Origin of the sequence: Schlesneria paludicola DSM 18645, from assembly GCF_000255655.1 — a bacterium.
Taxonomy (GTDB): domain Bacteria; phylum Planctomycetota; class Planctomycetia; order Planctomycetales; family Planctomycetaceae; genus Schlesneria; species Schlesneria paludicola.
This window is the reverse complement of record NZ_JH636434.1, coordinates 750,332-808,002: the sequence shown is the minus strand read 5'-3', so window position 1 is coordinate 808,002 and position 57,671 is coordinate 750,332. Positions and strand designations below refer to the sequence as shown.

Sequence of the window (57,671 nt, the reverse complement as noted above, 5' to 3'; positions counted from 1 at the left end):
CGCTGTACTACAAAACTCACTCGCTCGGCAACAAGCGAGGGACGATTCCCGTGAACCGTCGCTCCATGCAAGAATTGATAGCGTCCGCCTGATCGAAGTGCAAGCGTGCCGAAAACCACGTCGCGCCTGAACGCGGAGAGCCGGATCGCAGTTTCGGATTGTTCACTTGACAAGTGAAGCTGGGATGTAGTTTCCGATCGTAGCGACTTTGCGTGCATGCCGGGGACTGTGAGCCACGATCTGGTGCTGGATACTGCAGCACGTGGTGCTCGTCGCATGCGCACACTTTCTCGATGTCAGTCTCTCGTGGGTTGCCCGTTCGAATCACCCGTGAGTGCTCGCGGCGGGGCTTGGCCGACGAGCCGACATCGTGATGTTGGGAATGAAATGTGAGTATTGTTTGGGGCGGCGTCATTCAAGCCGGGGTTCAATCCAGTGGGTCTGTTGGGGGCCGAAATGCCGTGTGGAATGACGAACCCGCCTTGAGACTTCACCTGTTGAATGCAATGATATTGTTTGATGCGTGGTGAAAAGTCAGCGAGTAATGGGGATGACCGATGCAACTTGGGTTTGACGGAATGGCGCCACTTTCCCGACGGCAGATGGTTCAAGGACTTGGCGGCGGGTTGGGGGCGATCGGTCTGGCGAATCTGCTGAACCCCGCTTCGGCGAAAGAGGTCGCCAGTCACACTCGGCCCCGCGCGAAGCGGGTCATTCAATTGTTCATGAACGGTGGCCCGTTTGGTCCTGACCTCTTTGATCCGAAGCCTGCTGCTGCGAAGTTCGAAGGACAGCGTCCGTCAGAACTCGACGCGTTCCGGACGGAACGGAAGACAGCGGGGCTAATGCCATCGCCATTCAAATTTGAGCCTCGTGGAACCAGCGGTGTCCCCGTCAGCGAACTGTTGCCTCAATTTTCCGAATGCATTGATGACGTTTGCATTTTGAAATCGGTCTACACCGACAACCCCAATCATGGGCCGGCGCTGTTGCTGATGAACAACGGCACGATTGTACCGACACGGCCCAGCATGGGATCGTGGTTCTCGTATGGGCTGGGGACTGAGAACGAAAGCCTTCCGGGCTATGTCGTGCTGTGTCCCGGTCGTCCCGTCCGGTTTTCGATTCTCTGGACGAGCGCGTTCCTGCCGGGTGAGCATCAGGGGACCTATATCAATCATTCCAATCTGGAACCGCAAAAGCTGATTCCCTATCTGCGGAACAAGCGGCTGCCCGTGGAAGAACAGCAGCGACAGTTGGAGCTGATGCGCTCATTGAATGAAAAGCATCTGGAGGAACGCCCTGGCGATCGACAGTTGGAGTCGCGCATTACTGCGATGGAAACGGCGTTTCGTATGCAGTTCACCGCGACGGAAGCCTTCGATTTGAGCCGCGAGCCTACACAGATCCGCGAAGAGTATGGAACCAGTCATTTCGCCAATGGATGCTTGCTGGCGCGTCGTCTGGCCGAACGCGGGGTGCGTTTCACGCAGGTTTACTACGGTGACGGGCAGCCCTGGGATACACACAATGACCACAACAATTTGACTCGAAAGCTGTGTCAGGATATCGATCGGCCGATGGCCGCGCTGTTGCGCGATCTCAAACGCCGCGGAATGCTGGAAGACACACTCGTCGTCTGGGGTGGTGAATTTGGTCGAACACCGACGACCGAAAATGGGAATGGCCGCGATCACAATCACTATGGCTTCACGATGTGGATGGCAGGGGGCGGTGTGCGGGGAGGGATGACATACGGCGAGACGGACGACTTCGGGTTTCAGGCCGTTCAAAACCGAGTCCACATCCACGACTTGCATGCCACGATTCTGGACTTGCTGGGCCTGAACCACGAGCAGTTGACGTATCGTTATGCTGGACGTGACTTCCGTTTGACGGATGTCGCCGGCAAGGTGATCCGCGAAATCCAAAGCTGACGCGGGACAATTCGAGTGTCGAGCGGATTTCGCCTGCCGCAGATGTTTTATCGATCGGAAGGAGTCGGTCCAATGGGGCGGCACACTTCCGTTTTGACTATCGAGGGACGTGCCTGATGCGAATCGATTTTCGAACCTTGTTATACGGGTGGCTGTTGGTTGCGTCGTCCCTGACAGTGGCAAACGATGACGTCGAGTTCTTCGAAAAGAAGATTCGGCCCGCGCTGATCACGTATTGTTACGAGTGTCATTCCACAGATTCGAAAGCACCCGGCGGCGAACTGCTGCTCGATACGCGAGCGGGTGTCTTGTCAGGCGGTGACAGTGGTCCGGCACTTCACGTCGGCCAGCCGGACAACAGTCTGCTGATCAAGGCGATTCGTTACACCGATGACTCGGTTAAGATGCCGCCGAAGGGAAAACTGCCTGAGGCGGTGATCGCCGACCTGGAAGAGTGGGTCAAACGCGGAGCCCCTGATCCCCGAACAGAAAGCTCGAAGAAGAAGTCCGCATTGCCCTGGCATGAGGTGATGCGGGAACGGAGCGACTGGTGGAGTTTGAAACCGATTGCGACGGTCGGTATTCCCTCCACACTTGTCGGTTCGTCTTCCGAACAGCCTGTTGATCGATTTGTGCGATCCAAGCAAACCGAACGAGGATTGACTCCCGCCGAGCCAACCGATCCGACGACACTTGCACGTCGCTTGAGCCTCGTTCTGACGGGCCTGCCGCCAACCGCGGATCAGGTGGAAGCATTTACCACTGATTGCCAGGCGGAGCAATCGCGTGACAGATTGCCGAGCGCTGCCGTCGAACGATACGTCGATTCGCTGTTACAGTCTCCTCATTTTGGTGAGCAATGGGCGCGGCACTGGATGGATGTGGTGCGGTTCTGTGAAACCCACGGGAATGAATGGAACTACGAAGTCCATCATGCGTGGCGGTATCGCGACTATTTAATTCGTGCCTTCAATCAAGACGTTCCGTATGACCAATTTGTTCGCGAGCACATTGCCGGTGACCTGCTGCCCCATCCCCGAATGAACGCGGCGGAACAGTTCAATGAATCTGTCATCGGGACCGGGTTCTATCGATTTGGCGAAGTCAATCACGACGATTGCATATCGCTGCGATCGATTGGCTACGACCTGGCTGACAATCAAATCGATACGCTGACCAAGGCGTTCCAAGCGACGACGGTCGCCTGTGCTCGTTGCCACAATCACAAACTGGATGCCATTTCCGCCGAAGACTATTACGCCATGCTGGCGGTGATGCGAAGTTCGCGGAATGTCAGCCATTGCATTGATGCTCCGCAGGTCAACGCGGAACCCAAGCGACGCTTGCGCGAGTTGAAGTCGGAGCTGAGGCAAGAACTTGTTGGCCTGTGGCGGCGTGATGCGACGCAACTGACGCAATATCTGCACGCGGCGCGAGCGGTTCGTACGAATTCCGCCGACGCAGACGTCTTGAAGGCGGGGCTTGATCCAGCACGGCTTGAGAAATGGATTGCCACGCTGGCGAATGACAAACTCACCGTCGACGATCCATTCGATCTCTGGCGACGACTTTGTGAATCCGAAACACCCGGGGTCGCGACCGCACCCGCTGATGCCTTGGCGGTGTCAAGTTCCTATCCGCAAGTCTGGGAGGCGGCGTTCCAACAGTTCACTCAGGAAGAGTCAGAGCGTGCCGAGTCCAACCGAAGTCGCTTTACAAACTACGCTGATTTTCGCGAGAGCGGCCTGTCGGGATGGCTCAATGGAGGTATGGCATCATTGGATGCGCCCACCGCGAATGGCGAATTCGTGGTGCAACCCGCAGGCGACGAACTGGTTCAAGCGATCTTGCCTGCGGGTCGCTTCACGCATGTGCTGTCGGCGAAGTTGAATGGAACGCTTCGATCGCAGGTCCTTGCGAAAGGGAAAAAGTACATCAGCTTTGAAGTACTGGGGCAGCGTAGTAGCGCGGTCCGATTGGTCTCAAACAATTGCCAATTGAACTACGCGAACTATCGAGCGTTGACCTCCGCCGGATTGCAATGGATCACGTTCACGATTCCAGACGATCGCGAAATTCTGCAAACTTATGCCGAACTGATGACGATGTTCGACAATCCGAAATTCCCCGATCAGTTGTCGCCGCTCGGGGGTGACCGCGAGAACTACAAGTTGCCGTGGGACAAGGCCGCCGAGAATCCACGCTCGTACTTTGGGGTGACTCGAGTCGTCTTGCACGATGAACCCGGAGCGCCGCGGGCCGAGTTGTCTCACCTGCGTTCCATCTATCTTTCGGACTCGACAAACGTCGCCACTACGGACCAGACGGTGCCGTCTGTAAAGGTTTGCCCCACGCCGACGGAGGTCGAAAATCGCTACGTCGCACGAATCACTTCGGCCATCGAGGCCTGGGCGGCAGATCGTGCAAATGAAGGCGACGTGCGCTGGCTGGATGCCATGGTCCGCTATCAATTGCTAAGCAATCGCGTGGAACAGTCACCGCGCTGTGCCGCACTTGTTCAAGAATATCGCGACGTCGACGCGCAATTGTCGCTTCCCCGGGTTGTCGTGGGGCTTGGCGATGGAGGCCCAGGAATCGAACAACCCGTCTTTCTGCGCGGTGACTATGCGCGAGCGGGCGACATGGTGCCGCGTCGGTATCTTGAAGTGATGGCGATGGTGCGTCCCGAAGGAAGTGCCATCGGTTCAACGGTCGATATCGCGAGACGCAGTAAACTGGATGTGTTCACCTCGCACGGAAGCGGTCGGCTCGAGTTGGCCGAGCAGATCATTCGGCCCGATAATCCTCTGACGGCCCGCGTGATGGTGAATCGCATCTGGCATCATCTGTTCGGGACCGGTTTGGTCAGGACCGTCGACGACTTTGGTCATGTGGGAGAGCAGCCGTCGCATCCGGAATTGCTGGATCACATTGCGCGGCAATTCGTGGCCGATGGGTGGTCGGTCAAAAAGATGATTCGGATGCTGGTGCTGACGCGGACGTTCCAGTTGTCCAATCGGCCCTCAGAAGCCTCACGCGAGATCGATCCGCAAAACCGACTCTTGCAGCACTATCCCGCGCGCCGGATGGAGGCCGAATCAGTCCGTGATTCGATCCTTGCCGCGTCGGGGCGATTGGATCGCACCCTGTATGGCCCCAGCATTCAGCCGTACCGCGAGAAAGAGTATGCGGATCGACGATTGTTTCCTGGTCCGCTGGATGGAAATGGGCGGCGCAGCATCTACATTAAAAATAATTTGATGGAAGCACCGAAATTCCTTGCTGCATTCAATTTTCCAGGCGGGAAGGTGACCCAGGGGCGGAGGGACGTCACGAACGTGCCTGCACAGGCATTGGCGCTGCTGAATGATCCGTTTGTCCTTCAACAAGCCGACGTGTGGTCGCAGCGGGTGCTCAGCCATTCACGGGATTCGGTGCCGACTCGATTAACCAGTATGTTCCAATCTGCTGTAAACCGGTCCCCCACCGCCGAAGAGCAGGCACGCTTTGGACAGTCGATTCAGGAACTCGCTACGCTGTATCAGATCCCCCGTGAAAACCTGATGACAAGTTCGGTGCTGTGGAAGGATGTGGCACACGCGCTGATCAATATGAGTGAGCTGATTTATATTCCGTAAGTTGATTCCAGGATGCAGTCTGCCGACTGCAAAGATGTTCCTTCACACGCAGTGACTCGAGTCAAAGTGAACTTCAGATGACCCAATCCGCGCGCAACTCGAATTGTGGATGTCCCGGTCAAATGCCATGGCCGATGTCGCGGCGCGAGATGCTGGCGTCGACGGCGAATGGGTTTGGCCTGTTGGCATTTCAGGGGCTGTTTGGTCGCTCTAATGTTGCCGCCACCGCGACAGCGATTCGTGATTTTCCTGCGCCGCATTTTCCACCCAAGGTGAAGAATGTCATTTTCTGTTTCATGGATGGCGGAGTGTCGCACGTTGACTCGTTCGATCCCAAACCGAAATTGACCGAACTGGATGGGGCGCCGTTCACGGAATCAAAGAATCCGACGGCCAACGGAAATCGAAAATGGCTGGGTAGCCCGTGGGCATTTCGCCAGCATGGTGAAAGTGGCATGCCGGTTAGCAGCCTGTTTCCACATATCGCCCGGTGTGCGGACGATATCGCGGTGATTCGTTCGATGAAGGCCGATTTGCCGATTCACTCGACAGGGGTTTTGTTTTTGCATACCGGCTCGAACAATGCTGGACGGCCAAGCCTGGGATCATGGGTGAACTATGGTCTGGGTTGTGAGAGCGAAAACCTTCCTGGATTTGTCGTGCTCAGTTTTGGCGTCGTTCCGTGTGGAGGTCTGGAAACCTTTTCCAACGGGTTTCTTCCGGCCAGTCATCAAGCCACGTTGCTTCAGGCCGACGGATCACCGATCGACAATATTCAGCCGGCCGATGCCGATGCACGCATCCAGCGCGCCAAGTTGGCGCTACTCAGGGGCCAGAACGAATCGTTTTCTCGCGGCTTGGGTGGTGCCGATTCGGTCGAATCGGCAATCAAAAATCACGAGATGGCGTTTCGCATGCAGACCCTGGTTCCAGATGTGCTCGACCTGGCTCGTGAAACCGAACAGACGCAGGCGCTCTATGGAATCGATTCGAAAGTTCCCTCGCAACGGCTGTATGGCATTCAGTGTCTTCGTGCGCGGCGATTGGTCGAATCGGGCGTGCGTTTTGTCGAGATCACCTGTCCTCCTGGGGCTTCGAATGGGACCTGGGACCAGCATGGGAATTTGAAGGGGGGGCATGAGAAGAACGCGCTGGATACTGATCAGGCGATTGCCGGGCTGATTACCGACCTCAAGCAGCGTGGCTTGTTTGACGAGACGCTGATCGTTTGGGCTGGCGAATTCGGCAGAACTCCGCATTCCGCCGGACGTGATGGACGCGATCATCATCCTGAAGGATTCACGGTCTGGCTGGCGGGGGGCGGTGTGAAGGGGGGATCAATTTATGGTGCGACAGACGAGCTTGGCATGCATGCGGTCGAGAACATTTGCACGATGCACGATCTGCATGCGACCATCTTGCATCTGCTGGGGCTCGACCATGAACGGCTGACGTTTCGCTTCAGCGGGCGTGACTTCCGCTTGACGGATGTTCACGGTCACGCAGTGCACGAGATTTTGAGTTAGCCAGACTGTCGCGCTTCGTCTGCTGGAGCCGAATTCGCCTCAATTGGTTGCGGTTTTAAGGCCCGTTCCGCGGAACGAGCTTTTTCGATGAAGGCGTGCACCAGATCCAGATTCTTGACACCCGGTGCCGATTCGACGCCACTTGCGACGTCGACGCCCCAGGGACGCGAGACCGAGATCGCTTCCGCAATATTGTCTGGCTTCAATCCACCGGCCAGGATGAGCGGCGGCCAGACGGTTGTCTGATAGTCGGTGGCCAGTCGTCCCCAGGGGACCGTTTTTCCTGAACCCCCATACATGCCACCAACGTGAGCATCGATCAGGCATGCCGCCAAACGGCCGTTCCAATTGCGACACTCGTCGAGGTACAGTTTCAGGCTTTTCAGGCGATCCTTGTTCATTCTCCAGGCACGAATGAACCGCAAATGCGGCAGGCGGCGCTGCAGATCTGCCAGATAAGCCGGGGGTTCGTCACCGTGCAACTGGATCAGATCGAGCTGACATCGAGACGCGATGATTTCGACTTCACGGATCGGATGATTGACGAACACGCCCACGCGCGACACATCTCTGGAAATCGATTTTGAAATGGCTTCTGCAATGTCGATGGAAACAACGCGTGGCGAGCTGGCGTAGAAGTTGAGACCGATTGCATCGACCTTCAGTTCTGCAAGCTGTCGTGCCGTTTCGAGATCTCGAACTCCACAAACCTTGATCCACATTACCGCTGTCCTTCGCGACGAGACATCGCACATTTCATCATTCAATATTACGAGGCGTTTCCAGTCGGTATTTCGGCAGGAATCGCCAGGAGCATCACAATTCAGCCCAAATCATCTCGCCTGTTTGCTGTCCGGAATTCTCATGATTTGGCGGACATTGATGCGTTGTGTGCGCGTAACACGCTGTGATGTCGGCCGTATCCGAAGTAAATGGCGAGTCCCAATCCCATCCAGATCACCAATCGCAGCCAGTTCGCCGCGGGAAGCGAAAACATCAGTAACAGGCAGGCAGAGATTCCCAAGATCGGAATCAGGGGAACGAGTGGGCAGCGGAAAGGGCGGGCCGCATCGGGATCTGTGTAACGCATGATTATCACTGCGGCGCAGACGATCACGAAGGCGAAAAGCGTTCCAATGTTCGCCAGATGCAGCAGGGCATCAATTGGCATAAATCCTGCCAGAATTGCGACAAAAATGCCTACGGCAATCGTACTTTTCCAAGGTGTCCTGAATCGTGGATGCACATCCGCAAAAAACGAGCTGGGAACCAGACCATCGCGTGCCATGGCCAGAAACACACGTGGCGCACTGAGCATCAGTACTAGCAGGACGGACGTGATTCCGGCGACGCCTGCTGTCGCGATGATGACTTCAGCCCACGGCAAACCGGCATGATGAAAGGCCGACGAAACACCCGCGTCTTTATCAATGGTGTCGTATTTGACCATTCCCGTGAGGACGGCTGCCACGCCGATGTAGAGCACCGTACAGATCAGCAGCGAAGCAATAATGGCGATGGGTACATCGCGACGCGGGTTTTTCGATTCTTCCGCATGTGTCGAAACCGAGTCGAATCCGATGTAGGCAAAAAAGATGATTGCGGCACCGGCGAGCATGCCGACCGGCTCTCCGGCTTCGTTCGTATTTCCTGCGACGTGCAATCCAAAAATATTGATTCCCGTCCAGCCGTAGGGGGCAAACGGAGTCCAGTTTTCCGGGTGGACGTAGAATGATCCGACAAGGATGACGAACACCACGGCGCCGACCTTGATAAAGACCATCAAGGCATTGATCCAGGCACTTTCCGAGATCCCCTTCACCAGAATCGCCGTGATGATCGCGACGATCAGGACGGCAGGCAGGTTGATCAGCGAGCCAGTGGCGTGATAGTGCTCATTTTCAAAAACATAGATGGACTTGCTGACGATCGCGGGGAAATGGAGACCGAGTTTGGCAATCACCTTCTGGAAGTAGCCCGACCAGCCATTCGCGACCGTCGCAGCACCAACGGCATATTCCAGCACGAGATCCCAGCCGATGATCCAGGCAAACAGCTCACCCATTGTGATGTAGGCATAGGTGTAGGCGCTGCCGGCGACAGGCGCCATTGAGGCAAATTCCGCGTAACACAGTGCCGCGAAGATGCAGGTGATTCCCACGACGAGATACGACACCATCAGTGCGGGGCCCGCGGTTTCGCTGGCCGCCTTGCCAGTGGCAACGAAGATCCCGGCTCCGATGACCGCGCCGATTCCCAGTGCGGTCAGGTTGACGGGTCCGAGCGCTCGTTTCAGTCGGTCGTCACCTTTCATTTCTTCCAAGAGTTCGCCAAGGTTCTTGCGGGCAAACAACTGTTTCCAATCCATCTCGATTCCTTCGGTGGGACGCATCTCGCCAGTGGGTCAAATCTCAGGGGCTCAAGGCGCGAGCACCGACTGGAATCGCGGAGCGTGGCGATGCCGAAATACGGTGCGAACGAGCGTCGCGAGAGGGCGGTCAATACCTCTTTCGCGATTTCCGTTATGGACACGCCACGTTAACCGTTCTGCCGATCGGAATAGAAGCGTACCTGATCAATTTCGTCGTGTTCTTTGGGACGATTATCGAAATTTCGTCGGCCTGACATCGGTTTATTCGGCGGGAATGAGGGCAGGAGTTTCATCCGCGGCGATCGCCGGATATGCTCGCAGTATGGATCATGTCTCTGAGCGTGCTGAGCACGTTGTGCGAAGGGTATCGAGACCGTGTGGGATAAGCTCATTTTCGGCAGTCAGTCATTTCTCGCGTGGGCGGTGACGCTGTTCGTGTGTGGGCTGGTGCTGGTCGTCTGGCGGTACCGACGTTCGCGAACCGATTGGCTGATTGGTTGGTTGGCACCCGCGCTGAAAGTGTGCGGCCTGCTTCTCTTGTCATTTTGCCTGCTCGACCCGCTTTGGAGTGGTCAACGGGCGCGGCCCGGGGCGAATCTATTCTTAATTCTGGCGGATGATAGCCAGAGCATGACCATGAAAGATCCTGGCGCCTCGGCCTCCCGAGGTGAGCTTTACAAGCATGAACTGACGGCAGAAGAAAGCGGTTGGCAGGTTCGGCTGGCTCAAGATTTTGATTTGCGGAAGTACACGTTTGATTCACGTCTGCAGAACGCGGTCGACTATTCGGCACTCCGTTATCAGGGGACTCAATCCAACCTGATCGGCGTGTTGAATGGTCTCAAGGAACGCTTCCGCGACCGGCCGGTTGCTGGTGTGCTGTTGTTCAGCGATGGCAACGCCACCGATGCGAGTCGAACGGAGTTTCAGCCCGACGGGTTGCCACCCGTCTATCCCGTCGTGTTGCATCGAAACCTTGGCGAAAAGCGACCGGCCGATCTGTCGATCTCGCATCTGGCCGTAACGACCACGTCCTTTGAAGATGCTCCAGTCACAATTCAGGCAGATGTGACCCAGTCGGCATTGCCGCAGGCTAGAGTGACCGCGCAGGTGCTGGACGAGTCTGGCAAAGTCGTGAAGGAAGAGACTCAGGCGTTCTCGAACGACCGTGGTCCGATCCCATTCCGCTTTCAGATTCGGCCGACAAAACCGGGCGTTTCGTTCTATGAAGTGCGTGTCCGTACGCAAGACGAAGCGACGAGAGCCGACTCTGCGGGTCAAGACGCAGGGGCTCCGTCAAATGTGCTTGATTCCACGGAAGGGGCAGCCGATCCGTCATCTGTTGAAGCCACACTGGCCAATAATCGCCGGCGGCTGGCCATCGATCGTGGAACGTCAAAGTATCGAATTCTGTATCTGATGGGGCGTCCCAATTGGGAATATAAGTTCCTGCGACGCGCGGTCGAAAGCGACGAGCAGATCCAGTTGACGGCCGTGATCCGAATCGCCAAGAAAGAACCGAAGTTTGATTGGCGTCAAAGCCGAGGCGGAGAAGTGAGCAATCCGCTGTTTCGAGGTTTCGATGGCAAGACGGAAGAGACGGAACGTTACGACCAACCCGTATTAGTGCGATTGAATACGAAGACTCCCGATGAACTGCGTGATGGATTTCCGAAACTTCCGGACGAGCTGTTCGAGTTCCATGCGGTCATTATTGATGACTTGGAGGCGGAGTTCTTCTCGCCGGATCAATTGGCCCTGCTCGAGCGGTTTGTGTCCGAGCGTGGCGGCGGTCTACTGATGCTGGGCGGCACCGAATCGTTTCGGCAGGGGGGATATGAGCGGACTCCAATTGGCCGGATGCTTCCGCTGTATCTTGACGGGGCCATATCTTCGGTGGCGTCGCCAACGTACCGATGGAACTTGACACGGGACGGCTGGCTGCAACCGTGGGCTCGCCTACGTTCCACCGAAACCGAAGAGCAGCAACGACTGGCCGAGATGCCAAATTTTTTGGCCGTAAATCGGCTCGGGCAACTGAAGCCGGGGGCGACCGTCGTGGCCGAAGTTGTGACGCCGACGGACGAGAAACTGCCCGCATTGGCGGTTCAAACTTTTGGTCGCGGTCGCTGTGCGGTCGCTCCTATTGCGGATTTCTGGCGGTGGCAGCTCGATCGAACCGATGCACAGCGGGCAAAAGATGATCTGGGAAAAGCGTGGCGGCAGACGTTGCGCTGGCTGATTGCCGATGTTCCTGGCCGGATCGAGATTCGTACGGAGCCGAAAGACGAGTTCGGTCAACCGCTCATGAGAATCGAAGCGCGTGTCCGATCGAAAGACTATCTGCCGCAAGACAACGCAGCCCTCACGGTCAGCCTGAAACTGCCAGATGGGACGATTGTTTCGCAACCCGCTGAACCCTCGTTGCGTGAAGCGGGGCTGTATGAATCGACATTCGCGGCCCGCCACGCCGGGGGCTATCGTGCGACAGTGGAAGTTGTCGATCGCGATGGCCAGGTGCTGGGACGCGAAGAATCGGGGTGGGTTTCGGACCCGGCGGCGGATGAATTCCGTCAGATTGTTCCCAACTTGAGCTTTCTAGAGCAGGTCGCCAGGCAAACCTCGGGTGATGTGATTGCGCTCAACGATCTGGATGAGTTTGTTAGGACGCTGCCCAATCGGCGAGCTCCGTTGACGGAAGTGTTCACCACACCGATCTGGCACCAGCCCTGGATGTTGATTTTGATTGTCGGCTGCCTTTGCTCGGAATGGGCGCTTCGACGATGGAAAGGGCTGCCATGAGTGTCGTCACGTTTTCCGCCCGTCGCGTCACGTCGGCCGTTTCGCTGTTGATGACGCTCGTGATCGTTTCGTCGTCCGGAGGGGTGTGTCGGGGCGAATCACCGTCAACGGAGGGGAAACTGTCTCTAATCGTCGTCGTCGGTGCATCCGGTATACCGCAATATGAAATCTCGTTCTATCAATGGGCGGAACGCTGGGAGTCGGCCGCCAAAGAGGCCGGTGTCGCGGTGACAGTGATTGGAAAGCATCGCGGCGAGTTTACGATTGAGGGGACGGACTATGATCGGCTGCGGACGGCTCTGAAGGACGCCGAGAGTGAAACGCAACGCGAACTGTGGATCGTGTTGATTGGACATGGAACGTTTGATAAACGCGTTGCCAAGTTCAATCTGCGGGGACCTGATGTCTCGGCGAACGAATTGGCGCAGTGGCTGCAGCCCATTCGGCGTCCGACCGCGATCATCAATTGTGCCTCGGCAAGCGGACCATTTATTTCCCTCTTGTCGGGACCTGGTCGTGTCGTTGTGACGGCAACGAAGGCCGGGTCAGAGATCAATTTCACGCGATTCGGTGATTATCTCTCGCAGGCGATCGGAAATCCGAATGCCGACTTGGACAAAGATCACCAGACATCCCTCTGGGAGGCGTTCCTGACGGCCTCACGCAAGACGGCCGAGTATTACGATACGGATGGGCGCGTCGCGACAGAGCATGCATTGCTGGATGACAATGGCGATCGCCAGGGGGTGCGTGCCGACCAGTTTCGTGGTCTGACGCCGGTTTCGAAACCGGCCGACGGCCACCCGCTGGATGGGCGAAACGCCAATCAATGGCATTTGGTTCCGAATCTCACCGACGCGACAATCCCGTTCGAAGCTCGCAAGAAACGCGATGAACTCGAGCTGGCGATCGAGGATTTAAGCGACCGCAAGGACGCACTTCCACCGGATCGCTACTGGAAGGAACTCGAGCGACTTCTGATTGCGCTCGCCGAGTGGAACGAACAGTTCGAGCGATAACAGTTCCGGACGGGCGTTGGTCCGAACGGGAATGCTTAAGCGAATGGGCTTGAGACAATTCCACGGAATCTCGCGATTCTCTGGCGGGACGCCATTCGAAATCAACGATTTCGCGCACTTCGTCTTTTTGTTCAGTACAAATTCGCTATTTTTTCCGAAAATACTGTAGCTTTTGGCTTCGTGATTGTCTATGAATCTCACAAGAAAGACAATTCGTCAGTAGATGGATTCAGCGCGAGATTGGGCCACGATCCGAATTCTTCTTGCAAAACGAATGTGATTCGCCGGATTCTTCGATCTCATTTTGTGGATTGGGTTGTTTAAAAATTCAGGCATTTTGATCGAATCGTCAGTTAGCAATTCGCATTTTTTAAGTCGTCACTCTTTATTTCCGTGACGCGAATGGAAGACGAACATCTCATCTTCGGTTCTTGTCGAGGTCCTTGTATCAAATGCCCATCAAACTTTTCTTCGCGGGCCGACCGCCCATTGAACTTCGGAATGAGCAAATTACGCTCGGATCCGGTCCAGCCTGTACCGTCAATCTTCCCGCCAGCGATCATGTTCGATCCAACCATGTGGTGATTCGATTGATTGATGGGCGATGGATTATGGAGGTTCGGGAAGCCGAATCGTTCTTCGTGAGCGGAGCGGGCCAGAAGAAAGCGCACTGGTTGAGTTCTGGCAATGTAATCCGTCTTTCGGATGACGGACCTGTGGTCAAAGTTGAACTCGTCGAAGAGTCATTGGTGGTTGTTGACGAGGCGTCCGTTCGACGAAGTCAACGCAAGGCCGTCAAGTCCGACGTGGCGCTGCTGGACGAAGTGAGGCCGCTTGTCAAACCTTCGGATGTCATTTTGCTGCCCGACAGCGACGCCGAGATTCCGTCGGTCGATGTTGCGCCACTACGACTTGCCGATGAGGCGCCTCGGTCATCGTCTTCGCGGATCGACATTCCCAAGCAGGCCGTTCCGCTAACGGATTCGGCCGATGTGTTGCCGCCACCAACGGTCACAATTCGGGCATCAAAAGCGCCGACGTCAACGACGATTCCCATCCTCGACGCACCGTCATCCGGGACGATTCGAACCTCGCGATCGAAGTCTGGGGAAGTTCCGGTGGGTAAAGGGAGCATGAAGTCGAGCAAAACGGATGCGAATCTTCCGGCCCGAGGTGCCAGGCGATCTGGAAGCAGCGCACAGATTCCCGTGACTGATCCCAATGAGCCTGCCGCCGGGGTACCCGTGCTGAAGCGGCTTTCGTCGTGGGAAGCGCCCGTGGCGAAGGGGGATGACGATGATGACATGTTATCCCTTGGCGAACCCATCGGCCGACGTCGCAAAGGTCACGATGCCGATGTCGAATGGATCAAAATGGTCGTCATTCGTTGTGCCGCAGTTGGGCTCGTCGTATTGCTGGCATGGCTCAGCATCCGTGAAATCTGGAAGGCGATGGCCCCTGCCCCCACACCTTTGGTGCCGACCGTTTCGACGCCACTGTCACAGGCGTCCACCCGCGTCTGAAGCTCGTTTGGCTCTGTATGGGCGATCGGGTGCGGCTGACTTGGCTCCATTATCATCGTCCGTTTGCCCGCGTGAGGCAGATCGAGCGTTGTCACGACCCGTGGTTGCTCGCGGACCATTTGTTTGCAGGGTGGTGTGCGTTCGACGCGTAACGAGCACTGGCGTCTGCGCAAGATGATCCGCAATTCGAAAGGCAATTCGCGGATTACTTTGCGGTCGTACGTGTTTCGAGTTCCAGTCGAATCTTTTTCGCGATTTCGATCACAACGATTGGGACATAGATAATCCCACTGTAGTGATCGGCTGGAAGCATCATTTGATGGTCGGCATCCAATCCCGCCGCCTTGCGAAGTGCCTCGGCGTGTTCGGGTGGAACGACCTGATCGCGATCGGCTGTGTAGAGCCATGTTGTTGCGCGATCGTATCGGTGCGCCAGATGCAGCGGTTCGATCGGGGCGAGCAGGTCACGCAATTTCTCGCCCGTGTATCCGCCTTGGGCCAGCATTTCACGCATCTTTCCCGCTTCTCGCTGGCCGTTCGTGATTAATTCGTACAGATTGCCTCCGGAAACCATGATGTGGACTGTTGAAAAGCCACGGTCAAGTCCCGCGGCGGTCGCGGTAACAAAACCGCCCATGCTGGTTCCCTGGATGCTGATCGAGCGACTGTCGACATGGGGCAATACAGCCACGGCATCACGGGCCCGGCGGGCGTCGGCGATTCCTTGTTTCATGACTTCGCTGACGAGTTCAAGTTGTGGGACGAATTCTTTCGGGCGGCGCAATCCGTATGTTGGCATGTGAATCATGAATGCGTGCAGACCCTGCGCGTGGAGTGCTCGGGCAATCAGTCGCCCGACTTCCATTCGCGGGCCTGATTCGTGAACGACGATCACAGCCGGGGCGTCGATGACCTGATCGGATGCGTTCCTGGCGGCATACCACTCCATCGCCACAAGATCATTGATTGCGTGGCCGGTGGAATGGGGTGACGGGAAGCGGACAATCGCTGGATCAAATGGGGTTTGGCTCGGCTCGAACGTGACTTCAAAACTGGCGGGCTTCCACGCCAGTTCTGCGAGACTTTTTGTCGCTGCCTCGTTCACGTCTTTGGCGGGCGCCAGACTATCGCTTGCCTGAAACGACTGCTTCTCGGTCTTTTCAACCGCCCAGACCGCATTCGTGCTAAGAGTCCAGGCCAGGACGGTACACGCCAGACTCATCCAGTTTCGAATCGCCATGCGCGCTTCCCTGTGTGAGATTCGATGTGCTTTCGGAATGCGGAACTCAACTGAAGTGCCAGCATTCGACGTCAGCCCAGCGTGACTTGCAGGTGCCTCGACTCGAACTGCCATTCCGGACTGTTTCAACGAGTCTTACCCGGCGATTGGATCAATTGTTTCACGAATGGAATGACGTTTGTCGCATACGACGCGCCTTCGCTTTGGTCTTCCGCGCCTTCGAATCGTTTTGCCAGCACGCCTTCGCGGTCAAACACATAAACGGCCGGAATGGAATTCAGTTGTATCTCGTCGAACAATTCGTCGGCCGCCTTGGAGCACATTCGATGCAGAATTTTGCTTTCAGGTTGTGAGCCCAAAAAATTCAGGACTCGTTCTCGGTAGTACGAGACCGGTTTATTCTTGATTCCGGCAAAGTCGAGATCAAACGAGATGGCCTGAACGTCGTCTGGAAGCGTCGCCTGAAGTTCCACGAGATGCGGGAATTCCTTCATGCACGGTTCACAGGCAGTGGACCAGAGGTCCACGACCACAATCTTGCCTTTTTGCTCGGCGATCAGTGCTTGAAGTTCGGTCCAATTTGCTTCGAGCAATTCGATGGGTTTCAGTGCGACAGCTTTCGGTTTCTCATCGTCTGTTCCGTCGGTCTTGGCGTCAGATGGAGCGGTCGTGGTGGCACTGATGCTGTCCGAGACGGGGCGTTCAGGGCGTGACGCGACTCGTTCCGCGCAGCCGATCAGCAACACCGACAGCAAACCAAGCTGGCACATGAACAGAACTCGGTACGTGGGCAACATCTTCTCCTCAAAAGCGATGCGAACTCCCGTTGTGAACGTCAGCCATACGAACGCTACGTTGAGAGCCAAGTGAATTCAAGGTGTCTGACAGAAATGCGGGCGCGATGGCTGGCAGGTTCGAAAGGACCGTTTACACTTCTCCAAACTGAAACTCACGCAAGCAACCAATCGTTAACACACTGCCTTCACTGACGTAAGGACAATGGTCATGGTCGACTCCAGTTCGCTCAAAGACAATCCTCTCTTGGCCACCAGCGGTTTGCCGGACTTCGCCGCCATTCGTCCAGAGCACGTCGTGCCGGCGGTGCAGCATCTGGTTCACGATGCGACAGAGAAGCTGACTGAGATCGAGCAGCATTTGCAGCCCACCTGGGAAGGTTCGCTGGGGAAACTTGAGACGCTTGACCCACCGTTCGAATATGGTTGGAAGCCCGTCGGACATCTGTTCGGAGTGCTTAACTCCGATGAATTGAGAGCGGCCTATGAAACCGTACTGCCTGAAGTCGTTCAGTTTGGTCTTCGTGCCAGTCAAAGCGAACCAATTTACCAGACGCTGAAGCAACTGCGTCAGGGGGCCGAATGGTCAAAGCTCAGTGAAGCACAACAGCGGATTGTGACCGATCGGATCAAGGGCGCAGAGCTCTCGGGGATTGCGCTAACGGGCGAAAAACGTGAGCGGTTCAATGCCATCGAGCAAGAATTGTCGCAACTGTCGACGGAATTCTCGAACCATGTGCTCGATGCAACGAAGGCCTTTTCCTTGGACATCACCGATTCGGCTGATGCCGAGGGGTGGCCGAGCACGCTGAGAAATCTGGCGGCGAAATCCTGGAATGGCGCGCACCCCGACGCCGTCGAGAAGGCCACGCCTGCACAGGGACCCTGGCGGATCACGCTCGAGCCGCCGCTGTTCACTCCGTTTATGGAGCATTGTCGCAACGGGGCTCTTCGCGAAACGCTTTATCGCGCGTTTGTGACGCGAGCGTCGTCGGGGGAACTGAATAATGATCTGCTGATCGTTCGGTTCTTGGCGCTTCGTCGCGAAAAGGCATTGCTGCTGGGGTATCACAACTTTGCGGAAGTGAGCCTGGCGCGAAAGATGGCCCCCAGCGTTGAAGCGATTCGCAAGATGTTCACCGACCTGCGAAGTGCCGCGTGGGATGCGGCGGCGCGCGACCTCGACGATATTCGCGCCCTGCGCGCCGAACATGGTGTGACGGAACCGTTGAATGTCTGGGATGTGGCGTTCTGGGCCGAGCGATTGCGAGAAGAGCGATACGCCTATACCGACGATGAACTTCGTCCCTATTTTCCGTTTGAACGGGTGCTCGCAGGGCTATTCCAACTGCTCGAACGCCTGTTCGATGTGAAAATCCACCAGCAGACCGACGTCAGCGTGTGGCATCCGGATGTTCGGTTCTATCGAGTGCACGACGCATCGGGGACGCATATCGCCTCGTTCTATCTCGACCCATATTCTCGCCCCGAAAATAAGCGGGGCGGGGCCTGGATGGATGACTGCCTGGGCCGCCGCACGACGGGAGGGCATCTTCAATTGCCTGTGGCACATCTCGTATGCAATCAAACTCCGCCTCACGGCGACACACCAAGCCTGATGTCGTTTCGTGAGGTCGAGACCCTGTTCCATGAAATGGGCCATGGTCTACAACATATGTTGACGAAAGTCGATTTTGCGGATTGCGCAGGGATCAATGGAGTCGAGTGGGACGCCGTCGAGTTGCCCAGTCAATTCATGGAAAACTGGTGTTATCACCGGCCGACGTTGTTGAGCCTGACGGGGCATTATCAGACGGGTGAGCCACTGCCTGAATCGCTATTTGAGAAAATTCGTGCGGCAAAGAATTTCCGCGCGGGTTCGATGACGCTGCGGCAACTGTTGTTTGGAATGACCGATATCACGCTGCATTCGGATTATGATCCGAGCAGTTCGGAAACGCCGCATCAGGTTAATCAGCGATTAAGCAAGCAAACCAGCGTCCTGCCGCTGCTTCCTGAAGATCGATCGCTTTGCTCGTTTCAGCACATTTTCAGCGGCGGGTATGCCGCTGGCTACTACAGTTACAAGTGGGCGGAAATTCTGAGTGCCGATGCCTTCAGTGCTTTTGAAGAGGCTGGACTCGACAATCCACAGGCGATTCACGAGACCGGACGGCGGTTCCGCGATACCGTCTTGGCGTTGGGGGGCAGCCGGCATCCGATGGAGGTCTTCCGCGAGTTTCGTGGTCGCGAACCCAAAGTCGACGCACTCTTGCGTCATTCCGGGTTGGGCAATTAACACCTCGTTTACACTTGATTGTCGTTGCGATCCGCTCATCTTTTTGAGCGGGTTGCTGAACGCATTGAGCAGGCATCTGCGACGATTGTTGACGACTCGTTTTCTTTTGGAAACTCACGAGCCAATTCGTTTGTGAGCTTGGATAGCTATGCCGGTGATTCCGATCGATTCGCTGGACGACCCGCGTGTCGAGTCGTACCGAAATCTCAAGCTGAAGAATCTGCAGCGAGGCGGCCCTTACTTCATTGCGGAAGGGAAAAAAGTCGTCGAACGTCTCCTGGAAAGCGACTTTGAAACGCATTCGGTTTTCATCAGCCGCAAACGGCTCGAAGAGTGGGAGGGCAAGGTTCCGGCGGACGTTCCGTTGTATGTCGCAGATCAAAGCGTGATGAGCGCGCTGGTTGGATTTGATTTCCATGTTGGAGTCGTCGGTTGTGGGGTTCGCCGTCCCAGCGCGCCGCTGGAGGAACTCTTGCCGCGCGATGCCCAACGGTTGACGGTCGTCGCCTGCCCCAATTGCGATAATCCAGAGAATATGGGCGCTATCGTGAGAATTGGAGCTGCGTTCGGGATCGACGCATTGCTGCTCGGTAAAGGTTGCTGCGACCCGTTTGGGCGCCGCGTGATTCGCGTGTCCATGGGGGCCACGTTTTCCCTTCCAATTTTCGAGACGGATTATTTACTGGAGGATCTTCGTCGACTCAAGCAGGATTGGAACTTCCAAATCGCGGCGACCGTACTGGACACCGATTCCGAATTGCTGGAAACGGCGCGTCGGCCAGCCCGTTTCGGTGTCGTTATGGGGAATGAAGACGCGGGCCTCGATCAGGCCTGGACCGAATTCTGTGATCGAAAATTGACGATTCCCATGTGCCGGGGCACCGACTCGCTTAATGTTGCGGTCGCCTCGGGAATTATCCTGCATCACTTTACCCGTGCATCGGCAGATCTGTAGCGGCACAGCCGCAGTTCGTTCGGCGCCAAATGCGTCCACTTGCTGGGTTGAGGATGAGTTCGGTTCTCCGATGATAAAACGTGGCTCGACGAGCCATCGCTAACCGTTCGGAGAAAATCAACCCGAATTGACCACGGCGAGTTCCTCCACATTCTTGCCGACGACTTGGATTGATGGCTAGAATACGGCGTCCGACGGCGAAGCGTTGAACCTACGATTTTTCGTCAATCGCGATTCGCTGCAGTGAACTTGTGACGCGCCCGACTTGTCCAGTGCGGAGGAGCACAGGCGAGATGATTGCAGCACACAGTCCGGCGATTCAGTCCAGCGTATTGGCGCTGAATCGCCATTATGTTCCGGTTCACGTCTTGTCCGTGTCGCGGGCATTTTGTCTGCTCTATAAAGGGGCCGCCGAAGTGATCTCGGTCGACGATGGAACATTCTATTCGTACGACTTCGACAATTGGCGCGAAGTCGGGCTGCTGAAGCAGGCGCTCGACGATATTCAGGACACCGATTGGATTCGAGCCGTCAACTTCGAGATTCAAGTCCCGCGAATTGTTCGGCTGTTGCGTTACGACCGGCTGCCACGAAACGGCGTCAAATTCAATCGGCGGAATATCTTTCTTCGCGACGAAAATCGTTGCCAATATTGTGGCAAGCGATTCGGCGCACATAGCCTCAGCCTCGATCACGTGATGCCGAGAAGCCGTGGCGGTCCGACGACGTGGGAAAACATCGTGTGCTGCTGCCTTGACTGCAATGTCCGAAAAGGTGGCCGTACGCCGTACGAAGCGGGCATGAAGTTGATGAAGGCCCCGCATAAGCCGGCTCGGAATCCACTGCTATTCCATCATCTGAATAGCCGTAAGTACGAATGCTGGCGAACATTTCTGCACGACTAGTCCCTTGAGTGATCCCTCAAGATGCGGGGCGGGTGGCGGCAGCTGGACGAACGAAACGCTGGAAGTTCCAGGGCATCGGCAGTGCCTCCTCCAAATCTTGGCCGTCCTCAGGCTTCGGAGTGACACGTTTCTCGACTGACGGGCTGCCGTGTTGAAGTGGTGACACGATCACTCAGCCCCGGTAGTTTTTCCAGACAGCTCCAAGATTTGTCGGCCCACTTCGTATGCGTTCATCGACGTTTGATGACGGGATTACTGTTTCGCTGGCAGAATTGCTGCGACGACGGTTCTTGTCGTGTCGATTGGCAGGCGAGGGACACTGCGGCGGAAACTGGATTGACGGAATTGGAGAGCGCAAGGATGATTCGCTCGGTCAATGTCACGTCGAGTGATTCCTGTTGTGATTCGACATGCCGCATTGATCAAAGAATGCACTGGTCAATGACACGTTGGCGGGGACGCCCGCTCGAACGAGCCAAGGATGGCAAGCTCATGAAACTGGCGATCTTTCTGCCGAACTGGATTGGTGACGCCGCGATGGCGACCCCTGCGTTGCGCGCTGTGCGCAATCAGTTTCCAGACGCAGAAATTGTGGGAGTGATGCGGCCCTACGTTTCCGATGTCCTGGCTGGAACGGATTTGCTCGATCGAACACTGTTCTATCATCCTCGTGGCCGCGATCGTTCGCAACGCGGACTTTCATTCATTCGCGCCTTACGGGCCGAACGATTTGATGTGGCCCTGCTGTTGCCCAATTCGCTTCGGACCGGCTGGCTGGCGTGGTTGTCGGGTGCCCGCCGCCGGATTGGATTCGCACGCGACCTCAGAAGTTTGTTGTTGACGGATGGTGTCGTTCCGAAATCCAAGTCGATCCCCAATCCCGTTCTCGATGAGTATTTGCGACTTGCCTCGGTGTTGGGGTGTTCCAATGATTCCCGGCAGATTGAGCTTGCCGTACGGCCACAGGACCAGGACCAGTTTGACGGAATCTGGTCACGCCTCAATCAAAGTCGCTCGGATCACGATGAACGCCCGCAACACAGACACCGGTCCTTCGTCTGTCTGAATACGGGCGGAGCGTTCGGTGCGGCGAAGAATTGGCCGCGAGAGTACTTCGCCGAGCTGGCGCGTCGCATCGTGACGCAACTCGATCAACGTGTTCTGGTCGCTTGCGGACCATCCGAACGGGACGACGCCCGCTGGATTGCGGAAACAGCGGATCATCCTGCGGTGTTCAGTTTGGCTGATGAGGTGCTAAGTATCGGCCTGACGAAGGCGGCGGTGAGTTCGGCCGATCTGCTTGTCACGACCGATTCCGGGCCACGGCATTTTGCCGCCGCGTTCGGGACACCCGTCGTGACGCTGTTCGGGCCGACTCACATCGAGTGGAGTGAGACGAACTATGAATTCGGCGAGCATCTGCAGTTGAAACTGGATTGTGGGCCCTGCCAGCAGCGCGAGTGCCCACTGAAACATCATCGTTGTTTGCGAGACCTGTCTGTCGATCATGTGTTTGCCGCGGTCAGGCGACAACTGGGCCGACAGAGATCCACTCGTGATGCTGCCTAGCAGCCTGTTGAAACCAGGGGGACAGGCTCCGCACCGAATCAAGAAAAACACCATGACACAGTGAACACCAAGTGCCCGTCTCTCTGATTTCAACAGGCTGCCAATGCTGTGCACGAAACCGTTGGTAAATCGAAGGTCGACTGGCCGAACTGAGTAAGTTTTCATGCATATCGGACTTGTTCGTCGTCAATGTTCGTTGAAGAAGGCCGGGGCCGAGCGGTACTGCGTCAATTTGTTTCGCGGTTTGCAGGCATTGGGACACCGCGTCACGGTTATCGGTGAATCAATCGATGACGAACTGCGTGCTGAAGTGGAATTTCTACCGGTGGCGGTCAACAAGCTGACGTCATGGACCAAGAACCGGTCGTTTGCCGAAAATTGCGAAAAGTTGATTCGGTCGCAGTCGTTCGATATCGTGCACGGCCTATCACGGGTCGCGGGGCTTGATACCTACCGGCTGACCGATCCGATGCAGACCCATTGGGTGAAGGTCTGGTATCGCAACCCCGTGTCGCGTTGGCTGCAGCAACTGAATCCACGACATCGGGCGATTTTTGAATTGGAACGTCGGTTGTACCGGCCGACGGGAGTACGACGCGTCATTGTGCAATCGAAGCTCGATGCGCGCCTGCTGACAGAATACTTCGGCGTTGACGAGTCCCGCATTCGCCGCATCGTGAATGGTGTCGATACGCGGACATTTCATCCCGGTGTTCGAAACGATCGAGCAGAAGTTCGCGCCGAAATTTTTCGTCAGTTGGGATCAGGGACGCACGCCTCTTCGATGGCAGTTGGCCGGGCCGATGACGAAACACCGCTGCTGATCTTCGCGTCAATGGATTTTCGTCGGAAAGGATTGGACTCACTGCTTCTCGCGATGAGCCGGATGAAGAATCGCGAGGTTTGTCTGCTGGTTCTCGGTGCCGGGGATATCTCGGGCTATCAGCGCCGGGCGAACGCGGTGGGACTTGCCGGGCGGATTCATTTCGCCGGCCGCCAGTCTGCCATTCAACGGTATTACGGCGCGGGCGATCTGTTCGTGCTGCCGACGATTTACGAGCCGTTTCCGAATGTCAATCTTGAGGCGATGGCGTGCGGGACGCCGGTGATCACCACTGCGACGGCGGGTGGTGCCGACATCATCGAATCGGGCTGCAATGGATATGTGATTCCCGACGCTTGGGCCGTCGATCAACTTGCCGATCAGATCGATCGCCACTTCTCACTCAGTCGTCCCGACCGACAGGTCATGAGCGACCATTGCTGGCAGACGGCGTCGAAGCTGCGTGTCGAAGACAACGCTCGACAGGTCGCAGAAGTCTTTGAAGAAGTTCTTCGCGAAAAGAACGCCGCGTAACGGATAGCAGGCCGGGGACCGGCTCATTTTCCTGCAGCAACGGGAAGGGTTTCTCTGGCCAACCTTTTGTGGATTTCCATGACCCGGGGAAATGTGCCTGTTCCGCTCGGCCCGGCCTGCGCACAGATAACCCCCCCGCCCTGTTTCTGCAGTGTATTTCTCGTATTGAACTCAAAATGAGTATTCCACGATCAGCCTGATTGCCGTCGATGACGACGGAATGCGATTTCTTGAAGTCGCACCGACTGTCGTGTACGTGGTGTTGCTGACTTTTCTTGCGAAAGTCGGCCAATTCTTGTGCAAACAAACGAATTTCGAAATCGACTGACTTCCCTTCCTGCGGCAGGCCGATATACTCCCTCTGTCGACAGCGACACACTGACGCGGGGTGGAGCAGCCCGGTAGCTCGCGAGGCTCATAACCTCGAGGTCGTAGGTTCAAATCCTGCCCCCGCCACTTGAGAAATTGCAATTTGCAGTCTCTCCAAAAAACCCCAGCTTGCTGGGGTTTTTTCATTGGCACTCACGATTCTCCGTTCAATGCCGGGTCGCCGAACCTATTGAAATCAGTGAGATTGGCTCTGCGCAGATTCAAAAGAGCCAGAACGACGTGAAGGCCATGATGCCTGTTCTCCTGCTTTCAACGGGCACTTAAAGGCCGGTTGAAGTCGTGGAGAGAGTTCTCTACTCTTCCAGAGAAGAGGCGAAATGTCTTTTCCCTGGGGTTCTTGAGTACCTCCAATGCCATCACAATTTCGGTGGGCACCTTGGAAGCCGTGGAACTGGTCGACGCGTACCTGGTTGCTCGCCATCTCCGTGTCCGTGCTGCTGTCTCCATTTGTGATGCGATGGATCTGTCTTTGGCAGATCGCGGACGTGACGCTTCCGTTTGACCCGGATCAGGTGATTGCTGAGGACGTTCCCACGAACGAGGATGCGCTTGTTCGATACGCACTGGCTTTGACGTTTTTTGATCAGATTCATAACGTCGCGGATCAGCAAGGTGAATCGTTTAACAATTTCGGCGATGTGGAACGCGCATTGCGCGATGCGACGCGGCAAGCCGACCCGACATGGAATTCACGATTGGATCACTGGCTTCGCGGCAGGCGCATGGCGCTTGACGAATATCGAAGTGCGAGTGAGATGGTGCGTTCAAGCGGTCCTTCGTTGAAGACCGCTGGCGAAACCACCACTGTGAATATCCACCAGAATCTGCGACGACTTGTCGTTCTGAGCGAGGCCGAGGCGGTTCGCCTTGAGAGAATGGGGGATCTTGATGCGGCCTGGGATTGGCATCTCGCCAACTTACGGTGCGCGCGTCATTCAATGATGTCCCGATATGTCATTTGCTATTTGATCGGGATGGGAATTCGATCGTATACGTATGTGGGAATTGCCCGGTGGGCTGAACACGAGCTGCTGACACCTGAGCAATTGCAGGCAGCGCGGCAGGCGCTTCTGATCGACCTTTCCGACGCGGTTCCACCCTCGGACATCCTGAAAGCGAACTATCTGTGTTTCAGGAACATGATGAATCGTGCCGATGGGCCGAACATCCTTGTCCCGAACTGGGAAATGGCCAAGCCGGAAGAGCCGCTGATTCTGGCGGGGAAAAAGGTGGCTCTCTGGACGATCGGCCAACCTGACCTCGTGCTGCGACTTGCCCGTCAGGAACTTCTGAATAACTGCGAACAGATCGATCGACCGGTCTATCAACGGCAAAAGGGATCGTATTTGAAAAACGAGATCGTATTCGAAATGGACACGAAACATCGCCGTCGTTCGGGACAACTTGATCCGGCACGACTCAGCCTGCGACTCGACGCTTGTTTGAAGCAGATGCCGAGTCTTGACGGATATCTTCTGGGGGGTGGCAGTCTCGACAGAACTCATCGACAAGCTCTTTCACGCCGGTCCTGCCTCGATGTCGCGCTCGCGGCACAACAGTATCAACGACGAAATGGACAATTCCCTGCGTCGATTGAGCAGCTTGTGCCCGACTTTCTGGACGCCGTCCCGACTGATCCCATGGATTCGACCGGCGCCCCGCTCAAGTATCGCCGCGATGACAACGGCGAAGCGGTAGTCTGGAGCATCGGCTACAACGAAATTGATGACCGTGGAAATGTCGAGAGTGACACCTCACTTGATACAGGCTATCGAATTCGTGCCAGGGGGGGCTGCCGAGGCCCACTCGGAATCGAAGGATGCGTCGAGAATCGAACAGGGTTCAGAAACGGTCCAGTAGACAAATCGATATCGGATCAGACCGAGTGCCTTTGGTTGACACCGGGCTTGTTCGTTTCGGGGACTGATCGGCCGTTCGTCGATGCGCGAATGGTCGGAATGGTTCTTCGCCTGGCTACGAACGCGCCGTTAATCTTCGAGGGGCCTAACGAGATTTGCCAATGACTGTTTAAGGACGAATTCAAGTCGTTCATCGGGAGGCAACGCCACCAGGGTGAAGGTGCTCTCAATTCCAAATGGTGCGGGAGCTTTCCACGAAATCAGTCCGATGTGAGTTGCGCTCGATCGGCACGACGTAGTGGCGTGTAAATCTCGCTACCGTTTCAGTCACCGAAGATGCGGTAGAAGAACGTCTTCATGAGCTGGGTCAGGACCAGGTATCCCGCAAGGATGATTGCCAGCATGGCCCAATAGAGAGAGGGAAGTGGCACGAAACCGAGCACATCCGCTAACGGTGAAACGGTGAGCCAGGCACCCACCATCACAATGATGAGTGATGTGACGATCAACGGCCAACTGGCCCTGCTTTGAAGGAAGGGAATCTTCCGGGTGCGAATGATGTGAATGATCAGCGTCTGTGTGAAGAGTGATTCGACAAACCAACCGGTGTGGAACAGCACGGGATTGTCCCAGCAGTGGAAGACGTTCAGCATCAGGAAAAACGTGATGTAGTCGAAAATCGAGCTGATCGGCCCGATTAACAGGATAAAACGCAAGATTCGGCTGATTTCCCACTTACGCGGTCTGGTCAACCATTCGGCGTCCACGCCATCCGTTGGAATCGTCGTTTGCGAGAAGTCATACAGCAGATTGTTCGTCAGGACTTGAATTGGCAGCATCGGAAGGAAGGGCAGGAAGGCACTGGCGCCGACGACGCTGAACATGTTGCCGAAGTTCGAGCTTGCCGCCATCTGGATGTATTTGATGATATTTCCGAAGACTTTGCGGCCCTCCAATACTCCCTGTTCCAGAATCATCAGACTGTTTTCCAGCAGGATGATGTCAGAGGATTCTTTGGCGATGTCGACCGCACTATCGACCGAGATGCCCACGTCGGCGGCTTTCAGGGCCGGGGCGTCGTTGATGCCGTCGCCCATGAAGCCGACAACATGCCCCTTGCTTTGAAGTGCGCGAATGATGCGTGCCTTGTGCGCTGGGGCCAGTCGGGCAAACACGCTTGTCAGCGTGACGGCGTCGGCCAATTGCGAATCGTTCATTGATTCAATTTGAGTGCCAAGCAACAGATGTTCGACAGGAATCCCCACTTCCTGACAGATGTAAGATGTGATGATCTCATTGTCGCCGGTCAGAATCTTGACATTCACATTCAGGCTGTTGAGCTTGTGCAGGGCCTCGCCAGCCGTCTCTTTGGGCGGATCGAGAAAAGCGAGGAAGCCCAGCAGGACCATATCGGATTCGTCTTTGACGGCGTAGGTGGGTTCGTCCTTCGCGCCGGGCATGTTTTTGTAGGCCAAGGCGATCACGCGAAATCCCTGAGCGTTTAGATCGTCGGCGATCTTGCGTCGTCGAGCGTCATGATCGGGCAAGACCTCAATGAGTTCGCCCTGAACTTCGACTTGCGTGCACAGATTGAGCACTTCATCGACGGCACCTTTGCAAATCAAAATATTCATGCCCGTCAGGTCTTCGACGACGACGGACATGCGACGGCGTACGAAATCGAAAGGGATTTCATCAATCTTGTGATACTTTTCTTTGGCACTCAGGCTGTCCTCCAGTTCGTCGTGCGCAAGAATTGCCTCGTCGAGTAAATTCCTCAGTCCAGTGTGGTAGTAACTGTTCAGGTATCCATAGTGAAGCGTCTTGTCACTCGGCTCTCCCTGAGCGTCCAAGTGTTTTTCGAGGACGATCTTTCCCTCGGTAATTGTGCCGGTTTTATCGGTGCAAAGAATGTCCATCGCTCCGAAGTTCTGGATTGAATTTAGTCGCTTGACGATCACTTTCTTGCGAGCCATCGTCAGCGCGCCTTTGGAGAGATTCACGGTCACAATCATGGGCAGCATCTCTGGCGTCATTCCGACCGCCACGGCCATTGCAAAAAGAAACGCTTCCAGCCAGTCATGCTTCATCAGGCCGTTAATCAGGAATACGGCGGGAACCATCACGGCCATGAAGCCGATCATAAGCCAGGTGAATTGATTGACCCCCTTGTCGAAGCTGGTCAGCTGGCGCTGGCCGACGATGCTCGTCGCGAGGGCCCCGAAGTAGGTCTTGTCTCCCGTGTGAACCACGACAGCGGTGGCCGAACCGCTTTCGACATTCGAGCCGAGAAAGCAAATATTCAGCAGTTCGAGCGGATTCGATGTTGTTGCAGAAACGATGTCCGCTTTTCGCTCAACCGGCATCGATTCGCCGGTCAGGGCGGACTGGTTCAAGAACAGATCCTTGGCCGACAGCACCCGCACATCGGCGGGGACCATGTCGCCGGCGGCAAGTTGGATGATGTCACCAGGAACGAGCTGTTTCAGTGGGACTTCCGTTTCCTTGCCTTGTCGCACAACGGTCGCCGTGTTGCTGACCATTGCCTTGAGCTTTTCAGCGGCGTTGTCGGCACGCATCTCTTGAAAGAACCGCAGGACGACACCCAGGATGACCATCACGAAAATGATCATCGCGGCACGCACGTCTCCTGTCAGGACCGACAGAATCCCGAGCCCGATCAGCAACAGGACCAGAGGATTAGCGACATTGGAGAGCAGTCGCGCCAATGCGGATTGATGCTTCTCGCGTGCGATCTCATTCAGTCCATATTGTTTCGCTCTGGAATCGACTTCAGACTCCTGCAGGCCTTCTAAACGCGAATCCAGTTGGTGCAGCACTGTCGTGATATCGGCTGCCGCAGTGGTCTTGAGCTGTTCAGAAATACGGGCGGCTTTTCCGCTGATAATATGTTCTTGGTGGTGAACAGGACTGATCATGGTTGCTGGAGAAACCATTCACGCCTCACGAATTATTGTTCGGATGGATCATCGTCCAACACGTGATTCGAGCCGCGGGGTGGGATGCTGATGGCTCTTTTCAGATCCATCGTCAACTGCGGGTCCATGGCCGGGAATCACCTGGATATTGCGAGGGTACCTGAAAGTGATGGAGCCGCGATATCCAGGTGCGTTTCTACCGTTTGCGCATTTGCGAGGTCATGGCGTTTTGCATGGGATGCGTCTGTTGGGGGTGGGCGCTCCTCTGTAAGATCAATTTGAAGATATGGACATTCGGCCTTGTCCGATGCTAAGGCCGCTTGGTTTTCGTCTTGTCATAGGACAGGCGGATACACTCGCCGCTGCTGAGATAAGGACGATCATGCTCCACGAAGTCTCTGGTGACATTCTGCTGACGAAGACCCAGGCCATTGCTCATGGCATCGCACCTAATGATCACTTTGACCGAGGGCTGGCACTCGCCTTACGAGAAAAATGGCCCATGATGGCAACGGATTTTCGGCACTATGCAAATCAGTGCCATCCCAAGCCGGGTGAGATTTGGGCCTGGGGAGGGTTCAATGCGCGCGTGTTCTGCTTGATCACTCAGGAAGGTGAGCACGCACATGGGGCGAAGCCCGGCAAGGCAACGATCGCTAACGTCAATCACTGCTTGCGTCGACTGCGTCACGAATTGGAAAAGGGTGAAATTCAAAGCATCGCACTTCCAAAGCTGGCGACGGGCGTGGGAGGTCTCGATTGGACGGACGTTCGTCCGTTGATTCAAAGCCATTTGGACGGATTGTCGATTCCCGTTTTTGTCTATTCGGAATACGCACCCAGTGTCCAGGCGACTCAAACCGGACTGTGACGTCACGCTCGTTGGGAATTCGTGAAGGATCAGCGCAACGATTTCGCCTGCTCGGTCGGTAGCGTGAATGCCAAAGGTTGTGAACGTGTTCGGCGTTGCGATTGCGTTGACGGACAGTGAACGTTTTGGCGTCCGCTTCGAGGATTTCTCACAAGTTTTTAAGTGAGTTTCAGGCGAAATCGTGCCGCGTCCTAACATGAGACGCTGACAAGAAAGTGGTTATCGGCTATTAAGCTCGCATTAAGGTGCTGTCGGATTCGTTCGCGTGCCTTGATTCGGGCCTTTTTACCAGCCTTCGGGACGCGGAAATGATTGCGTTGCAGGTTCACGACAAGCAGACCATCAAATCCGTAGGCCGCGTGCGGAAATCACGGGCCACGCATTTACCAAAACATTCTGTTCGTTCGCAGCCTGCCCTCGCTCGGGAAGGGGATTGGCGGGCTCTGACCTTCTTCTTCGTTCTTGGCTGCGTTTTTTCCATCTTGCCGATCGTGAACGCGGTGCTTTATGCACGCGAAAACAAGGACTACACATTCTGGCAGATGGTTGGTCAGTGGGTGGTTGCAGGCGAGCCACTTTACGCTGATGTGCGAAACGGCGAGCCAGAATATATGTATCCTCCCACGGCAGCCGTGCTGCTGTACGCACCTTTGTCGCATCTCAGTCCCGTCTTGTTTGTCGCGGTGCTCTGCCTTCTGAACGCCGCATCATGGGCCGTCGCTGTCTGGGCGGCGTCGGTATTGGTGACGGGGCAGTGGGCTCGACGGTCTTTGTTCCTGTCGGTCGGTCCCGGATTGATGGTCGCTCCTTACATCTGGGATGTTCAACTTCTGGGGCAGACGAACCTGCTCCTGTTGGCGCTCACGTTGGGATCGTTCTTGGCAATGCGGGGACGACGATCGCATCTGGCGAGCTGGCTGTTCGGAACCGCCGTCGCGCTCAAGGCCTTTCCGCTTTCAGCCCTTGCCTATTTTGTCGCACGGCGACAATGGTTGGCTGTAGGGTCTTCGATCGTCAGCATCTGCGCGCTGGTCTGGTTCTTTCCAGGGCTGGTGCGTGGATTTGAACGCAATACCCAGGAATTGAAACAATGGGCGTCGCTCATGATTCTTGACCAATCGGGAAACTCGATGTCGGGACGCTCGTCGATTGGATTTACGCGTCGCAATCAATCGCTTGTTGCCTGCAGCCATCGACTCTTACGACACATTGATGCAGGGGATCGTCCCGAGGAACCGTTGTACGTCAATGTCGTCGATCTGACACCCAAGGCGGCGCAAATGATCGGGCACAGTATTTGTTTGCTGCTGGGGTTGGTCTTACTGCTGGCGTGTCGCTTTCAATTCGCTCCGAATCTGGCGTGCGAGGGGCTTGAGGTAGCCATGGTTTGTACGCTGGTGCCGCTTTGCTCACCTCTCGCATGGACCTACTTTTTTTGCTGGCTGCTTCCCGCGTGGATCGCCATCGGTCACTGGTACAATCACTCCGATCTGACCGCACATGCACGACGGGTTGTAAGCCTTGGCGCAGCGATTGCGACTCTGTTGCTGGTGAGCGCCGTCAGTGAACAGATTGATCCGACTCTGCAGGCCTGCGGCGTGACCGCAATGGGTTCGGTCGCGCTTTTTCTGACCTTGGCGTATATTCGGTTCAGCCTGCCGAACACGAAATTCGGCCCGCCGATTGCAATTCCCGGCAATCAGTCGGGAAACGCCCTGCGATAAAGATAGATTGCACCAAAGACACACAGGACGAGCAGGTTGCCGATCAGCATCCACGGGCGAACGGGAACGGGTGCTTTCTTGGGGACCTCAAGATGCACGTCCGCTTCCACCGGCGAACTCGCCGCTTCAATGTCCTGGTCAGTGCCGTTCCATGTGATGATCAGTGGAGTTCCAATTGCGTCTTGGAATCGTTTGAGGCCAGAAGCGGTAACGGGAGCCTCAACCAGGCCGATCTCTTTGAGGTTTCGCAATCGTGTCAGATTTCTGAGACCGAAGTCAGAGATGGGGTTCTTTCCGAGATCCAACGTCGTCAGATTCGCGATTTGACCGAGTGCGGACAGACATTCGTCGGTGATTTGCGTGGCGTAAAAGTCCAGTGCAATCAGCGTGGGGATTTCGACGAGAGCATTGACTCCGTTGTCCTTCACTTGATTGCGTCCAAGCTTGAGTTCATTCAGATTGTTGAGGCCTCGCAGGTGCTTCAACCCCGCATCAGTTATCTGAGTGGCCGTCAGGTCCAGTATTTTCAAGTGGCTCAGGCCGCCGATTGCTTCTAGCCCTGTGTCAGTGATGACATTTCCAGACAAACGCAGCTCCGTGAGATTCTCCAGGCGTTTTAGAGCCGTCATTCCCTCGTCGGAAACGCGCGTCTGGGTGAGATCAAGGATCGCAAGCTGTCCGAACTTGGACAAGTCGTTCAGGCCAGCATTTGTGATGCGATTGCCGCTCAGGACCAGCGTCGTCAGATTCGGATGGGCAATCGATCCTTGCAGGGCCGCGTCGGAGACCTGCGTGTCGGCGACGTCGAGCGTCGTTAGCGAATCCAGCTCAATCAGCTTCTTGAACTGCGCATTCTTGACCGGAAGATTTGCCAGATGGAGCACGGTCAATGAGCGGAGAACTGAAAGCTCGGCGATGCCTTTTCCGGAAATTTGGGTTCCGCTCAGGTCCAGCGATTCCAGTTCAGGAAACGTTTTCAGGAGTGTGACGTCTGCGTCGGTGAATTCTTGTGCATCCCGGCAATCGATCTGGACGACAGGACTCGAAGGACGTTCTTGATTTCTAACAACCTTGCCACCGAGCGCCTCAATCCTCTGGATCGCCGTATCCTGCGTGACATCGTCATTTCCAAGACCGGCCGTTTGCCAGAGTATGAGCGCGCCGATCAGCGTCCCGAACAAAACTCGCATGCGGCTGGTTCCAGCGAAATGACAATGGACCATGAGAGCTTCCAAGGACCTTGGTCGTGTGATTGGTACAACGTTGGGCGGATGATGGTTCGTGTTCATCGCGATTTTTTAGGTAGCTCAATGACTTGCGGCCCGTGGGGCTTCGCTTCCCTTGCGGTGCTCAACTGTTTTCGAAGAGCATTTCATAGATGGCGAGCACCTGGTTCGGCCTGAGGAGTTAGCTGCGTTCGAAGCGAAAAATTGTCGATCGCGGGTGCGATCGGGAATTGAAAAAGATGTTACTCGGCGAAAATTGTCCGCGACAAGGCGTCGCAGGTTGTAGGGAGTCTGTTCGTCGATTGCGATGCCTCGCGCCGCGATGAAGAACAGTAGAAGCAATGGTCGTTGCCATCAGGCACCTGGTCATTTATGTTTTCGGCCCGATGTTGACACTTCAATTTCCGCAACACTTTTGGAGGCTACGCCAAGATGACCTCACCGAACGTTCCTGCCGGTGTTGACTCGGATTCTGGGGCCATCACGATTGAATCTCGCGCAGTCTGGAATTCCAATGCGGATTACTGGGACTCGCACGTTGGGGAAGGGCATTCGTGGGTGGAAGAACTGATTTGGCCCGCAACGAAACGGCTGTTAGAACTGTCACCGCAGGTCAATATTCTTGATATCGGTTGTGGGAATGGATTGTATGCCCGTCGGCTCGCCGAGTGCGGCGCAAGTGTTGTTGCATTCGATTTCTCGGAGGGCATGATTCACAATGCGCGACGTCGAACCACTCGACATCTGGACCGCATCGAGTATCGCGTGCTGGATGCCACAGATGAACCGCAGCTCAGGCAACTCGGCGAGAACGCCTTCGATTCGGCGATTTCCATGATGGTTCTGTTCGATATTCCGGTCATCGATCCGTTGCTTCGTGCCTTGGCTGCGCTCTTGCGGCCGGGAGGCACCTTCGTCTTTTCCGTCGTTCATCCCTGCTTTAATAGTGCCCGATTTGCACAGATGGTCGAGGCAGAAGATCGGGACGGGCGTCTCGTGAGAACGTTTGCCTTAAAGCAGTATGAGTACATGACATCGCGCACCTATCGCGGGGAGGGGATCGCAGGGCAGCCTGAGATTCAGTCGACCTTCCATCGACCACTTCACGTGCTACTCGGATCCTGTTTTTCGGCCGGATTCGTGCTTGATGGACTTGAGGAACCGTGCTTTCAGACCGAGAAGCCGCCAGGCGAACGGCGCCTCTCATGGAACGAGGGTCTCTCCGAGTTCCCACCGGTGCTGGTCGCTCGTTTGCGTCGACGAAAATGACCCGTTGATCGCACGCCCGATCCGCTTGGCGCGAGACCGCGATTTTGGCCCTTACGTTGATGTTGACTCGCCATTAAGACATAATGACTTGTCGGCCTCGTCCAGATCGCGGATTTGATTCGTCAGAGGTTCAGTATGTCCAGCCGTAAGCCGGGATATTTGTTTGGCGTCATCGTTCTTGCGATCGTTTTATCGTTTCCACAAATCGCATTATCGTTTGCGTTTGTCTGGAATTCCTATTCGACGCGACAATCAATGACTCCGTTCCTGCCCGGACTTCGAGAAACGTACTACTTTCACATTCTGCAAAACTTGAGCATCTTGGACGGCCGCCTGATCCACATGCATCATATTCAACAGAATTCTGCGGGGAAATTTGAGCAGAAAATCACGAAAGTCGATCCAGAGACTGGCGAATTCGAGTTCCTACCAGCCACTCTGAAATTTCCCGGTGGATTGAATCACTATCGAACCTGGGCCTGTGGAGATCGGCGTTGGTTCTATTCAGCGGCCAACTCGTTTTACGAACTCATTGATGGACAACTGCAGCCATCCAATCTGGCAAAGCATCCCAACATGGACATGGGAATCCATGGGTTTATGCTCAACGGAAAACCATCCCTCGTGACGACCGCTGTTTGGGGAATCGTTGTCGAGACCTACGAAAATGGGAAATGGAGGACGCAGGGCACTGTCGATGGCTCGGAACAGATCGGCGATTTGTCCAGGAGCCAAGGGGCTCCAAATATGATGACTGGCAGTCATCCTGACGTCATCGAATGTCATGGCCAGCATCATTTGTTCTGGCATTGGGAAGGGATGTTATTCCATCGCGTGGGAATCGACGTGGTGCCGTCGTCGATTGAGAGCCTTTTGGCGGAAAGCAAGTCGATGGGCGGAAACGAAGACGATGTGGCTTCCGCACTCGCCGTCGCCAATCGTGACCCGTTCTCCGAGGGCTGGACTAGGGTTCGAAGCACTCCCGCGATGCCATTTCCCTTTGGCGCGGCGACACACGCCCTCATGATCGGCGGCCAACCTGCGGCATTTATCATTGATGGTGTTCATTCTTCAACGCCGATTGGCCACCTCTATCGCTTGGTGAACGGGATCTGGGAGGAACACTCCTCCATCGCGATTCCATTTGGGACGACATCCACGGCCGCAATTGCGACTGAGAACGGGCACCTGTCGTATCTGGGACTTTGCACTTCCCAGGGCGGATGCTTTTTCTACCGGATTGATGAGCAGGGGATTCACGAAACCGCGGGATCGGCCACCGCGAAATGCCTTGGACCGACGTATGCGAGTATGGGCGTCCCTGCTTTCAGGCCAGTGTGGAGTATGCTTTCCGTCATCGCATTCACGCTGGGGCTGGGAATTGTATCCGGCGTGGGAACTTGGATCCTCATGTGGTGGTATACAAGACCTGACTATGGATTTGGTCTTTCCGAAGTTCGGCTTGGATCACTTCTTTGGCGGGGGATCGCGCGGTTGCTCGATATTCTGCTCGTGTTTGGATCCGCGTCAGGCGTCGGTTGGTTTTTGACTCGCGGAATCAACTGGCTTGCGTTTTACGACGCGCTGAACGTGCGATTGGAACACCCTTCCGTCCCCGTCGTGGCAATGGCGGCAAAAGTTGTGGCCATCTCGATCGCGGTCGTAACGATCTTGATCTTTACAATGCAGGCCCAATGGGGCATCACGCCCGGCAAATGGATCTGCGGATTGAAGACCGTACGAACCAGTCTACGCCCCTGCGGTTTCGTGTCAGTACTCGCTCGCGAAATCGTGTTCTTCGTCGACGCCGGAAACCTCCTGTGCTGGTCACCCGGAATCTTGAGCATCGCCCTGTCCGATTGTCGCCAACGTCTGGGAGACATCGTCGGCGATACGATCGTGATCGAAACGAAATCACTCAACCAACCCCCGCTAACAAGTGAAGGTTCCACCATCGCTGACGCAACCAATGTTGGCAAAGATCATTAACTCGCTGACTCGACCAGGAGTCCGCTTGAGGGGGCAGCCAATACGTTCAGTCATCGGTCGAGTTGTGGAACCCCTGGGCGGACGCTGGTGTTGTCGTTGGCGACGGCTTCGTTACACGATTTGAAGAGCAGCAGGTAGGCAGATACGGCGGTCAGTGGGATAACGATCGACCAGTACGGGATCTCCCATGAATCGAATTCGAGAGTCCACGATGAGCCGCCTGGTACATTTTCGTCTCTGGAAAAGGTACAAAAGTTAAATCCCAATGTCGCAACCCTCCAGTGAATGTCACATCCTTCCCACTGATCCTCAAAGCTGGGGACTACCCCGTTGTGTCGGTAGAGCCATCTTGATGGCCGAGGCGTCCGAACGGGCCAGATTCTCTCCCAACAGATGCGCCCGTTGAACGAGATCAGGACGTGCGTATCCATCTGATTCAACCGAAATAGCGAGTCCAGATTGGTTTGGCTTCTGATCCACCCCGCCATGAACGCACACGCTAGAATCAGCGTCACAATGCCCAACTTCCTTCGCAGCGGTTTGAAATCACTCATTGCAATTGGCCTCTTGCGTTCGTGAGCGTTGATGGCTTCCGCGTGCGAGGCCGCGAGAGCAGGAGGTGTGCGGAGAGGGCGGTCAGCGGTAGGGCGATTGACCAGTAGGGAATTCGATAAACGCTGAAGGATGAGTTGTAGACAATTCCTCCGATATTCCGAGAGTCGCCTCCATAGGTCTTCAGGCCGAATCCGAGGACCTTCTGATTCCAATGTGCGGATCGTGTCGAAAAGCGATATTGATCGGGTGCATGTTCTGCTGAGACCGTGGAAAGTGACAGCTTTCGTATGAATTCATGGAGGTTGCGTGTGTATTCCCCGCACACACCACCATCAAGCGAAACGATTTTAATGCTGGAGCGTTCAATCCAATCGGCGAAAATAAAACTCCTCACCCACCCGGTCATTGCCACACACGCCAGCAGCAGTGTCAGCACACCGAACTTGCGACGCCACAGCTTAAAGTCGGTCATTATGGTTGGTGGCTCCCTGCGTTTGTGGGAGGTGACGGCATCCGCGCGCCAGGTTTTGACAGCAGGAGCCAGGTTGCCAAAGCGGTAAGAGGAAGAACGATCGGCCAGTAGGGGATTTTGCTGCGCGTATGGTGAATGTCGTTCCTCTGCGAATCGCGAAAATCAAACCCTCCCCATCGCCATCGCCACTTAATATCACCGATGACCTTGTTTTCCATTTCGTCGGTTGGCATGGTTGGATCAGTACCCCAGCCGGGTTGCCAACCGAATTTTGTCCCGTGAAGCCCTTCGAATTTCTCCCATGTCATCCCGTGAGCCGACGATTTGAAGACATACTGAATTGTGTCTTCATGCAAATTGCCCAATTGAACTCCGGTCGGCGGCTGCCAAACATCTTCGACAAAAAATCCCCTGATCCAACCCGCACAAAATAGGCACGCCAGCAATAATGTCGCCAAGCCGGTCTTCCGCTTCCAACCCCTCAAGATTTCTCGCATGACGGGCCTCGTAGAACATGTAGGCAATTACTGACGGTATGTCTTTATTCTGGCGGTACGAGCGGCGCGAAGCAAGGGTTGCAGGGAGGAAGGATTGCCGAGAGCACGGCCCTGAGCTCAATGGGGCTCACGATCCGGGCGCTATGCTTGATGAGATTGTCGCGCCCCTTGAGCTCACGGTGTCGGCGATCTGGTGCCAAGACGTCGACCGGTGGAAGGGGACGGAACCGCGATCGAACCGGACCAAGAGTCTGCTGGGACGGGTGTGTCGGAATTGAGGCAGAGACGACGATTTTCATCGTTCTATAAAAACGACAGAAGGCGTTGTAAGTGAATCACTCACAACGCCTTCTGAAGAGGCTCCGGTCGGAGTCGAACCGACGATGACGGATTTGCAATCCGTTGCCTTAGCCACTTGGCCACGGAGCCAGCGAACGTTTTAATCGGCAGGACAGTCGCTGAGGTTGAGTCTTCTGTCGGAAAACTTGGAAGATCTCGCACACGTCTCAAATGTCATACCTGACGCAGGCCAAATGTAGCGTTGGCCTCCCATGCCGTCAATCTTCATGTGAGTTCGAGCGGCATGGGAAGACATTGCCGATAAATTACCGTAACGTATGATTTGTCATCTACTTCTGTGAGACGCCTGCCGCTGCGGCGAATGGCCTTGGTTGGGATTTTTCCCATTCGGCCTTCGAGACGGTTCTTGTTTCGTGAATGTGAACAAAAGCACCCTTCTTGTTTCCAACGACGATATCGGGACGTCCATCACCATTCACATCCGTCGCCAGAACTTGCGTTCCGACGCCTGAATCATCGTCGACGAACTGAGGGACCCAATCAATTGACTTGTCCGTCTGACGCACCAGCTTGAACCAATAGACGACGGCTGGGGCTTCTGGTTCGGCATCGCCTTTTGGACCGTGCGCCCAGAATCGCTTTCCGGTTACGATATCCTTCAAGCCGTCGCCGTCCATGTCGACCAGATCCAGTGCATGAAGTTGCGAGAACTTCAGCCCATACCGATTCTCCTTCGGCTCGCTTCCCATGATCAGATGCTGGCGAAATTTGATCGCGCCGTCCTCACGGTGTTGTTCAAACCAGGCCAGGCCATATTCGTGTGCCTTCAGACTGGTAATCACATCGTTCAGTCCGTCGCCGTTCACGTCGTAGACATACATCTGAGCCCCGCCGCCGCCGAATGACGTGGGGTGAAACTTCCATTCTGAATCGGTTGCAATCGATGCCGGTTGTTCCCACCAGCCTTCCAGGGCGAGCAGATCGATCCGCCCATCCCCATTGACGTCGCCTGCGCCCAGGCCGTGGGTAAAACGCTGCCAACTTCCGGGCGGCGTGACTTTGTGGAACGTCCAAGCCTTGTCGGCAGCCGACCAATCGACCGTGGCGTAGCCCAGGAATCCTTTGTTCTCGCCATTGACCGACCGCGTGGCCCCGCTGACCATCTCGGGCTTGCCATCGCCTGTGATGTCGAGCCAGGTCGGAGATTCATTGTCGACGGTGTCGAAGACCACATGTGCCGCCCAGGGTTTCTTTTCGTTCTTGGGATTTTCGTACCAGTTCGCCGCCGCGCCGGGGAACCCATACACCAGAACATCGGTCCAGCCATCGCCGTTCAGGTCATGTGTGAACGTGAGAAAATTGTCGGAGTACGCGTTATTGACGCCCAATCCACCTTCAAAGCCGGGGATGACGACTTCAGTGCCATCTTCCTTTTTCAGTTTGAAGGTCGCCTTTGCGGGATAGACTTCGGCACGTTCTTTGAAATCGGGACCTGCGTACCAGTAGGGACCGCAGACTACGTCCATTTTGCCATCGCGGTTGAAGTCGCCGACATTCGCACCTTCGCTCCAGAACTGGTCGTTCAAGCGAAGCTTTTTGAACGTATGTAACGTGTAGTCTTCGGCTGAGACAGCGGGGGCAAGCACACACAGCAGGGCGGCGGCTTTCGCGATCGTCCAATGATTCATGGTCGGTTGGATTCCCAGTTGGAAATTGTCTGTTAGAGCGAACTCGCACGCCGTCAGGATATCTTCCCTGCGCGATCATGGAAACCGAGCGCGTGAGTCACTGATGGAACCTGGGCACGGTGCGACGTATTTGTGAGCCGTTCAAATGCCGTCCGAAATCGTGCGTCATGGGTTTGCGATCATTTGCGACGTCATTGTTCGGCAGAGCTCAATTCGAGTGCGGCGGGACGGGCGGCTCCGACCTGAACGAACGTCACCATCGCGAGAATTCCGACGAGCGCGGCGACCTGCATCGTGCTGATTCTCTCACCGTCGGAATGGCCCCACATAAAGGCACCGACGGGAACCAGGTTCGTCGTCATCGCGGCAAACAGAGGGCCTTGTTGTTGGACCATTCGATTGAACAGGAAGGTTGCGATCCCGGTTCCGACAACACCAAGGATTGCGACAGATGCCAGGGCAAGTGCGAATTGGTTGGGGTCGGCTTCGCGATGATTTCCGACGACCAGCGAGAGGGGGAGCATGACCGCACCCGCGGACGCCAGGCAAAGGAGGGTCAATTCCAATGGGGGAAGGTGCTTCAGTGATCGGCGAATGATTCCATTCGCAACGGAATACGTCAAAGGCACGCTGAACGTCAGAAGAATATCCGTCAGTGGAATCGACTGCTTTCCCAGGTCCATTAGCAGCAGAAGCATGCAGGCGAGTGCACCAATCACACCGATCGTTTGCCGTTTTGTCGGCCAGAGTCCCAGGATGGGGATTGAGACCAGAATCGTGAGGAGCGGAGTGAAGCCGACTGTCATTCCGACGAAGGCTCCGCCATGCCGCGCGACCATCTCTGGCTGCAGGGAGTGGGGCCAGACGAATCCGAGGATCACGACCGCAACAAGCGGCAGGAAGTCTTCGCGCCGGATTGTCCTTTTCTGTTTCATGAACAGAAAAATCAGCGCCAGCACGAGAGTGCCGCCGATGGCACGGCCGGCGCCGACTCCAATCGGCGACAAGCACAGTGTCGCCCGCTTCATCAATACGAAACTACTGCCCCAGATCAGGCAAATCACCACAAACCAAAAATACGGCATGACTCACCAGAGGGGTTTCAATTCGATTGGGACCAGCTTTTTCCGTCCCACGCGCCCACGTCGTCGATCAGCTTCACCACGCCGCTGGAGAACGCCGCAAACAGAGCTTCACCCTTATCGGCCGAAGCAAATTTGGGTTCGCCGATGTGGCCGGGCACGGTCCGATCTTTAGTGGTCCAGCCTCGATAGGCGGGATCAAAGTCATAGCCGGCATCCACTGTTTTCAGCGATTTCGTGTCTTTCACAAGGTGAGGGGCCAGCCTCAGAATCATCGAGGTTTCCCATTCGCAGGCATGCCCCATTTGCTGTTGGACAAGATCAGGACGTGTCTGGTTCGGTTGACCATGTTCCCAGTAGGTGGCAAACAACAGCAGCAAGTCGAATCGCTCGCGATGTCGTTGACGCACTTCAAAGACAGCTTGCTTACCCGGAGTCGAATTGCCCCCGTGGCCGTTCAGCAACACCAGCCGCTTGAATCCATGCGTCAGCAGATTTTCCATCAGGTCATTCAACAAATCGAGGTAGACCCGCGGAGACGCCGACATGGTTCCAGGGAAGTCCATGTGATGGTGTGAATTTCCCAGCCACATGAGAGGTGTGAAAAGTGCGCGCTCTTTTGTCGCCTCACTGGCGCGGCGAACCACTTCCCCCAAGAGCATGCTGTCGGTAAAGACCGGCAAGTGATGGCCATGTTGTTCGAGTGCGGCCACGGGAATCACCACTGGCAGGTCTCGAGAAAGGGCATCCACTTCGGGCCAGGTGAGTTCCGCGAGATTCATGAGAGTCTTCCTCTGTGATGAGTGCCATTCCTCGCCAACCGGGCTTTGACATTACGCCACGGGGGCCAAGAATTCCCAATTCCAAACAGGATGGATTCAGGATGCCTGTTCACATGACTCTAATGGCTGACGATCGCGCTGGCGAGCGATGCCGAAATCAATCTGTGCCGGGTGCGGCGGTCGGGGTCAGATCGTCGACTTGCGACAGTTTGGGGAACCGTTCGGAGTACAACCAGCGTTCCCACCAGCGGGCATGTCGCAGCCGCCAGTCGCCTCGTGAAATCGTCCGGCGCTTGCCGCGACGAGTGATCAGCATGACCGAATCGTCAAGGACTTCGCGGACAGTCCAGAATTTGTCGACTTCGTACGAATAGGTTTCGCCACTTTGGGCAGGGTGCACGTCAACAGCGCGCGGTCCAGGGATGGAACTTTGTTTCGTGACGCGAAAGATAACCGGATCGCCCGGCTTGAAATCGTTCTTCATCTCGTTACGCCCGTACCAGATCTCCACTCGCAATAGATCACACCCAACTGACACACCATAGGCGCAGACGCCGGTTGGGACAAGATGGCTATCGAGAAACAGGTCCGGAATCTGAAAATCTTGACGGCCAGGTCTCCCAATTTTTCTTTTTATGCGCGTTATTCTTCGTCCATCAATTTGGGGTTTCGGCTTTACGAAACGCAGCCCGCTTCAGTCGATCATTCAGTGCACGCCCCAGCCCACGGTCTGGAAACGCGATGGCAAAGATCCCATCAAGCCCCGCCGCGTCGAGACGATGTAGCGCTTGGAAAAACTGGGCCGCGGCCGTCACCAGATCTCCTTTGGGTGACAGGACCTCGACCATCGCGTAGCCATGAGAATCGTGCGGTGCCTCAAATGTCAGGAGACCCGAACGCGGCCAGGGCGCGGCAGGCGGGATCTGATTGCCGACGGTCAGAGGTGTGCGCGGGGCGTAGTGGCTGTCGAGCATGCCTGGCGCTGCTGGCTTGTCTCCGGTTGTCAGTTCGTGATGTACGGGAGCTCCGACGGCGATTTCGATCTCTTCAACCGGAATTCCCCCTGGGCGAAGGAGTGTCACGCGATCCCCCTCAACGCGGAGAATCGACGATTCGACGCCGACGCGGCAGGGGCCGCCATCGAGCAGTGCATCGATCCGATCGCCCAGTTGTTCGCGGACATGTTCGGCGGTTGTCGGACTGAGTCGCCCGAAGAGGTTCGCGCTCGGCGCTGCCACAGGAACATTCGCGAGTCTCAGTACTTGGCGTGTCAGCTCATGATCGGGAATGCGAATTCCAACCGTGGGCATGCCGGATGTGACCAAATCAGGAACGACCTCGGATTTGGGTAGAACCAGGGTCATTGGTCCCGGCCAGAACCGTTCCGCCAGCGTCTTTGCGATGGGGGGGAAGCTTTTGACAACGCGGGGAAGCCAGTCAAGGTCTGCCAGATGGACAATCAGCGGGTCGAAGAAGGGGCGTTCCTTCGCCGCAAAGATCCGGGCGACGGCGACGGGATCAAGCGCGTTCGCACCAAGACCGTAAACGGTCTCTGTTGGCAGCGCCGCCAGGCCGCCTTTTCTAAGAATGTCTGCGATCATTTCGATCGAAGCAGGTGGGCTCACGAACAAGGGAATTTTTCTCACCTACCTTCGGGCCCACAGCGGCTTCAGCATGTTGCCGAGGAAGGCAATCGCGACACCGGCCAACAGTCCGCCTCCATGTGCCCAGTTTGCAACATTGGGAATCACGCCAACGGAACACAGAACGTGCCAAAGCAGCATGAAGGTGATCGTCTGTTGTGGCAGGAAAAGGCCGCTTTCTGGTTCCAGCTTTCCCCTGACCCAGATATACCCGAACAGCCCGTAGACAACGCCTGACATTCCGCCAAACAAGTTTCGAGGGTGAAACCAAAACTGCGCCGCATTGGACAACGCGGCGATCACAATCACCATCAGCAGGAACTTGAAGGAGCCGATCTTGGGTTCGATTTGCGTTCCCAGTTGATAGGTCCAAATCATGTTAAAGATCAGATGCATTGGCCCGAAGTGGAGAAAGATGGGGGTGATCAGTCTCCACACTTCGCCATGATTGATGCTTGTCCATTTGCCGTCTGTCGAGAACAGCAGTTTCGCCGCATTGATGTCGCCAAAGTCTGGATTGAGGCCAAACTTGAAGACCACGAGCAGCGACACCACGATCAGCAGGATCGTCAGCGGACAGTTTGCATTGGTCGAGCGACGCCATCCATCCGAGACATTGACGGTTTTCGCCTGTGCCTGCCGCATTCGATTGACATCATCGCGAATCCGAGACATGGCGCGGTTGGACGCATCGCGATATCGCTGGTGTTCGGGATCATTCAGATACGCGAGGAATTCTTGCTTGGCCGCTTCCACATGGTCGTCGTGATGAACCCAGATTCGGTAACCACCTGTCCCTTCGTCGATCGAGCAGGCAATCCCTTCACCTCGCAGATGGTCTGCAAATCGATTGACGGCGTTGAGATCTGAGATGGAGCCAATTTGCCGCATGTGTAGTTCAATCGAATGAGAGTCGGTTCGGTGTCGACCTGTGTCGCAAACATTCAAATGTAGGGTTCAGGCGGTCTTTTCTAAAGTGTCGCCCGAGAAGTTTTGTCGACTTTGCGACCAACTTTCACGTTCTGCAAAGGCATCGTATTTCGATTCGTGACGACACCTTTTTCTGAATTCCATCTTACGCGGAAATCATCGTCCGCACGGCAGCAATCCCATGGTTTCAGGGAAACCCGCCATGAGGTTCAGATTCTGAACTGCGACACCTGACGCTCCCTTAATCAGATTGTCGAGGCAGGCGACGATCAAAACACGTCCCTTGACCACTCGAACTGTCATGTCGCAGAAGTTCGTGTAGGCACTGTCTTTTGTCGTTGGCAGGTGGTCAACGACCCTGATAAACGGCTTTCCAATATAGAACCGTCGATACTCCGCCAGTAATTCTTCCTGCGTGACAGCTCGGGTTGGCTTGGCGTAGATCGTGGCCAGAATTCCCCGGTCCATAGGAACGAGGTGCGGTGTGAACAGGACTTCGACCGATTTGCCAGACGCTTGCGTCAAAACTTGTTCGATCTCGGGCATGTGTCGGTGTGTTCCCACACTGTATGCGGAAAAGCTTTCGTTGCATTCGGCGTAGAGGGTACCGAGTTTGGGTGTCCGTCCGGCTCCACTGACGCCGCTTTTGGCATCAATAATGATCCCCTGCGGCTCGACAAGACCTGCGCAGAGGGCGGGGGCCAGCGCCAGGATCGATGTGCTGGTATAGCAGCCAGGGTTGGCAACCAGGTCGGCCGATCGGATTCGGTCCGCAAAAAGCTCTGGTAGACCGTATGGGGTCGATCCCAACCGCGTTGGATCGGTGTGGACATGCCCGTACCACTGGGCGTAGACCGCAGGATCGTTCAGTCGGTAGTCGGCGCTCAGGTCGATGACCTTGCAGCCTGCGGCGATGTATTCCGGGACAACGGCCATGCTCGCCGCGTGGGGAAGGGCACAAAATACGTATTGAGCCCGCTCGGCAACTTCGCGCGGTTTGAGATCTTCACAACGAATATCGATCCGCCCAGTCAAGCTGGGGTGCACTGCGGAGACATGTGGAGACCCTTCTTGACGCGAGGTCAAGGCCGTCAATTCCACTTCAGGATGATTGACGATGATCCGCATCAGTTCGAGCGCCGTGTAACCCGTCGCTCCGAGAATCCCAACGTTAACCATTATTGAAATCTACTTTCGAGAGATTGACTTCCGTGCATGATGCCAGAATTCTGACGGACATCGGACCTTGAAACAAGGTTCGGTTCATTGGGCGCCCGCTGAGAGTTCATCGACGCATCACTTCAGGTTTGACACTCCTCCTGACCTGTTGATCCGCATCGGCTCTTGCAATCGAACCGTACCACGCTGGAACTGCAGGGAATCGTCCGATTGCCCTTTTTTCGATTCCGTGTCACGGCCGTAGCGGTAGCAACGATTCACGCGGACAGACGTCGAGATTGCTCTTTTCAAAGTTCTTATCTTCCTGTAATCAAATGACTTCTGGATTTCGAGGTCGAGATTCAGGTTCGTGCTTGGGCATTGGAAAGATGTCGATCTTCAACATGACTCACCCATTTCGACTGCAAGCGATTTTGAATCTCCGCCAGCAAGAACGAGACCAACTGGCAGTGGCGGTGACGGTGGCCCGCGCGGAGCTCGCGGTCTGTCTCGAAACGCAGGGGCAAATCGGTTCGGCTCGAAACGAACTCATGGACGAGCTGCGACGGCTCAACGAAAGCTCTGGCTGGTCTGTAGGCCACGTTGCTGATCGCCAGTCACATCTCGAGCAGTTGCGGCATGAATTCGAGGCAGCCTCTCGGACGGTCATCGAGGCCGAGACGCAGGTGAATTTGCGGATGGTTCAACTTCTGAAAGCCGATCAGGCGTTTCGTGGACTCGAACGTCTCGCGGAAAAGCATGCTCAAGCAGAGCTGACGCATTCCGCGAACCGAATGATTTCAGAAATGGATGACGCGGCGATGTCGCGCTGGCGTCGGGCGGATGTCTGAATCGCCGAATCGAATCAGATCTTCACGCCGAAAACGCCGGGTGAACTCAAATCGCGGTCCCGCATCCGGCACGACTTGCCATCCGCTTGCCAAAAGCCGAGTGTGCGCCGACAATGCGCTACAATGTCATGACGACAATCGGATCGTTTGGAAGACTCGAGCGTTGGCGTTGAGTCGCAATTACGGAGACAGCAGTGGAACTTCGGCGGAACCCGACTCGCGCAGTGAAAATTGGGACCACGTACATCGGCGGTGGTCATCCGATCGCGGTACAGAGCATGACTGCGACGCATACACAGGATATTGATGCGACAGTGAAGCAGATCGAGGATCTGCTGGCGGCAGGTGCTGGCGTGGTGCGTATCGCCGTCGACAGCAACAAGGATGCGGCGGCGCTCGCGGAGATCCGAAAGCAGACGAAGGCCAATCTGGCGGTCGATTTGCAAGAGAACTATCGCCTTGCCGAAGTCGTGGCACCATATGTGGACAAGATTCGGTACAACCCTGGCCATCTTTACCATCATGAACGTGAAAAGCCCTGGCAAGACAAAGTTCGCTTCCTGGCTGGTGTCGCGCGTGAATACGATTGCGCGCTACGCGTCGGAGTGAACTGTGGATCTGTCGATCCTGCGAAGAAAGAGAAATACGCAGCTGACGATTCGCTGACGCCGATGCTCGAGAGTGCTTGGGAACATTGCGAGTTTCTGGATTCGCTCGATTTTTCCCGTTTCTGCGTCTCGCTGAAAGATTCTGATCCGAAGAATGTGATCGAAGGGAATCGTCGCTTCGCCGAACGGCGTCCAGATATTCCCCTGCACCTGGGGGTTACGGAAGCAGGAATGCCGCCGGATGGAATCATCAAAACCCGAATTGCCTTCGAGCAACTGATCAGCCAGGGAATTGGCGATACGATTCGAGTGTCGTTGACCGTGCCGAATTCGCGGAAGGCTGAAGAAATCGTCGCCGGAAAAAAAATTCTCGACGATATCGCCGCCGGCCGTGTTCGGTCGTTCGTGGACTACGGGCTGAAGACGCTCAATATCATCAGTTGCCCCAGTTGTTCACGCGTCGAGAACGAGGCCTTCATCGATCTGGCGCAGCAGGTCAAAGAAATGACCGCCTATGCTGAAGATCATGCGGTCACGATTGCGGTGATGGGGTGCCGTGTCAACGGCCCAGGAGAGACCGACGATGCCGATTTGGGGCTGTGGTGTGGTCCGAACTTCGTCAATTTGAAGAAGGGCCCCGTCGAACTGGGGGCCTTTCCCTATGACGCAATTCTGCCGCGACTTCGCGAAGAACTGGATAAGGTGATCGCCGAAAAGCAGCGTGCCTGATTCGTCCGCTTGTGTTGCCTCGGCCCTTTTCAGACCACGTGCGTTGATGATTGAAAAGGGCCGTTGTTTGATCGAGTCCGCCAATGGCTCATTGGGCGATCGTGTATGTGAAAACATCTGTGATCGAAGAAAAAATGGGCGAGGCATTGATCCTCACGTAGCGGCGGTCGCCAGACACTGTGGCCATGGCTCCCATGCGAATCCCTTCGTTGATCAAAGACACAACGGGGGTGAAGCCGACCGCGCTGGGGCCAATCCCGACTTGGGCTGTCCCACCCGAATTCGCAAGTTGCGCCAGGGCCGCGTGGTGACCGCGTGGAATCAAGCCTTCCTTCGGATCGAAGTTCTTCGGCTCCGCGTTTGCTTTCGTTCGTCGTCCGTGACTCATCGAAATTCGGACCGTTTGATCCTTCGGTCCTAGCATCACCGTTTCGGTGATGACATCTTCCTGTTTGCTGCCGCGGTCGCGAACGATCGTCAGGCGTGCTCGCTTACCGACGACCGTCCCCGAGACGTGCTTGATGATCACTCGGTACTCACCGGGCATGGCCAGAGGGCAGAGGTATTCTTCATAGCAGTTATCTTGATTCGGTCCGAAGCCATCATGGACGAAGATGCCACCGCTCATCGTCATCGGTTGAAGGAGCGAGCAGGTCGATCCTCCGGGTTCGGCCACTTGCAGATCAAGGTCACCCTGTCCACTCCATTCGAGTCGAACCACAAGGTCGAGGTGTCGCGCCTGCTGCATGGCGGTGCGAAGATCCGTCGCTCGCTTCAGATCGCCCGCCTTGATGAACGCCTCTTCCGCCTCTGCTGCCGATTGTTCGGCGAGCTGATTCATTCGCTCGCGCCCCTTACTCCAGGAATACGACAGGACTTCGGGAGCGGCCCAGGCCACGGCGGAATAGTTTTTCGTGCGCGTCGCTAACTCCAAAGCGAGCACATACGGTTCTGGGCGAGAGGGGTTGAGTGCCGCCGCTTGGCGATACAGTTCAATGGCGCGATCGTGGCGATCGAATCGTACGAGATAGGCCGCGAGAATCATCATCGCGTTGGGATCGTTCGAGATCAGATCCTGGCTGGAGAGCATCACTCGCTCAACCTGAGCATTGGGCCGCCCCACCGCCTGCATGGAGAGGGCGAGTACCTGATACATCCAGGGTTGAATCTGTCCGCTGCGGATCGCCTGTTCAAGGCAAGCGATCACATCTTCGAACTTGCGATGCTCAACAAGATCAAGCACGAAATCGGAGACGATCTCGGGCTTGATCTTGTTTTTGAAGAAGCGATTCCAGTGTGCTGACCGTTCGGCGGGCGTCGCATCCGGGCTCAGCAGATCGATCTTCGGTTTGGGCTCGTCGGTCACCTTTTGAGAGGGGGCCGACGTCGTGGCTGCGTCGCTTTGATCTGGTGTGCTCGCCGCCGGCTTTGTGCCAACGGCGGGCGATGATTCAATTACAGGGCTCGTTTTTTTTTGAGCTTTTGAATCGTCTTATTGTCGAACTTTCCTGGGTTCGCGGGCTCGGCGACATCGCCCTTGGGTTGTTCAGGTGGCACGCTAAACATACCACCACCACCACCCATCATACCGCCGCCCATACCACCACCCATGCCGCCGCCCATACCACCACCCATTCCCCCGCCCATTCCCCCGCCCATGCCGCCACCACCCCCCATCCCAACCGAGACGATGGGGATGACGAGGTCGGCCACGGGATAAACGCGGGTTGTGAAATCGGCGTCTGCAGCGGTTTGGGTTGTGATCATCAGAACTTCATCTTTGATCACATAAGTCAATTGCAGAGGGGTCAGCATCCATCGCAGTAAGCTACGAAGGGTCACGCCTGAAAGCGTCAAAGACACTGGAGCGTCGGTGCTAATTCCGTCTTCGCTGAGGGCCTTCGCGTCGAATTGAATTTCGATGTTGTGATTGGCTTTTAGTACATCAATCGCTTCCTTGAGCGGCACATCGACGAAGTTGGCTTCTGAAAGGTTTTTCAGTTCCGACTGAATGCGGCGTTCGCGAGGGCTCTCACTACGCAGGTCGATGTTCTTCCACTTCTCACGACGTTCCGTCAGAGCGCTCCAGACTTCTGCAGGCGGGAAGCGGACGGGTGGTTCATCAGGAAACGGGATGTGCGACAACTCGACCATGTGCAGAGTTTCCAGCACTTGGTCTGCACGACGGGCACGCAAACGGAAGGCCCGGGTCAATTGGTGGGCTGATTCTGCGTTAAATCGTGCGGCAGATGCAGTACCAGAACCGGGACGCAGATCGATTGCCACGTCGGCCACATTCTGTGCTTCGGCATAGGCTTCGTCGCGGCCATGCTTTCCTTCATACATCAGGCCACGAACGCGTTCGATCAGCCCTTCGAGTATCTCTTCGTCCAACTCCATTTGCTCCGTCAGGCGGCGCTGCGCTTCCAGTTGAGAAAGGTGCTCGGCAAGCTGAACGCGTTCCTGAGCCACCTTTTCAGAGCGATTACGCAGTTGACTGATTTCGGCTTCGAGTCGCTTTTGGAGTTGCAGCCGATCATCGGGAGCCACGTCAATCGACGAGCGAACGTAGTTGTCGATTTGTTTCAAGCGGGCCAATCCCGATTCGGGTTCGAGCCGTTTTGAATCTTGAATGGCGCTGCTGACCTGGCTGCGAAGTTTTTCCGTCTTCACGCGAATCATCTGTTGTTGTTCAAGCGTGAGGCTCGCATTCGGGTTCGGTTGCGCCCCATCGTCCTTGCTCACACCTGGGTCCTGCGGGGCGGGCTGCGAGACCTGGCGGACCTGAAATTGTTGGGCGGCCAGCGAAAGTTCTTTCGCCACTGGATTTGAAGGATCGATCGCGGTGACCTGCTGAGCGACCTGCTCGGCCTTGCCGGCCTGTCCCCGTTGAAGTTGCTTCGCGCCAAATTGCAGGGCGTCGTCGATGGAATTGGCGAAGCCGTTCTGGAATACCAGCATCAAATCGCGGCCAGCCAGTCCGTTGCTCAGTCCTTGGTCCTGGCTAAATTGCTCAGACATGGCTCCCAGGAATCCCGATCCGCGCTGCTCGACGGCTGCCGCCAGCGTCCACTCAACGGACTCTTGGAGATCGTTCGAGTTGACGATCAGTTTTGCATTCGCAGCTAGCGGGCCGCGAATCACTTGAATCGTTTCGCGATCTGTTCGGAGCGGCAACAGAGGGAGTGATTGGGGTATTGCGGATGAAATCACAACAGACGTTGGGAACACCACGGGTTGCTGCACGGCCTTGCCGAGTTTTGCTCCTCGATCGGCGGGGGCGAATGTCTGCGTTCCGCCGTCTGTTCCAATCACGCCGCGATTGTCAAAATCGATCGAGCCGCCTGTCTGGTGCGCGAGGACACCCAGCAATTGGAGGTTGATCTGGGGGCCAATTCCAAAGCTGTGAAACGGAATCTTTTGCTCTCGAAGTTTCGAGACGAGAGTCTGCAGTTCGGCCGTTTCGAGCAGATCGGCGGTACTCATCCCATCGCCGATGTATGTGATCGAGCAAGCACGATCAGAGGAGTGTGCTTCCAGGGCCGCCTGAACGACACCTTGGATATTTGTCGCACCGAGTGGAATGCGGTCGTTCAGGGCGGTCAGAGCGGCCGCGACAACATCGCTTTGCGGATGATCAAAGTCCGTCATGAACGATTCGGCTTGGACATCAATCGCATACAGCCGTACGCGGTCTGTTTTTGGCAGTGCTTTGAGCATCGACTCAAGCACGGCGAAAGACTGCTCGCGATACATTCCCACCTGGCTGGCCGACGTATCCATGAACACGAAATGGTCACGAGCGACGACACCGGCCGAATCCTGCTGAAGTTTTAACAACAAGGCCTGGACGATCTGACCATTGCCCTGGGTATGCTTCAACACGCTGGCTGGCGTCGGGACTTCCACGGCACCCACGTTGGTCGAAGTGAAACCCGCGGTGAGCACGGGAACCAACAACAATCGCCGGAAGAAGGATCGTTTCATTGTCGTAGTCTCGCTTCTGATGAAGGACGAGTCGTCGAGTCGAAATTGACTGTCACGAATCGTACCGCGCGAAAGGGCGTTCCTAGTTTATCGGATGAAAGTATGCGATGGAAACAAATTCGAACGAGGTCGTCGGATTTCCATTCGTCCTGCTGGCGGGATCAAAATCGCTTGACCAGACTCACTTCTGGATTCGTTCAAGCGTTTTTGCGGCCACTGTTTCTTGCGTCCACCGTTACATCAATTCTCGTACATCAATTCTCGAAGGGTGTGCCAAGGGCGACGCTCGACTTTGCCAAGAGTGTCGCATTTGAGCGATCGTTATTGTTTTGGCGTCTTGGCGTCTTTGGCTTCGCCAAGCACAACCATTCGTTGTGCGTTCAATTTGCGCAAACGCGAAATTGAATAAATCCGCAGCACTTTATTCCGATACATGAGATGACCGCTTGCGTCATACGAGAACAAGTTTGGATCGATCCAGTCCGCCAGCGAATCGTCTTTGACGTTGTTCTTCTTGAGTTCGTACATCGCGACGTTCAGGGCCGCAAACGTCTCGGGGTCGACCCCATGGCCGTCTTCCAGATCTTCTTTGACGTCGATCCCGCCCACCAGCACCGCATAAGAATTCACGGATTTGGTGGCCGATGAATACCGCGACTCAGATGTCAACTGCAGGGCTGCGGATCGGAGGGAGACATTGGCATCGCCAATCTTCTTGATCGCGTCCTCAGAGGGCGTCGCGGCATCGGGTTGTGCCTGAGCCACGCGAAATATCGCGGTGCTTCCCATCACGTAGCCAAACGCCACCAATCCGCCCGCCAGCATGAATCGCATCGAAATTCGCATGACATCATCTCCCGCCGCAAACCGAATGTTCGATGAAAAATATCGCGTCAACCGACGACTTGCCATCGGATTTTGGCGAGTCATACGTACAAATCGTCAATTCGTTCCGTCGAATCCGGAATGAGCCCGAACATCGGTTCTCCGGTGGCCGCCGCGACGCGAAGTCGGCCTTGGCCACCCGGATGATTGTCTTGAAGCTCAAGCGGCGCGTTCTTGCGACACGCCGCGATCCAATTCAGGGGCGTTCGGGTAACCGATTGCCGATTGAGCTCGCTGGCGATTTTTTAGTCGCTGTCCGGCTGGACCCAGGTGAAAACTAGCAAAAACCAACGCCGCCGCACCGATGATGGTCGCCGCACACGCAAAAATTGCTGTTTGGTCATCATTGGCTGTTTGCAACAGGTTGAACATCGGTTCCTCCTCAAGACGATGCCTTGATCTACTTCGTCAGTTCTTGATTCGGATTCGGGGGCCGCGGCCTTCAACCTCGAATGAGTCACGCCGGTGTTTCGTACAGTCTCTGCTCGAACGCTCGGGCTGAATCGATTGGGCCTTCTTTTCGGGCGGTGTAAGGTCTGGTCCGTCTGACGGTATATACCAGTGTGACGACTGCGAAGCGGTCGTTTCGCGATGGCGGGCCAGCAGGAATGGCAGCGGCAATTTCCTCCGGACTTGCCCTTACGTGGTGTTCAAGTGATCGGTTCTTGCCGCAAAATAAAGACGGAGCGTCTTTGTGTGTAACGGATTGCAGAAATTTCCAAGGTTGTGAACTTTTATTTTGATCTCAGTGTCCGGTTTTTGCGTATGGATAGGTTGTGACGTCTTGACGAACACAATCCATAGGGTGACTCAAACGGCACTCGCTTTGCATCGTAGAACAGGTCGGGAATTGAGCTGTCAGTGTGACACGGTCGATTCTCGACGAAAGTGATTGACCAAAACCTGTCTCTTCATGGCGGGAGGCGTGACATGCGTTATCGAAATCCAGCGATTAAGCAGCTTCGTGATCAGCAAATCAAATATGCGCCGCGTGACGTCCAATTGACTCAGATTTCACGCGCCGAGCGGCTGTTGGATGAATTGAACCCAGTCGGTATGTATCGATATCCCGAACTGTGTGAAAAAATTACGACTTATCGGGGTGAAATGTATCCCGATCTGGTCGTCAGTGGGGCCGAGGCGGTGCATGACCTGCGGTGCTTCGTGGAGGATCTTTCCGACAGCGCGGATATTCCGGTCGAAAATGCCGGGGAAGAAGTGTGGACGGTCGAAGACGTCAGCAAACGCTTTAACGTGTCGTCGAAAACCGTTTCGCGTTGGAGAGATCGTGGGCTTGTCAGTCGCCGATTTCGTTTCGGTGGACGGAAGCGCGTCGGGTTCTTGCGATCATCGGTCGAACGATTTGTGACCAAACATGCGGACGATGTCGATCGCGGAACGCAATTCAGCCAATTGACGGTCGAGGAACGTGAACAATTGATCCAGCGTGCTCGCCGACTGGCCAAGGCTGGCGGCTGTCCGACGGAAATTAGCCATCGTCTGGCAAGGAAATTTCACCGATCGCCTGAAACCGTTCGTTACACCCTTAAGAATTATGACCGTGATCATCCGGAGTTGGCCGTGTTTCCCGATGCGTTGGTTACGATCACCGACGAACACAAACGCGAAATTCATCGCAGTTTCCTGAAAGGGATTACTGCGGATGAATTATCGGAAAAGTATGGTCGAACTCGGACGAGCATTTATCGGCTCGTCGCAGAAGTCCGGGCTGAATTGCTTGTGGAAAAGCCAATCGACTACATGTATTCATCGCAGTTTGATGAAGACGGGGCGGCAAAGACCATTCTGCAGCCCGCGCCGGAAGTCGATCGGAAGTCGGGCGTCGTGAAAACGCCACCCGGGTTGCCACCGTACTTAAACAGCTTGTACTCGGTTCCGCTACTCACCAAAGAAGAGGAAGTTTACTACTTCCGTAAGATGAATTTCCTGCTGCATCAGGCGGCTCAGTTGCAGAAGCAGATTGATGTTTCGCAACCGAAGAACAAGGATATGGACCGGCTTGAATCGCTCATCGAACAAGCCAACGAAGTGAAGAATTTCCTGATTCGCAGCAATCTGCGTCTCGTGGTGTCGATTGCGAAAAAGCATATGAAGCCGAACGCGAATTTCTTCGAAATGGTTAGCGATGGAAACATTTCGTTGATTCGCGCCATCGAGAAGTTCGACTTCACACGCGGATTCAAATTTTCCACGTATGCAAGTTGGGCGATCATGAAGAACTACGCCCGTTCGATTCCGGCCGAGTACACACAACTTGATCGGTTCCGCACAGGCAACGAAGAAGTGTTTGATCAAGCCTCTGATCCAAGAAGCGAACGGTTGAACGAAGAGTTCATCAACAAGCGACAGCACGAAGCGCTGATGGAACTGTTGTCGCAACTTGACCCTCGTGAGCGTGACATCATCGTGTCGAGGTACGGGCTGAAAGATGGGAATCCCCCTCTGACACTCGAGCAGGTCGGTCACAAGATGGGCGTGACGAAAGAGCGAATTCGTCAACTGGAATCGCGTGCGCTGCAAAAGCTGCGAAAGATCGCCGAGGAAGAGCATCTCGACGTTCCTGGCATCTAAATCGTCGTGGCATGTCTGATTGATCGGGTAAAGACCTTCGTCACGCCGACGCGTCTTGAATGGCGCGAAGGCGTGGCGAACCCGGATTGCAATCCTGGTGGCACGCTTCACCGGTGGCCGAAAAAACAGCCCGGATCGAATGTTTTCCTAGGGAACGCATTCGATCCGGGCTGTTACTTTTGTATGAACGGGATCTGTGGCCACAGGGGCGGATACCATCGTTGCAAGCTATAGGTCGATACGCATCGCTCGTTCCCAGCGGTGAAATCCGAGCTTTTCGTAGAATGGAATGACGCCTTCCGCGCAGTCGAGGATCACCTTGTAGCAGTGGAAATTTCGGCATTCATTCAAGAGATGAACGACCAAAGCTCGCCCCACACCGTGCTTTTGAAAGGCCGGATGCACGGCGACATCTTCGATATGACCGACGATCCCCCCGGAATGGATGAATTTTGGCTCGATGAACACCGCCGCCGTGCCTGCGATGCGGTTGTCGATGATTGCCACATAGGTCCGAACGCGCGATCGCAATCGATGGCGGTAGATGCTAATCGCTTGATCTCGCGTCAATTCGGCGGGCCTAAGGGCGCCGATTGCTTCCAAAAACCCGCGATCAAGGTCTGTCGCGTCCATCAAACGGATCGTCAATTCAGGACGTTCGTCGGGCATATAATCCAATCTCAGATGACATCATCCATGGGGAGGCCAGGTCGCGCAGCCGCGTTGTCCTGACAGGTGGGAGAGCCTCGTCCGCAGGTTCGTGGGTCTGCTCGTAACGCGTTCGTCAACGTGCCAATTCCGGTTTGACGCTTCACTCGCACGCCGCCAAGTTGGCATGGACTGACAACTCACGATGACATCCTGACCGAACTCGGTCTGTGATTCAACCAAGCTGCCCGCGGCGAACGACACGGTGGAAGTGTAGTTCGACTTCCCGGTCGACCACCCGCCGAATGCCTTCGACCAGGCAACTGGGCTCGTGATCCGTTTCACCCTGTCGCTTGATCAATTCCAGTGATGTCCCTGGGAAAACGGTAAACGTGCTTTGGTGGATGATCTGATTTCCCGCATCCAGTTCGGGGACGATGAAGTGGACGGTCGCGCCATAGGTCAGCATGCGGTGCTGGTACGCGTCTTCGTAGGGGCGGAAACCAGGGAAGGGAGGCAACAGGCCATGGTGTAGATTGATAATTCGGCCAGCAAATCGCCAGCAGGTGCTCGCGGGAAGCACACGCATATACCGCGCGAGCACGATGTAGTCGACTTCGTACTGGTCGAACAGTTCGATCATCCGCGCGTTGTCGGGCTCGCCTCGTGCATCGCCGATGTTGTGCCAGTCGACACCGAACTGTTCTGCAACTCCGCGGCAACTGTTTCGATTGCCGAGCATCACGGCCGCGGTCGCATTCAATCGTTTGTCACGAATCGATCGCAACAGGGCCAGGGCCGGTTCGGGGCGAAATGTCGTGCAAATGGCCAGTCGCGGCGGCTCGGTCCGCTCATCGCGCGACCAGGTGCGGATGGACAGCCCTTTCTCGTGGCCAATTTCGTGCATTTGCTGACGCAAGGCGGCGATCTCGGACGCCGGAGATGGCCAGTCACACCGCAGCAGCATCGCGAACAGCCGCTCGGAATCGTGATCGTACATCTGGATTTCGAAGATGTTGGCGCCGGCAGCGGTCACATGGTGGACGATCGGGTCGGCAAGACCACGATTGTCAGGTCCGACGGCAGTGATCACAACTTGCATAGTGCGGGCAGTCTTTCAGACGCCAATTTGGCCCGGCGTCATTTGGCACCTGAGCGGTACGCTCAAATTCTGGCGCAAACCTCGGTGATTCAACGAAATTCGGGCCGCTTGCACGGCCCGATGATCCACATGACAAAGACATGCGGACGAAATCAAGGTTCGGATATTGGGCGGGCATTTGTTGACAGATTGCCCGCTCGAGACCCTGCTTTACTTCGTCGAGTCCCACCACCAGCGTCCGACGGGCAACTTGGCGGCTTTGGCGTCGCGTCCCACATCATCCAGCCGCGGTTCAGTGGTGTTCAGCGAGACGTCCTTCGCGGCGGCCATCACATCCGCCCTGACGCCGCCGGCCACTTGCACCACAATGTTACGGCGAGAATATACGCGATGATTGACGACAGAATCGACTTCTTTCGGGACCGCATAGCTGGCTGGGGTGTAGGCCCCGTGAGGTGCGAACACACCCATGTTCCAGCTCGCCTTGTCGGCCAAGCCTTCGTGTTTGATCAAGGCGGCACACAGGGCCAGGTCGAAGATGTTCTGGGTATCGGCGAACACCGTATCACGCTTGGCCAGTTTGTCGTAATTGGCTGTAAAGTTCTCGGCAAACAGGCGGTTGGTGGCTTCCGATTGTCCGGTCGGAACGTGCTTGCCATCGGCTGTGAGCAACTGATTTTCCGACTGACAGAGCACGGATGAACCGTGCATTTCGAAGGCGGTCTTGTCGTTGCTGTGCGTCACGCCATCGAACTTCAGTGCCAACCACCATCGCAGTGCATCCAGGTTCTGGCTCTTCTGCTGGGCAACGGGCAGCAAATCGAAGTAGCTTGGGATTTCCTTGCCCGCGTCCAGCTTGTCGATTCCAATCAATTTCATGCGATAATCGGCTTCGACGATGACTCGCGCGACGCGGCTGTCCTGAGGCACCCCCCAGACAACGACGTCTTGACGCCCCAG

General features: G+C 55.7%; 42 protein-coding genes and 2 tRNA genes (1 of these 44 cut by a window edge). 20 read left to right on the top strand and 24 right to left on the bottom strand.

The features are described from left to right. The first annotated feature begins 557 nt into the window (after positions 1-557). The 3 genes from OSO_RS0103925 (at position 558) to OSO_RS0103915 (ending at position 7,101) form a co-directional block, all read left to right on the top strand. Entirely contained in the window at positions 558-1,937 is a 1,380-nt protein-coding gene (locus tag OSO_RS0103925; protein WP_010582222.1) for a DUF1501 domain-containing protein, read from the top strand. Between the two features lie 116 nt (positions 1,938-2,053). Beyond that, a complete protein-coding gene (locus OSO_RS47420; protein WP_010582221.1) occupies positions 2,054-5,575 on the top strand; it encodes a PSD1 and planctomycete cytochrome C domain-containing protein in 3,522 nt (1,173 codons plus the stop codon). A gap of 77 nt (positions 5,576-5,652) precedes the next feature. Continuing rightward, positions 5,653-7,101: a DUF1501 domain-containing protein gene (locus tag OSO_RS0103915; protein ID WP_237729254.1), complete on the top strand. Its 1,449-nt coding sequence runs from the start codon at positions 5,653-5,655 to the stop codon at positions 7,099-7,101. On the opposite strand, the gene OSO_RS42045 is transcribed toward OSO_RS0103915, so the two are convergent. Together OSO_RS42045 and OSO_RS0103905 are read right to left on the bottom strand one after the other, a co-directional pair. Then, the gene (locus OSO_RS42045; protein WP_010582219.1) at positions 7,098-7,823 is read right to left on the bottom strand and encodes a phosphoribosylanthranilate isomerase; all 726 of its coding nucleotides are present in this window, start codon (positions 7,821-7,823) and stop codon (positions 7,098-7,100) included. The genes OSO_RS0103915 and OSO_RS42045 overlap by 4 nt on opposite strands. Positions 7,824-7,963: 140 nt before the next feature. After that, on the bottom strand, positions 7,964-9,469 hold the full coding sequence (locus OSO_RS0103905) for an amino acid permease (protein ID WP_010582218.1): 1,506 nt from the start codon (positions 9,467-9,469) through the stop codon (positions 7,964-7,966). Between the two features lie 378 nt (positions 9,470-9,847). On the opposite strand from OSO_RS0103905, the gene OSO_RS0103895 reads away from it, so the two are divergent. From OSO_RS0103895 to OSO_RS0103875, 3 genes are all read left to right on the top strand, one after another. Continuing rightward, positions 9,848-12,274, top strand: a complete 2,427-nt coding sequence (locus OSO_RS0103895; RefSeq protein ID WP_010582217.1) for a glutamine amidotransferase — start codon at positions 9,848-9,850, stop codon at positions 12,272-12,274. Then, complete coding sequence (locus OSO_RS0103890; protein WP_010582216.1) at positions 12,271-13,293, top strand: hypothetical protein; 1,023 nt, start codon at positions 12,271-12,273, stop codon at positions 13,291-13,293. Before OSO_RS0103895 ends, OSO_RS0103890 begins: the two co-directional genes overlap by 4 nt. A gap of 452 nt (positions 13,294-13,745) precedes the next feature. Further along, positions 13,746-14,816, top strand: a complete 1,071-nt coding sequence (locus OSO_RS0103875) for an FHA domain-containing protein (RefSeq protein ID WP_010582215.1) — start codon at positions 13,746-13,748, stop codon at positions 14,814-14,816. Positions 14,817-15,021: 205 nt separating this feature from the next. On the opposite strand, the gene OSO_RS42040 is transcribed toward OSO_RS0103875, so the two are convergent. Together OSO_RS42040 and OSO_RS0103865 are read right to left on the bottom strand one after the other, a co-directional pair. Beyond that, positions 15,022-16,056, bottom strand: a complete 1,035-nt coding sequence (locus tag OSO_RS42040; RefSeq protein ID WP_157605016.1) for an alpha/beta hydrolase family protein — start codon at positions 16,054-16,056, stop codon at positions 15,022-15,024. Between the two features lie 125 nt (positions 16,057-16,181). Next, a complete protein-coding gene (locus OSO_RS0103865) occupies positions 16,182-16,853 on the bottom strand; it encodes a TlpA family protein disulfide reductase (RefSeq protein ID WP_010582213.1) in 672 nt (223 codons plus the stop codon). A 208-nt stretch (positions 16,854-17,061) separates the two neighbouring features. Between OSO_RS0103865 and OSO_RS0103860 the strand changes: the two genes are divergently transcribed. The 7 genes from OSO_RS0103860 (at position 17,062) to OSO_RS0103815 (ending at position 26,349) form a co-directional block, all read left to right on the top strand. After that, on the top strand, positions 17,062-19,149 hold the full coding sequence (locus tag OSO_RS0103860; protein ID WP_010582212.1) for a M3 family metallopeptidase: 2,088 nt from the start codon (positions 17,062-17,064) through the stop codon (positions 19,147-19,149). 148 nt (positions 19,150-19,297) lie between these two features. After that, positions 19,298-20,104, top strand: a complete 807-nt coding sequence (locus OSO_RS0103855; protein WP_010582211.1) for a TrmH family RNA methyltransferase — start codon at positions 19,298-19,300, stop codon at positions 20,102-20,104. A 293-nt stretch (positions 20,105-20,397) separates the two neighbouring features. Next, complete coding sequence (locus tag OSO_RS0103850) at positions 20,398-21,009, top strand: HNH endonuclease (RefSeq protein WP_010582210.1); 612 nt, start codon at positions 20,398-20,400, stop codon at positions 21,007-21,009. Between the two features lie 441 nt (positions 21,010-21,450). Continuing rightward, on the top strand, positions 21,451-22,578 hold the full coding sequence (gene waaF, locus OSO_RS0103840) for a lipopolysaccharide heptosyltransferase II (protein WP_010582208.1): 1,128 nt from the start codon (positions 21,451-21,453) through the stop codon (positions 22,576-22,578). Between the two features lie 163 nt (positions 22,579-22,741). Then, a complete protein-coding gene (locus OSO_RS0103835) occupies positions 22,742-23,935 on the top strand; it encodes a glycosyltransferase family 4 protein (protein WP_010582207.1) in 1,194 nt (397 codons plus the stop codon). 382 nt (positions 23,936-24,317) lie between these two features. Further along, positions 24,318-24,391 (top strand) — tRNA-Met (locus OSO_RS0103825). 284 nt (positions 24,392-24,675) lie between these two features. Then, positions 24,676-26,349 (top strand): hypothetical protein, encoded by a 1,674-nt coding sequence (locus tag OSO_RS0103815; protein WP_010582206.1) that lies wholly within the window; start codon positions 24,676-24,678, stop codon positions 26,347-26,349. A 158-nt stretch (positions 26,350-26,507) separates the two neighbouring features. On the opposite strand, the gene mgtA is transcribed toward OSO_RS0103815, so the two are convergent. Further along, positions 26,508-29,141 carry a magnesium-translocating P-type ATPase gene (mgtA, locus tag OSO_RS0103810; protein WP_010582205.1) on the bottom strand — a complete coding sequence of 878 codons (2,634 nt, stop codon included), beginning with the start codon at positions 29,139-29,141 and terminating at the stop codon, positions 26,508-26,510. 364 nt (positions 29,142-29,505) lie between these two features. On the opposite strand from mgtA, the gene OSO_RS0103800 reads away from it, so the two are divergent. Beyond that, positions 29,506-29,994 carry a macro domain-containing protein gene (locus tag OSO_RS0103800; RefSeq protein WP_010582204.1) on the top strand — a complete coding sequence of 163 codons (489 nt, stop codon included), beginning with the start codon at positions 29,506-29,508 and terminating at the stop codon, positions 29,992-29,994. Positions 29,995-30,302: 308 nt separating this feature from the next. Further along, positions 30,303-31,718 carry a glycosyltransferase family 87 protein gene (locus OSO_RS0103790; RefSeq protein WP_040591590.1) on the top strand — a complete coding sequence of 472 codons (1,416 nt, stop codon included), beginning with the start codon at positions 30,303-30,305 and terminating at the stop codon, positions 31,716-31,718. Here OSO_RS0103790 and OSO_RS0103785 read toward each other — a convergent pair. Continuing rightward, positions 31,694-32,908: a leucine-rich repeat domain-containing protein gene (locus tag OSO_RS0103785; protein WP_010582202.1), complete on the bottom strand. Its 1,215-nt coding sequence runs from the start codon at positions 32,906-32,908 to the stop codon at positions 31,694-31,696. The two genes, OSO_RS0103790 and OSO_RS0103785, sit on opposite strands and share 25 nt — an antisense overlap. Before the next feature lie 468 nt (positions 32,909-33,376). On the opposite strand from OSO_RS0103785, the gene OSO_RS42030 reads away from it, so the two are divergent. Both OSO_RS42030 and OSO_RS0103775 read left to right on the top strand, forming a co-directional pair. Then, a complete protein-coding gene (locus OSO_RS42030) occupies positions 33,377-34,213 on the top strand; it encodes a class I SAM-dependent methyltransferase (protein ID WP_010582201.1) in 837 nt (278 codons plus the stop codon). Between the two features lie 135 nt (positions 34,214-34,348). Then, entirely contained in the window at positions 34,349-36,202 is a 1,854-nt protein-coding gene (locus OSO_RS0103775) for an RDD family protein (RefSeq protein ID WP_010582200.1), read from the top strand. A gap of 50 nt (positions 36,203-36,252) precedes the next feature. Here OSO_RS0103775 and OSO_RS0103770 read toward each other — a convergent pair whose 3' ends face one another. From OSO_RS0103770 to argC, 11 genes are all read right to left on the bottom strand, one after another. Further along, complete coding sequence (locus OSO_RS0103770; protein WP_010582199.1) at positions 36,253-36,756, bottom strand: hypothetical protein; 504 nt, start codon at positions 36,754-36,756, stop codon at positions 36,253-36,255. Next, complete coding sequence (locus tag OSO_RS0103765; protein ID WP_010582198.1) at positions 36,753-37,229, bottom strand: hypothetical protein; 477 nt, start codon at positions 37,227-37,229, stop codon at positions 36,753-36,755. The genes OSO_RS0103770 and OSO_RS0103765 overlap by 4 nt, the downstream gene beginning before the upstream one ends. Further along, positions 37,229-37,726 carry a hypothetical protein gene (locus OSO_RS0103760; RefSeq protein ID WP_010582197.1) on the bottom strand — a complete coding sequence of 166 codons (498 nt, stop codon included), beginning with the start codon at positions 37,724-37,726 and terminating at the stop codon, positions 37,229-37,231. Before OSO_RS0103760 ends, OSO_RS0103765 begins: the two co-directional genes overlap by 1 nt. 357 nt (positions 37,727-38,083) lie before the next feature. Beyond that, positions 38,084-38,155: transfer RNA gene (locus tag OSO_RS0103750), tRNA-Cys, on the bottom strand. A gap of 200 nt (positions 38,156-38,355) precedes the next feature. Continuing rightward, positions 38,356-39,714, bottom strand: a complete 1,359-nt coding sequence (locus tag OSO_RS42025; RefSeq protein WP_010582196.1) for an FG-GAP repeat domain-containing protein — start codon at positions 39,712-39,714, stop codon at positions 38,356-38,358. A 191-nt stretch (positions 39,715-39,905) separates the two neighbouring features. Next, complete coding sequence (locus OSO_RS0103740; RefSeq protein WP_010582195.1) at positions 39,906-40,799, bottom strand: DMT family transporter; 894 nt, start codon at positions 40,797-40,799, stop codon at positions 39,906-39,908. 17 nt (positions 40,800-40,816) lie between these two features. Next, complete coding sequence (locus OSO_RS0103735) at positions 40,817-41,578, bottom strand: creatininase family protein (protein WP_010582194.1); 762 nt, start codon at positions 41,576-41,578, stop codon at positions 40,817-40,819. Between the two features lie 157 nt (positions 41,579-41,735). Then, positions 41,736-42,062 carry a hypothetical protein gene (locus tag OSO_RS0103730; protein WP_010582193.1) on the bottom strand — a complete coding sequence of 109 codons (327 nt, stop codon included), beginning with the start codon at positions 42,060-42,062 and terminating at the stop codon, positions 41,736-41,738. A 172-nt stretch (positions 42,063-42,234) separates the two neighbouring features. Beyond that, positions 42,235-43,203: an L-threonylcarbamoyladenylate synthase gene (locus OSO_RS0103725; protein WP_029246612.1), complete on the bottom strand. Its 969-nt coding sequence runs from the start codon at positions 43,201-43,203 to the stop codon at positions 42,235-42,237. A 21-nt stretch (positions 43,204-43,224) separates the two neighbouring features. Continuing rightward, positions 43,225-44,112 carry a rhomboid family intramembrane serine protease gene (locus OSO_RS47415; protein ID WP_010582191.1) on the bottom strand — a complete coding sequence of 296 codons (888 nt, stop codon included), beginning with the start codon at positions 44,110-44,112 and terminating at the stop codon, positions 43,225-43,227. Positions 44,113-44,307: 195 nt separating this feature from the next. Then, on the bottom strand, positions 44,308-45,330 hold the full coding sequence (gene argC / locus OSO_RS0103715) for an N-acetyl-gamma-glutamyl-phosphate reductase (protein ID WP_010582190.1): 1,023 nt from the start codon (positions 45,328-45,330) through the stop codon (positions 44,308-44,310). 383 nt (positions 45,331-45,713) lie between these two features. Here argC and OSO_RS0103705 point away from each other — a divergent pair, with 383 nt between their 5' ends. After that, positions 45,714-46,160, top strand: coding sequence for a flagellar export protein FliJ (locus OSO_RS0103705; RefSeq protein ID WP_010582189.1), 447 nt, complete (start codon positions 45,714-45,716; stop codon positions 46,158-46,160). 194 nt (positions 46,161-46,354) lie between these two features. Continuing rightward, positions 46,355-47,497, top strand: coding sequence for a (E)-4-hydroxy-3-methylbut-2-enyl-diphosphate synthase (gene ispG, locus OSO_RS0103700; RefSeq protein WP_010582188.1), 1,143 nt, complete (start codon positions 46,355-46,357; stop codon positions 47,495-47,497). Positions 47,498-47,585: 88 nt separating this feature from the next. Here the strand turns inward: ispG and OSO_RS0103695 are convergent, their stop codons facing one another. From OSO_RS0103695 to OSO_RS50585, 4 genes are all read right to left on the bottom strand, one after another. Then, entirely contained in the window at positions 47,586-48,863 is a 1,278-nt protein-coding gene (locus OSO_RS0103695; protein ID WP_029246610.1) for a DUF2135 domain-containing protein, read from the bottom strand. A gap of 89 nt (positions 48,864-48,952) precedes the next feature. After that, positions 48,953-51,484 (bottom strand): vWA domain-containing protein, encoded by a 2,532-nt coding sequence (locus tag OSO_RS0103690; protein ID WP_029246609.1) that lies wholly within the window; start codon positions 51,482-51,484, stop codon positions 48,953-48,955. A 321-nt stretch (positions 51,485-51,805) separates the two neighbouring features. Then, the gene (locus OSO_RS0103680) at positions 51,806-52,330 is read right to left on the bottom strand and encodes a hypothetical protein (RefSeq protein WP_040591589.1); all 525 of its coding nucleotides are present in this window, start codon (positions 52,328-52,330) and stop codon (positions 51,806-51,808) included. A gap of 198 nt (positions 52,331-52,528) precedes the next feature. Then, positions 52,529-52,741, bottom strand: a complete 213-nt coding sequence (locus tag OSO_RS50585; protein ID WP_010582185.1) for a hypothetical protein — start codon at positions 52,739-52,741, stop codon at positions 52,529-52,531. Positions 52,742-53,299: 558 nt separating this feature from the next. Between OSO_RS50585 and OSO_RS0103670 the strand changes: the two genes are divergently transcribed. Beyond that, positions 53,300-54,961, top strand: coding sequence for a sigma-70 family RNA polymerase sigma factor (locus tag OSO_RS0103670; RefSeq protein ID WP_010582184.1), 1,662 nt, complete (start codon positions 53,300-53,302; stop codon positions 54,959-54,961). Positions 54,962-55,189: 228 nt separating this feature from the next. On the opposite strand, the gene OSO_RS0103665 is transcribed toward OSO_RS0103670, so the two are convergent. The 3 genes from OSO_RS0103665 to OSO_RS0103655 form a co-directional block, all read right to left on the bottom strand. Further along, positions 55,190-55,630, bottom strand: a complete 441-nt coding sequence (locus OSO_RS0103665) for a GNAT family N-acetyltransferase (protein WP_010582183.1) — start codon at positions 55,628-55,630, stop codon at positions 55,190-55,192. Between the two features lie 214 nt (positions 55,631-55,844). Beyond that, positions 55,845-56,711, bottom strand: coding sequence for a formyltetrahydrofolate deformylase (locus OSO_RS0103660; RefSeq protein WP_010582182.1), 867 nt, complete (start codon positions 56,709-56,711; stop codon positions 55,845-55,847). 210 nt (positions 56,712-56,921) lie between these two features. Further along, positions 56,922-57,671, bottom strand: partial view of a DUF1598 domain-containing protein gene (locus OSO_RS0103655; protein WP_010582181.1) — the 3' portion only. 996 nt of this gene lie beyond the right edge of the window; 750 of the gene's 1,746 nt are visible here — the last part of the coding sequence; its start codon lies off the right edge, out of view; it ends in the stop codon at positions 56,922-56,924.

What these genes read in the sequence shown, in the direction of transcription:
- OSO_RS0103925 (WP_010582222.1), top strand. Translation starts at nt 558, where the DNA reads ATGCAACTTGGGTTTGACGGAATGGCGCCACTTTCCCGACGGCAGATG.
- OSO_RS47420 (WP_010582221.1), top strand. Translation starts at nt 2,054, where the DNA reads ATGCGAATCGATTTTCGAACCTTGTTATACGGGTGGCTGTTGGTTGCG.
- OSO_RS0103915 (WP_237729254.1), top strand. Translation starts at nt 5,653, where the DNA reads ATGACCCAATCCGCGCGCAACTCGAATTGTGGATGTCCCGGTCAAATG.
- OSO_RS42045 (WP_010582219.1), bottom strand. Translation starts at nt 7,823, where the DNA reads ATGTGGATCAAGGTTTGTGGAGTTCGAGATCTCGAAACGGCACGACAG.
- OSO_RS0103905 (WP_010582218.1), bottom strand. Translation starts at nt 9,469, where the DNA reads ATGGATTGGAAACAGTTGTTTGCCCGCAAGAACCTTGGCGAACTCTTG.
- OSO_RS0103890 (WP_010582216.1), top strand. Translation starts at nt 12,271, where the DNA reads ATGAGTGTCGTCACGTTTTCCGCCCGTCGCGTCACGTCGGCCGTTTCG.
- OSO_RS0103875 (WP_010582215.1), top strand. Translation starts at nt 13,746, where the DNA reads ATGCCCATCAAACTTTTCTTCGCGGGCCGACCGCCCATTGAACTTCGG.
- OSO_RS42040 (WP_157605016.1), bottom strand. Translation starts at nt 16,056, where the DNA reads ATGGCGATTCGAAACTGGATGAGTCTGGCGTGTACCGTCCTGGCCTGG.
- OSO_RS0103865 (WP_010582213.1), bottom strand. Translation starts at nt 16,853, where the DNA reads ATGTTGCCCACGTACCGAGTTCTGTTCATGTGCCAGCTTGGTTTGCTG.
- OSO_RS0103860 (WP_010582212.1), top strand. Translation starts at nt 17,062, where the DNA reads ATGGTCGACTCCAGTTCGCTCAAAGACAATCCTCTCTTGGCCACCAGC.
- OSO_RS0103855 (WP_010582211.1), top strand. Translation starts at nt 19,298, where the DNA reads ATGCCGGTGATTCCGATCGATTCGCTGGACGACCCGCGTGTCGAGTCG.
- OSO_RS0103850 (WP_010582210.1), top strand. Translation starts at nt 20,398, where the DNA reads ATGATTGCAGCACACAGTCCGGCGATTCAGTCCAGCGTATTGGCGCTG.
- waaF (WP_010582208.1), top strand. Translation starts at nt 21,451, where the DNA reads ATGACACGTTGGCGGGGACGCCCGCTCGAACGAGCCAAGGATGGCAAG.
- OSO_RS0103835 (WP_010582207.1), top strand. Translation starts at nt 22,742, where the DNA reads ATGCATATCGGACTTGTTCGTCGTCAATGTTCGTTGAAGAAGGCCGGG.
- OSO_RS0103815 (WP_010582206.1), top strand. Translation starts at nt 24,676, where the DNA reads ATGCCATCACAATTTCGGTGGGCACCTTGGAAGCCGTGGAACTGGTCG.
- mgtA (WP_010582205.1), bottom strand. Translation starts at nt 29,141, where the DNA reads ATGGTTTCTCCAGCAACCATGATCAGTCCTGTTCACCACCAAGAACAT.
- OSO_RS0103800 (WP_010582204.1), top strand. Translation starts at nt 29,506, where the DNA reads ATGCTCCACGAAGTCTCTGGTGACATTCTGCTGACGAAGACCCAGGCC.
- OSO_RS0103790 (WP_040591590.1), top strand. Translation starts at nt 30,303, where the DNA reads ATGATTGCGTTGCAGGTTCACGACAAGCAGACCATCAAATCCGTAGGC.
- OSO_RS0103785 (WP_010582202.1), bottom strand. Translation starts at nt 32,908, where the DNA reads ATGCGAGTTTTGTTCGGGACGCTGATCGGCGCGCTCATACTCTGGCAA.
- OSO_RS42030 (WP_010582201.1), top strand. Translation starts at nt 33,377, where the DNA reads ATGACCTCACCGAACGTTCCTGCCGGTGTTGACTCGGATTCTGGGGCC.
- OSO_RS0103775 (WP_010582200.1), top strand. Translation starts at nt 34,349, where the DNA reads ATGTCCAGCCGTAAGCCGGGATATTTGTTTGGCGTCATCGTTCTTGCG.
- OSO_RS0103770 (WP_010582199.1), bottom strand. Translation starts at nt 36,756, where the DNA reads ATGAGTGATTTCAAACCGCTGCGAAGGAAGTTGGGCATTGTGACGCTG.
- OSO_RS0103765 (WP_010582198.1), bottom strand. Translation starts at nt 37,229, where the DNA reads ATGACCGACTTTAAGCTGTGGCGTCGCAAGTTCGGTGTGCTGACACTG.
- OSO_RS0103760 (WP_010582197.1), bottom strand. Translation starts at nt 37,726, where the DNA reads ATGCGAGAAATCTTGAGGGGTTGGAAGCGGAAGACCGGCTTGGCGACA.
- OSO_RS42025 (WP_010582196.1), bottom strand. Translation starts at nt 39,714, where the DNA reads ATGAATCATTGGACGATCGCGAAAGCCGCCGCCCTGCTGTGTGTGCTT.
- OSO_RS0103740 (WP_010582195.1), bottom strand. Translation starts at nt 40,799, where the DNA reads ATGCCGTATTTTTGGTTTGTGGTGATTTGCCTGATCTGGGGCAGTAGT.
- OSO_RS0103735 (WP_010582194.1), bottom strand. Translation starts at nt 41,578, where the DNA reads ATGAATCTCGCGGAACTCACCTGGCCCGAAGTGGATGCCCTTTCTCGA.
- OSO_RS0103730 (WP_010582193.1), bottom strand. Translation starts at nt 42,062, where the DNA reads ATGAAGAACGATTTCAAGCCGGGCGATCCGGTTATCTTTCGCGTCACG.
- OSO_RS47415 (WP_010582191.1), bottom strand. Translation starts at nt 44,112, where the DNA reads ATGCGGCAAATTGGCTCCATCTCAGATCTCAACGCCGTCAATCGATTT.
- argC (WP_010582190.1), bottom strand. Translation starts at nt 45,330, where the DNA reads ATGGTTAACGTTGGGATTCTCGGAGCGACGGGTTACACGGCGCTCGAA.
- OSO_RS0103705 (WP_010582189.1), top strand. Translation starts at nt 45,714, where the DNA reads ATGACTCACCCATTTCGACTGCAAGCGATTTTGAATCTCCGCCAGCAA.
- OSO_RS0103690 (WP_029246609.1), bottom strand. Translation starts at nt 51,484, where the DNA reads ATGAAACGATCCTTCTTCCGGCGATTGTTGTTGGTTCCCGTGCTCACC.
- OSO_RS0103680 (WP_040591589.1), bottom strand. Translation starts at nt 52,330, where the DNA reads ATGCGAATTTCGATGCGATTCATGCTGGCGGGCGGATTGGTGGCGTTT.
- OSO_RS50585 (WP_010582185.1), bottom strand. Translation starts at nt 52,741, where the DNA reads ATGTTCAACCTGTTGCAAACAGCCAATGATGACCAAACAGCAATTTTT.
- OSO_RS0103670 (WP_010582184.1), top strand. Translation starts at nt 53,300, where the DNA reads ATGCGTTATCGAAATCCAGCGATTAAGCAGCTTCGTGATCAGCAAATC.
- OSO_RS0103665 (WP_010582183.1), bottom strand. Translation starts at nt 55,630, where the DNA reads ATGCCCGACGAACGTCCTGAATTGACGATCCGTTTGATGGACGCGACA.
- OSO_RS0103660 (WP_010582182.1), bottom strand. Translation starts at nt 56,711, where the DNA reads ATGCAAGTTGTGATCACTGCCGTCGGACCTGACAATCGTGGTCTTGCC.